General features: G+C 66.2%; 56 protein-coding genes and 1 other annotated feature (2 of these 57 running past the window's edge). Of the genes, 16 read left to right on the top strand and 40 right to left on the bottom strand.

Annotated features, from left to right (window positions below):
• The 6 genes from ABIC17_RS03260 to ABIC17_RS03235 form a co-directional block, all read right to left on the bottom strand.
• On the bottom strand, nt 1-572 hold the 5' portion of the coding sequence (locus ABIC17_RS03260) for a hypothetical protein (protein ID WP_354279207.1). It extends 385 nt beyond the left edge of the window; only the first 572 of its 957 coding nucleotides appear in the window; it begins with the start codon at nt 570-572; its stop codon lies beyond the left edge, outside the window.
• A gap of 216 nt (nt 573-788) precedes the next feature.
• On the bottom strand, nt 789-2,201 hold the full coding sequence (locus tag ABIC17_RS03255; RefSeq protein WP_354279206.1) for an NAD(P)(+) transhydrogenase (Re/Si-specific) subunit beta: 1,413 nt from the start codon (nt 2,199-2,201) through the stop codon (nt 789-791).
• A gap of 41 nt (nt 2,202-2,242) precedes the next feature.
• Complete coding sequence (locus ABIC17_RS03250) at nt 2,243-2,536, bottom strand: NAD(P) transhydrogenase subunit alpha part 2 (protein WP_010218984.1); 294 nt, start codon at nt 2,534-2,536, stop codon at nt 2,243-2,245.
• Nucleotides 2,537-2,545: 9 nt separating this feature from the next.
• Nucleotides 2,546-2,944, bottom strand: coding sequence for an endonuclease domain-containing protein (locus tag ABIC17_RS03245; RefSeq protein ID WP_354279205.1), 399 nt, complete (start codon nt 2,942-2,944; stop codon nt 2,546-2,548).
• Between the two features lie 56 nt (nt 2,945-3,000).
• The gene (locus tag ABIC17_RS03240; protein ID WP_354279204.1) at nt 3,001-4,122 is read right to left on the bottom strand and encodes an NAD(P) transhydrogenase subunit alpha; all 1,122 of its coding nucleotides are present in this window, start codon (nt 4,120-4,122) and stop codon (nt 3,001-3,003) included.
• Nucleotides 4,123-4,124: 2 nt separating this feature from the next.
• Nucleotides 4,125-4,253: an aa3-type cytochrome c oxidase subunit IV gene (locus tag ABIC17_RS03235; protein ID WP_277968944.1), complete on the bottom strand. Its 129-nt coding sequence runs from the start codon at nt 4,251-4,253 to the stop codon at nt 4,125-4,127.
• Between the two features lie 176 nt (nt 4,254-4,429).
• On the opposite strand from ABIC17_RS03235, the gene ABIC17_RS03230 reads away from it, so the two are divergent.
• Complete coding sequence (locus tag ABIC17_RS03230; protein WP_354279203.1) at nt 4,430-5,854, top strand: sigma-54-dependent transcriptional regulator; 1,425 nt, start codon at nt 4,430-4,432, stop codon at nt 5,852-5,854.
• Between the two features lie 7 nt (nt 5,855-5,861).
• Here the strand turns inward: ABIC17_RS03230 and ABIC17_RS03225 are convergent, their stop codons facing one another.
• From ABIC17_RS03225 to ABIC17_RS03200, 6 genes are all read right to left on the bottom strand, one after another.
• Nucleotides 5,862-6,746: a bestrophin family protein gene (locus tag ABIC17_RS03225; RefSeq protein ID WP_354279202.1), complete on the bottom strand. Its 885-nt coding sequence runs from the start codon at nt 6,744-6,746 to the stop codon at nt 5,862-5,864.
• A 200-nt stretch (nt 6,747-6,946) separates the two neighbouring features.
• Nucleotides 6,947-8,011, bottom strand: coding sequence for a dihydropteroate synthase (gene folP / locus ABIC17_RS03220; protein ID WP_354279201.1), 1,065 nt, complete (start codon nt 8,009-8,011; stop codon nt 6,947-6,949).
• Nucleotides 8,012-8,069: 58 nt separating this feature from the next.
• Nucleotides 8,070-11,483, bottom strand: coding sequence for a chromosome segregation protein SMC (gene smc, locus ABIC17_RS03215; RefSeq protein WP_354279200.1), 3,414 nt, complete (start codon nt 11,481-11,483; stop codon nt 8,070-8,072).
• A 19-nt stretch (nt 11,484-11,502) separates the two neighbouring features.
• Complete coding sequence (locus ABIC17_RS03210; protein ID WP_354279199.1) at nt 11,503-12,255, bottom strand: thioredoxin domain-containing protein; 753 nt, start codon at nt 12,253-12,255, stop codon at nt 11,503-11,505.
• A 27-nt stretch (nt 12,256-12,282) separates the two neighbouring features.
• Nucleotides 12,283-13,011, bottom strand: a complete 729-nt coding sequence (locus ABIC17_RS03205; protein ID WP_354279198.1) for a thioredoxin domain-containing protein — start codon at nt 13,009-13,011, stop codon at nt 12,283-12,285.
• Nucleotides 13,008-13,571 carry a DUF721 domain-containing protein gene (locus ABIC17_RS03200; protein WP_354279197.1) on the bottom strand — a complete coding sequence of 188 codons (564 nt, stop codon included), beginning with the start codon at nt 13,569-13,571 and terminating at the stop codon, nt 13,008-13,010. Before ABIC17_RS03200 ends, ABIC17_RS03205 begins: the two co-directional genes overlap by 4 nt.
• A 50-nt stretch (nt 13,572-13,621) precedes the next feature.
• Between ABIC17_RS03200 and ABIC17_RS03195 the strand changes: the two genes are divergently transcribed.
• The 3 genes from ABIC17_RS03195 to nudC are packed head-to-tail and all read left to right on the top strand — an operon-like array spanning nt 13,622 to nt 16,832.
• Nucleotides 13,622-14,632 (top strand): A/G-specific adenine glycosylase, encoded by a 1,011-nt coding sequence (locus ABIC17_RS03195; RefSeq protein WP_354279467.1) that lies wholly within the window; start codon nt 13,622-13,624, stop codon nt 14,630-14,632.
• On the top strand, nt 14,632-15,966 hold the full coding sequence (locus tag ABIC17_RS03190; RefSeq protein ID WP_354279196.1) for a serine hydrolase domain-containing protein: 1,335 nt from the start codon (nt 14,632-14,634) through the stop codon (nt 15,964-15,966). The genes ABIC17_RS03195 and ABIC17_RS03190 overlap by 1 nt, the downstream gene beginning before the upstream one ends.
• Nucleotides 15,963-16,832 (top strand): NAD(+) diphosphatase, encoded by an 870-nt coding sequence (gene nudC / locus ABIC17_RS03185; RefSeq protein WP_354279195.1) that lies wholly within the window; start codon nt 15,963-15,965, stop codon nt 16,830-16,832. The genes ABIC17_RS03190 and nudC overlap by 4 nt, the downstream gene beginning before the upstream one ends.
• Before the next feature lie 127 nt (nt 16,833-16,959).
• Here the strand turns inward: nudC and ABIC17_RS03180 are convergent, their stop codons facing one another.
• On the bottom strand, nt 16,960-17,850 hold the full coding sequence (locus ABIC17_RS03180; RefSeq protein ID WP_354279194.1) for a prephenate dehydratase: 891 nt from the start codon (nt 17,848-17,850) through the stop codon (nt 16,960-16,962).
• 145 nt (nt 17,851-17,995) lie between these two features.
• On the opposite strand from ABIC17_RS03180, the gene ABIC17_RS03175 reads away from it, so the two are divergent.
• Nucleotides 17,996-18,661 (top strand): c-type cytochrome, encoded by a 666-nt coding sequence (locus tag ABIC17_RS03175; RefSeq protein WP_354279193.1) that lies wholly within the window; start codon nt 17,996-17,998, stop codon nt 18,659-18,661.
• A 63-nt stretch (nt 18,662-18,724) separates the two neighbouring features.
• Here ABIC17_RS03175 and ABIC17_RS03170 read toward each other — a convergent pair whose 3' ends face one another.
• From ABIC17_RS03170 to ABIC17_RS03155, 4 genes are all read right to left on the bottom strand, one after another.
• A complete protein-coding gene (locus ABIC17_RS03170) occupies nt 18,725-19,831 on the bottom strand; it encodes an ATP phosphoribosyltransferase regulatory subunit (protein ID WP_354279192.1) in 1,107 nt (368 codons plus the stop codon).
• Nucleotides 19,831-20,226 (bottom strand): endonuclease domain-containing protein, encoded by a 396-nt coding sequence (locus tag ABIC17_RS03165; protein WP_354279191.1) that lies wholly within the window; start codon nt 20,224-20,226, stop codon nt 19,831-19,833. The genes ABIC17_RS03170 and ABIC17_RS03165 overlap by 1 nt, the downstream gene beginning before the upstream one ends.
• A gap of 63 nt (nt 20,227-20,289) precedes the next feature.
• The gene (gene serA / locus ABIC17_RS03160) at nt 20,290-21,867 is read right to left on the bottom strand and encodes a phosphoglycerate dehydrogenase (RefSeq protein ID WP_354279190.1); all 1,578 of its coding nucleotides are present in this window, start codon (nt 21,865-21,867) and stop codon (nt 20,290-20,292) included.
• Between the two features lie 133 nt (nt 21,868-22,000).
• Nucleotides 22,001-23,134, bottom strand: a complete 1,134-nt coding sequence (locus tag ABIC17_RS03155) for a phosphoserine transaminase (protein WP_354279189.1) — start codon at nt 23,132-23,134, stop codon at nt 22,001-22,003.
• A 148-nt stretch (nt 23,135-23,282) separates the two neighbouring features.
• Between ABIC17_RS03155 and ABIC17_RS03150 the strand changes: the two genes are divergently transcribed.
• From ABIC17_RS03150 to ABIC17_RS03140, 3 genes are read left to right on the top strand one after another with little or no spacing between them, the layout of a single operon-like run.
• Entirely contained in the window at nt 23,283-23,915 is a 633-nt protein-coding gene (locus tag ABIC17_RS03150; RefSeq protein ID WP_354279188.1) for a DUF4328 domain-containing protein, read from the top strand.
• Between the two features lie 34 nt (nt 23,916-23,949).
• A complete protein-coding gene (locus tag ABIC17_RS03145; protein ID WP_354279187.1) occupies nt 23,950-24,624 on the top strand; it encodes an extensin family protein in 675 nt (224 codons plus the stop codon).
• Between the two features lie 52 nt (nt 24,625-24,676).
• A complete protein-coding gene (locus ABIC17_RS03140) occupies nt 24,677-25,570 on the top strand; it encodes an LOG family protein (protein WP_354279186.1) in 894 nt (297 codons plus the stop codon).
• Nucleotides 25,571-25,618: 48 nt separating this feature from the next.
• Here ABIC17_RS03140 and ABIC17_RS03135 read toward each other — a convergent pair whose 3' ends face one another.
• Nucleotides 25,619-27,100 carry a SulP family inorganic anion transporter gene (locus tag ABIC17_RS03135; protein ID WP_354279185.1) on the bottom strand — a complete coding sequence of 494 codons (1,482 nt, stop codon included), beginning with the start codon at nt 27,098-27,100 and terminating at the stop codon, nt 25,619-25,621.
• A 74-nt stretch (nt 27,101-27,174) separates the two neighbouring features.
• Nucleotides 27,175-27,230: a sequence feature (sul1 is cis-regulatory element that is thought to sense ions involved in sulfur or methionine metabolism; They are found in Alphaproteobacteria), on the bottom strand.
• Between the two features lie 346 nt (nt 27,231-27,576).
• Here ABIC17_RS03135 and ABIC17_RS03130 point away from each other — a divergent pair.
• Complete coding sequence (locus ABIC17_RS03130) at nt 27,577-28,494, top strand: GGDEF domain-containing protein (protein ID WP_354279184.1); 918 nt, start codon at nt 27,577-27,579, stop codon at nt 28,492-28,494.
• Nucleotides 28,495-28,579: 85 nt separating this feature from the next.
• Nucleotides 28,580-29,869, top strand: a complete 1,290-nt coding sequence (locus ABIC17_RS03125; protein ID WP_354279183.1) for an adenylosuccinate synthase — start codon at nt 28,580-28,582, stop codon at nt 29,867-29,869.
• Between the two features lie 65 nt (nt 29,870-29,934).
• Here the strand turns inward: ABIC17_RS03125 and ABIC17_RS03120 are convergent, their stop codons facing one another.
• From ABIC17_RS03120 to ABIC17_RS03055, 14 genes are all read right to left on the bottom strand, one after another.
• Nucleotides 29,935-30,261, bottom strand: a complete 327-nt coding sequence (locus ABIC17_RS03120) for a hypothetical protein (protein WP_354279182.1) — start codon at nt 30,259-30,261, stop codon at nt 29,935-29,937.
• Nucleotides 30,262-30,371: 110 nt separating this feature from the next.
• Complete coding sequence (aroC, locus tag ABIC17_RS03115; protein WP_354279181.1) at nt 30,372-31,451, bottom strand: chorismate synthase; 1,080 nt, start codon at nt 31,449-31,451, stop codon at nt 30,372-30,374.
• 319 nt (nt 31,452-31,770) lie between these two features.
• Nucleotides 31,771-32,091 carry a hypothetical protein gene (locus ABIC17_RS03110; protein ID WP_354279180.1) on the bottom strand — a complete coding sequence of 107 codons (321 nt, stop codon included), beginning with the start codon at nt 32,089-32,091 and terminating at the stop codon, nt 31,771-31,773.
• A 76-nt stretch (nt 32,092-32,167) separates the two neighbouring features.
• Nucleotides 32,168-32,521, bottom strand: coding sequence for a hypothetical protein (locus ABIC17_RS03105; RefSeq protein ID WP_354279179.1), 354 nt, complete (start codon nt 32,519-32,521; stop codon nt 32,168-32,170).
• Between the two features lie 113 nt (nt 32,522-32,634).
• A complete protein-coding gene (locus ABIC17_RS03100) occupies nt 32,635-32,994 on the bottom strand; it encodes a VOC family protein (RefSeq protein WP_354279178.1) in 360 nt (119 codons plus the stop codon).
• Nucleotides 32,994-33,797, bottom strand: coding sequence for an enoyl-ACP reductase FabI (gene fabI / locus ABIC17_RS03095; RefSeq protein WP_354279177.1), 804 nt, complete (start codon nt 33,795-33,797; stop codon nt 32,994-32,996). Before fabI ends, ABIC17_RS03100 begins: the two co-directional genes overlap by 1 nt.
• The gene (locus tag ABIC17_RS03090) at nt 33,794-34,753 is read right to left on the bottom strand and encodes a YihY/virulence factor BrkB family protein (protein ID WP_354279176.1); all 960 of its coding nucleotides are present in this window, start codon (nt 34,751-34,753) and stop codon (nt 33,794-33,796) included. The genes fabI and ABIC17_RS03090 overlap by 4 nt, the downstream gene beginning before the upstream one ends.
• Before the next feature lie 6 nt (nt 34,754-34,759).
• Nucleotides 34,760-35,698 (bottom strand): DnaJ C-terminal domain-containing protein, encoded by a 939-nt coding sequence (locus tag ABIC17_RS03085; RefSeq protein ID WP_354279175.1) that lies wholly within the window; start codon nt 35,696-35,698, stop codon nt 34,760-34,762.
• A 73-nt stretch (nt 35,699-35,771) separates the two neighbouring features.
• The gene (locus ABIC17_RS03080; protein WP_354279174.1) at nt 35,772-36,662 is read right to left on the bottom strand and encodes a transglutaminase family protein; all 891 of its coding nucleotides are present in this window, start codon (nt 36,660-36,662) and stop codon (nt 35,772-35,774) included.
• Complete coding sequence (locus ABIC17_RS03075; RefSeq protein ID WP_354279173.1) at nt 36,659-39,136, bottom strand: circularly permuted type 2 ATP-grasp protein; 2,478 nt, start codon at nt 39,134-39,136, stop codon at nt 36,659-36,661. Before ABIC17_RS03075 ends, ABIC17_RS03080 begins: the two co-directional genes overlap by 4 nt.
• Nucleotides 39,137-39,322: 186 nt before the next feature.
• On the bottom strand, nt 39,323-41,857 hold the full coding sequence (gene ligD, locus ABIC17_RS03070) for a DNA ligase D (RefSeq protein ID WP_354279172.1): 2,535 nt from the start codon (nt 41,855-41,857) through the stop codon (nt 39,323-39,325).
• A 156-nt stretch (nt 41,858-42,013) separates the two neighbouring features.
• The gene (gene ku / locus ABIC17_RS03065; protein WP_354279171.1) at nt 42,014-42,877 is read right to left on the bottom strand and encodes a non-homologous end joining protein Ku; all 864 of its coding nucleotides are present in this window, start codon (nt 42,875-42,877) and stop codon (nt 42,014-42,016) included.
• Nucleotides 42,878-42,936: 59 nt separating this feature from the next.
• Entirely contained in the window at nt 42,937-43,239 is a 303-nt protein-coding gene (locus tag ABIC17_RS03060; RefSeq protein WP_354279170.1) for a type II toxin-antitoxin system RelE/ParE family toxin, read from the bottom strand.
• Nucleotides 43,236-43,493 carry a type II toxin-antitoxin system ParD family antitoxin gene (locus tag ABIC17_RS03055; protein ID WP_354279169.1) on the bottom strand — a complete coding sequence of 86 codons (258 nt, stop codon included), beginning with the start codon at nt 43,491-43,493 and terminating at the stop codon, nt 43,236-43,238. Before ABIC17_RS03055 ends, ABIC17_RS03060 begins: the two co-directional genes overlap by 4 nt.
• Before the next feature lie 88 nt (nt 43,494-43,581).
• Between ABIC17_RS03055 and pdxH the strand changes: the two genes are divergently transcribed.
• From pdxH to ABIC17_RS03035, 4 genes are read left to right on the top strand one after another with little or no spacing between them, the layout of a single operon-like run.
• Nucleotides 43,582-44,163, top strand: coding sequence for a pyridoxamine 5'-phosphate oxidase (pdxH, locus tag ABIC17_RS03050; RefSeq protein ID WP_354279168.1), 582 nt, complete (start codon nt 43,582-43,584; stop codon nt 44,161-44,163).
• A complete protein-coding gene (locus tag ABIC17_RS03045) occupies nt 44,160-45,104 on the top strand; it encodes a cation diffusion facilitator family transporter (RefSeq protein ID WP_354279167.1) in 945 nt (314 codons plus the stop codon). The genes pdxH and ABIC17_RS03045 overlap by 4 nt, the downstream gene beginning before the upstream one ends.
• Nucleotides 45,101-45,931, top strand: coding sequence for a PhzF family phenazine biosynthesis protein (locus ABIC17_RS03040; RefSeq protein WP_354279166.1), 831 nt, complete (start codon nt 45,101-45,103; stop codon nt 45,929-45,931). The genes ABIC17_RS03045 and ABIC17_RS03040 overlap by 4 nt, the downstream gene beginning before the upstream one ends.
• Nucleotides 45,932-45,985: 54 nt before the next feature.
• Nucleotides 45,986-46,750, top strand: a complete 765-nt coding sequence (locus ABIC17_RS03035) for a metallophosphoesterase (protein WP_354279165.1) — start codon at nt 45,986-45,988, stop codon at nt 46,748-46,750.
• Nucleotides 46,751-46,978: 228 nt separating this feature from the next.
• On the opposite strand, the gene galU is transcribed toward ABIC17_RS03035, so the two are convergent.
• The 8 genes from galU to ABIC17_RS02995 form a co-directional block, all read right to left on the bottom strand.
• Entirely contained in the window at nt 46,979-47,848 is an 870-nt protein-coding gene (gene galU / locus ABIC17_RS03030) for a UTP--glucose-1-phosphate uridylyltransferase GalU (protein ID WP_354279164.1), read from the bottom strand.
• Between the two features lie 100 nt (nt 47,849-47,948).
• On the bottom strand, nt 47,949-48,302 hold the full coding sequence (locus tag ABIC17_RS03025) for a HesB/IscA family protein (protein WP_354279163.1): 354 nt from the start codon (nt 48,300-48,302) through the stop codon (nt 47,949-47,951).
• Complete coding sequence (locus ABIC17_RS03020) at nt 48,302-48,760, bottom strand: SUF system Fe-S cluster assembly protein (RefSeq protein ID WP_354279162.1); 459 nt, start codon at nt 48,758-48,760, stop codon at nt 48,302-48,304. Before ABIC17_RS03020 ends, ABIC17_RS03025 begins: the two co-directional genes overlap by 1 nt.
• Before the next feature lie 9 nt (nt 48,761-48,769).
• A complete protein-coding gene (locus ABIC17_RS03015) occupies nt 48,770-49,990 on the bottom strand; it encodes a cysteine desulfurase (RefSeq protein WP_354279161.1) in 1,221 nt (406 codons plus the stop codon).
• A gap of 124 nt (nt 49,991-50,114) precedes the next feature.
• Entirely contained in the window at nt 50,115-50,864 is a 750-nt protein-coding gene (locus ABIC17_RS03010; RefSeq protein WP_354279160.1) for a SufD family Fe-S cluster assembly protein, read from the bottom strand.
• A gap of 121 nt (nt 50,865-50,985) precedes the next feature.
• Nucleotides 50,986-51,729 carry a Fe-S cluster assembly ATPase SufC gene (gene sufC / locus ABIC17_RS03005; RefSeq protein ID WP_354279159.1) on the bottom strand — a complete coding sequence of 248 codons (744 nt, stop codon included), beginning with the start codon at nt 51,727-51,729 and terminating at the stop codon, nt 50,986-50,988.
• A 57-nt stretch (nt 51,730-51,786) separates the two neighbouring features.
• Nucleotides 51,787-53,271 (bottom strand): Fe-S cluster assembly protein SufB, encoded by a 1,485-nt coding sequence (sufB, locus tag ABIC17_RS03000; protein WP_131530406.1) that lies wholly within the window; start codon nt 53,269-53,271, stop codon nt 51,787-51,789.
• A 142-nt stretch (nt 53,272-53,413) separates the two neighbouring features.
• On the bottom strand, nt 53,414-53,827 hold the full coding sequence (locus tag ABIC17_RS02995; protein ID WP_277970935.1) for an SUF system Fe-S cluster assembly regulator: 414 nt from the start codon (nt 53,825-53,827) through the stop codon (nt 53,414-53,416).
• 231 nt (nt 53,828-54,058) lie between these two features.
• Here ABIC17_RS02995 and ABIC17_RS02990 point away from each other — a divergent pair, with 231 nt between their 5' ends.
• Both ABIC17_RS02990 and ABIC17_RS02985 read left to right on the top strand, forming a co-directional pair.
• On the top strand, nt 54,059-55,090 hold the full coding sequence (locus tag ABIC17_RS02990; protein WP_354279158.1) for a quinone-dependent dihydroorotate dehydrogenase: 1,032 nt from the start codon (nt 54,059-54,061) through the stop codon (nt 55,088-55,090).
• Between the two features lie 108 nt (nt 55,091-55,198).
• Nucleotides 55,199-55,927, top strand: the 5' portion of a protein-coding gene (locus ABIC17_RS02985; protein WP_354279157.1) for an aldose 1-epimerase family protein. It continues 150 nt past the right edge of the window; the window shows 729 of its 879 coding nt (coding positions 1-729); its start codon is at nt 55,199-55,201; the stop codon falls past the right edge of the window.

Here is a 55,927-nt window from a genome sequence, read left to right as displayed (position 1 = left end):
CCGGGATCGGACACCGATGTCGGCCGGGACATCTCGTCCTCACCGCGCGTCAGCCGGGTAAGCGTTTCCGCGATCCGCGCGATCTCCTCGTTGAGCCGCATCAGGCGCACCGAATCGGGCGTTCCGCCGATATCGTGCAGCCGCTGTGCAGTGGGGGCCAGCGCGAGGTACAGGCTCGCAACGCGCTCGGTCGTGGTCGGGGAGCATAGCAATTCGATCGGCGCGGAACCGATCGATCCGGCAACGCAGTCGATCTGGGCGGGATCGAACACGATTATGGCGCTGGCATCGCCCGCATCGACCAGGTCGGCGATCAACGGGAGCACGCGTTCCAGTACGGCATCGGGCACACCCGACGCCTCGGCGAGGATTGCACGGCACAGGCCCTGATGTTGCAGCCGCATCTCGGCCTCTGTCCAGGCGACGGGACCGAGCAAGCGCGCATGGCAGGCCTGGATCGCATCTGCCCCCGCCGAACGCTCTTCCGCGATCAGCAGAACGGATGGACGGTCGAGCGACGCCGGACCGTGCGCGGATCGCCCAACGTCGTCGAAGGCCGACGGTTCGGTCATGCGTGCGCTCCCCCAAGCTGAAGGCTTCTCGGCCCCTGCTTTACGTAAAATACGCATTACACCACAACGAAACAGCAAAATCCGCGCCATTTCGGCGGTCGTCACGCGATCAAAGACGCAGCGGAGCGTTATTAGCACCGAAGTGGAGCAAGTTTCAGCGTCAGTTAGCCGTCAACAGTTGGTGCCACCCGTCGGGAATTTGGTGACAAGACGCCATCAGTCGAGTGACTTGACGATTTCCTCGACCATCTTCTTGGCGTCACCCAGCAGCATCATCGTGTTGTCCATATAGAACACATCGTTGTCGACGCCAGCATAGCCGACCCCGCCCATCGAGCGCTTGATGAACAGCACCGTCTTGGCCTTTTCGACGTCGAGCACCGGCATGCCGTAGATCGGCGAAGTCTTGTCGGTCTTGGCCGCGGGGTTGGTCACGTCGTTCGCGCCGATGACGAAGGCGATGTCGGTCTGCGAGAATTCACTGTTGATGTCCTCGAGCTCGAAAACGTCGTCATACGGCACGTTGGCTTCGGCAAGCAGCACGTTCATGTGCCCGGGCATCCGGCCAGCGACCGGATGGATCGCGTATTTCACGCGGACGCCGTGTTCCTTGAGCTTGTCGCCCATCTCGCGCAGCGCGTGCTGCGCCTGGCTGACCGCCATGCCGTAGCCGGGGACGATGATGACCTGCTCCGCCTGGCCGAGCAGGAACGCCGCGTCGTCGGCCGAGCCGCGCTTCCACGGGCGCTGTTCCTTCGCCTCGCCGCCCGCCGCCGCGCTGTCGCCGCCGAAGCCGCCCGCGATGACGCTGATGAAGCTGCGGTTCATCGCCTTGCACATGATGTAGCTGAGGATCGCGCCGGACGATCCGACCAGCGCGCCAGTGATGATCATCGCGCTGTTATGGAGCGTGAACCCCATCGCCGCCGCCGCCCAGCCCGAATAGCTGTTGAGCATCGATACGACGACCGGCATATCCGCGCCGCCGATCGGCACGATCAGCAGGAAGCCGATGATGAAGCTGAGCGCGGTAATCGTCCAGAACACCCAGGCACTCTGGTCCTGCGTGAAATAGCCGACGAGCCCGAGGATCGCCGCGAGCACCGCGATGTTGATGACATGGCGTCCCGGCAGCATGATCGGCTTGCCCGACATGTTGCCGTTGAGCTTGAGGAACGCGATCACCGAGCCGGAGAAAGTGATCGCACCGATCGCGATGCCAAGCCCCATCTCGATCCGCGAGACGGTCAGGATCTGCCCGTCGTCACCCAGAATCCCGAACGCGCCGGGGTTGAGATAGGCTGCTGCCGCGACCAGCACCGCCGCCATGCCGACGAGCGAATGGAACGCCGCGACGAGCTGCGGCATGTCGGTCATCGCGATCCGCCGTGCGGTGACGATCCCGATCGCGGCACCGATCGCCATCGCGATCCCGATCTCGAACGGCGAGGCGAGGTGATGCGCGAACAGCGTCGTGCCGACCGCCAGCGCCATGCCGATCATGCCAAGCCGGTTGCCACGCTGCGCGGTCGCGGGCGACGACAGGCCACGCAGCGCGAGGATGAAGCACACCCCCGCGACGAGATACGCCAGCGCGACCCAGGGATTTACCGGTGCCGTATGTTCCATCGCTTAACCCCCTGCCCGCCCGCTATGCCGTCCATGCCGCGTCACTTCGCGACCGGCCGTTCCTTTTTCTTGTACATCGCAAGCATCCGTTGCGTCACCGCGAACCCGCCGAAGATGTTGACGCTCGCCAGCACCACCGCGAGCAGCCCGAGCCATTTCGACCAGACCGATCCTTCCGCCGCCGACGCGATCAACGCGCCGACGATGATGACCGAGGAGATCGCGTTGGTCACCGCCATCAGCGGCGTGTGGAGCGCGGGCGTGACCGACCAGACGACATAATAGCCGACGAAGCAGGCCATGACGAAGATCGACAGGATCGAGATGAAGTCCATGACTAATCCTTAATCCTCCCCGGCACGGGGAGGGGGACCATTTGCCTCTTCCGGCAAATGGTGGAGGGGGCGGGCAACGTGAGCGACGATCGCATCGGCTGCGGCATCGGGATCATGCAGGATCCGCTGCGCCGAAACGCGTAAGATACGGTGGCCGTTCTCGCCTAGAAACGCGTCGCGCGAGCCATCCCGTGCGGGGCGGTCGCCGCGGTCATGCGCTTCACCGTCGATTTCGACGACGAACCGCGTGGCAGCACAATAAAAGTCCACGACATAGGGCCCGATCGGATGCTGCCGCCGAAACTTCAGCCCGGCCTTGTGGCCGCGCAGTCTCTGCCACAACAGCACCTCCGGCAAGCTCATGTCCCGCCGCAATGTGCGGGCGGTCGCCACTTCCGGCCGGAGCATGCGCGGCACGCCCCCTCCACCGCCTTCGGCGGTCCCCCTCCCCGTTCCGGGGAGGATCATGGGAGCAACCGCGCGTTCACCACCTTGCCGCCCTGCGTCAGCCGGATCGCGTCGCCGATCTCTTCGTCGAGCACCGGCTTGCCCTGTTCCTTGTCCCAGAAGGCGCTCAGGAAATTGAACAGGTTGCGCGAGAACAATGCGGAGGCATCGGCCGCCAGCCGCGACGCAACATTGCGATAGCCGACGATCGTCACGCCCGAAACGACCACCGCCTCGCCCGCGACCGAACCCTCGACGTTACCGCCGCTCTCGACCGCGAGATCGACGATCACTGAGCCCGGCCGCATGCTCGCGACCTGCGCCGCCGAGATCAGCCGCGGCGCGGGGCGCCCCGGGATCAGCGCGGTGGTGATGACGATGTCCTGCTTTGCGATATGGCCCGACACGAGCTCGGCCTGCGCCGCCTGATATTCAGGGCTCATCTCGCCAGCATAGCCGCCCGAGCCCTCGCCCTCGATCCCGGCGACATTCTCGACGAAGATCGGTTTCGCGCCAAGGCTCTGGATCTGCTCGCGCGTCGCCGAACGGACGTCGGTCGCGGACACTTGCGCGCCAAGACGCCGGGCGGTGGCGATCGCCTGGAGCCCGGCGACGCCGACCCCCATCACGAACACGCGGGCCGCCGAGACGGTGCCCGCCGCGGTCATCATCATTGGAAACGCGCGGCCATAAGCCGCCGCCGCATCCAGCACCGCCTTGTACCCCGCAAGGTTCGACTGAGACGACAGGATGTCCATCGACTGCGCGCGCGTGATCCGCGGCATGAACTCCATCGCCAGCGCCTCGAGTCCCGCGGCGGCATAGCCGTCGATCCGCGTGCGATCCGCAAACGGGTTGAGCGCGGCGACCAGCCAGGCCCCCTGCGTGACCCCTGCGAGCGACGCCGCATCCGGACCCTGGACCGCAAGCACGATATCCGCGCCCGCCAGCGTCGTGGCGCGATCCGCGACGGTCGCGCCGGCCGCGGCATAGTCGGCATCGGCGATCGACGCGGTGCCGCCCGCACCCGCCTCGATCGCCACGGTAGCGCCGAGACCGATGAATTTTTTCACCGTTTCCGGGGTGACGGCGACGCGGCGCTCGCCTTCGGCGGTTTCGCGGAGAACGGCGATCTTCACCGCTACTTGCCCGAGATCAGCCACACCACCGCAAATGCGATGATGAAGCAGGCAACCGCTCCATATTTGAGGACCCCGATGACCTTGGTGTAAGTCGCGCGGTGGACTTGCAGATCGCCCTCGTTCGCCATCGGTTCGTTCCTCACCTTTTTGTTCTTCCCGTGCTTAGCTCGCGCCACGCAACCCCTCAACCCCCGCAATTATTCGGCACGGCCTGTCTCGTTCGTCCCGGGCTGGGTCGTTTAAGGCGGCTTTTACATCTTGCCGTTACAGAATCGCTCCAAACAGAGTGAATTCGGGGAAGAGCATGACGCGAAACGGCCAACGCCTGCTGATGCTGATCGACGACGAACCCGCGCAGCGCAGGCTGATCGCGGCGATCGCCGCGCGGCGCGGATGGCGTGCGATCTTCGCCAACGACGGTGAGACCGCGATCGCGATGCTGAGCTCGCCGGAGGGCCTGCAGCTCGATGCGATCCTGATGGACCATTGGGCGCCGGAGGCGGACCCGACCGCGCTGATCGCCGAATTCCGCACGCGTCGCCCCGCACTGCCGCTGCTGCTGCTCACCGCGAACGGGTCGGTCGCGCAGGCCGTCCATGCGATGCGCTCGGGCGCGACCGACTTCCTGGTCAAGCCACTCGCGCCCGAACGTCTGCTCGCCGCGCTCGATGCCGCGGTCGCCGACAAAGTCGCGGGCGAATTGCGTCCGTTGACCGAGAAGATTCCGGCACTGCTGGCGTTCGACGAGATCGTCGGCTCCGCCCCCGATTTCCGCGCGGCACTTGCGATCGCCGCCAAGGCCGCGCGCGCACGCGTGCCGGTTCTGCTCGAAGGTGAAAGCGGCGTCGGAAAAGAAGTCGTTGCCGAGGCGATCCACGCCGCCTCGCCGCGCGGCAAGAAACCAATGATCGCGGTCAATTGCGGTGCGATCCCGGCCAATCTCGTCGAGAGCGAATTGTTCGGCCACGAAAAGGGCGCGTTCACCGGCGCATTCGAACGCAAGACCGGTCGCTTCCAGGAGGCTGACGGCGGGACGCTGTTCCTCGACGAAATTGGCGAAATGCCGATCGAAGCGCAGGTAAAGCTGTTGCGCGTGCTCCAGTCGGGCGAAATCCAGCCGCTCGGCGCACGGCAGGTGCGCGAAGTCGACGTCCGCGTCATCGCCGCGACCAACAAGCGGCTGACCGACGAGGTCGAGGCCGGACGCTTCCGCGAAGACCTTTATTACCGGCTCAACGTCGTCCAGGTGACGATCCCGCCGCTGCGCGAACGCACCGGCGACATCCCTGCGCTCGCGCGGCACCTGATGGCACGGATCGCGCAACAGCCGGGGTTACGTCAGCTCGGCATCACCGACGACGCGCTCGCGCTGCTCGGCCGCTATGACTGGCCGGGGAACGTGCGCCAGTTGCAGAACGCGCTCTTCCGCGCAGCCGTACTGTGTGATGGCGACGCATTGACCCAGGCCGATTTTCCGCAGATCGCGGCGCTCGGCGGCAAACGGCCCGCATCACTCTCGCAAGCTCCGCTCGGCACGTCGGGCGGAATTACGCTATTCCATGCGGACGGCAATCTGCGCGCGCTCGATGACATCGAGGCGGACGTCATCCGCCTCGCGATCGGCCATTATCGCGGGCGGATGACCGAGGTTGCCCGGCGGCTCGGGATCGGGCGGTCGACGCTGTATCGCAAGCTCGGCGAGCTCGGGATCGACAACGCCGCCGCCTGATCGCGTCTTACCAGAGGATGCCCTTGACCGGCTTCACCGGCTCGGGCGCCGGTTCGCCAAGAGCCTGCAGCAAGTCGATCTCGACCGTGGTGCACATCGCGGTCAGCGGCACGTCGTGCACGGTGTCGGCGAACGGATCGACCAGATCGTCGCCGATCTTGAGGACCGCGAGGAACATCAGGCCAGCGACCGTCGATCCTATCGGCGTCGCGAACCCCAGCGTCTCGACCAGTCCGATCGGGAGCAGGATGCAGAACAGCCGCGCGAAGAATTCGGGGAAGAAGCGATACTGGTTGGGCAGCGGCGTGTTCTTCAGCCGCTCCATCCCGCCCTGGGCATTGGCGATGTCGACCAGCACGCGCTCGATCGACGCCTGCTGGATCGTGTCGATCCACCCCTTCTGCCGCGCCTGATCGACCCGGCGGCCGGTGCCGTCGAGGATGCCGTTGGCGACGTTGTTGCGCGCCAGCGGGGGCTTGGCCTCGTCGGGTGACAGGAACCGCAGCGCTTCCGCCCGCGTGTCCTGCTTGCGCAACTGGCAACGGAGCACATGGACATAGGTGATCTGGCGCAGGATGATCGCGCGTTGCAGGTCGCGCCCTTCTTCATCGGGCAGGTAGCTGCGCGCCGCACGCGACAGGCTGCGCGACGCGTTGATCATCCGGCCCCACAGTTCACGCCCTTCCCACCAGCGTTCATACGCCGAGGTGCTGCGGAACCCGAGGAACAGCGCAAGCGCCGAACCGAACAGCGTCAGCGGCAGCGACGGCGCCTTGAACGGCAAGATGTAATAAGTGACCGTGACGATCACGTCCCACACGAACAGCGCGAGCAGCGGCCGCCACACTTCGGCGACGATCTGCCGATATCGCGGGACTGCGTCGATGATCATGAATTTCCTCCAGGCGTTGCGATGTTGCAGTGCGATACGAATGCGCTGCGATTAGGTTCAGAACGGAAGCACTGCGCGAACGGCACGTCCTCCGCGCGCTGCCGGTAGGCGGCATCGCATGTCGAACGTATAACGATTGTGTTATTTTCCGCTACGGATCGTCGCGCGGGACGAACGGATCGATACGGTCGACCAGACGCTTAGCGGGCCACCAGTGCCTGATCGCGCAGTCCGCGCCACACGCGCACCGCCTGGACCGTTTCGGCCACGTCGTGGACGCGGAGCAGTTGCGCGCCCGCCTCGACGCCCTTCAGCGCGAGCGCGATCGATCCGCCCAGTCGCGCATCCGCCGCCGCTTCGTTCGATAGCGCGCCGATCATTCGCTTGCGGCTCGCGCCAAGCAGGATCGGGCACCCCAGGCCGTGGAAGATCGCCAGCCCGTTGAGCAAGGCGAGATTCTCCGACAGCGTCTTGCCGAACCCGATACCGGGATCGACGATGATCCGCGCACGATCGACGCCACCCGCCACCACCGCATCGATCCGCGCTCCCAGCCAGTCGAACACGTCGGTCAGCACGTCGCTGTAACCGTGTGACCCGTGCCCCCCGCTTTTCGGATCAGGCGAATGCATCAGGACAACCGGGCACCCGGCGCGGGCTACCACCTCCAGCGCGCGATCGTCCCACATAAGTGCCGCGACATCGTTGACGATCCCCGCCCCTGCCGCGAGCGCGGCTTCCATCACTCCGGCCTTGCGCGTGTCGATCGATACCAGCGTCCCGCTCCGCGCGAGCCGTTCGATCACGGGCACGACGCGCGTGATCTCGTCGCCTTCCCAGACGACCGGCGCACCGGGGCGGGTCGATTCGCCCCCCACGTCGATGATTGCGGCACCCGCCGCGGCCATCGCAACCCCAGCCGACGCCGCCTCCGCCGGGTCTCCGCCATGCGTACCGCCGTCGGAGAAGCTGTCGGGCGTTACGTTGAGGATCGCGGCGACCGACGGCTGATCGAACCGCAGTGTCCGCTCCCCGAGCGTCAGCGCGGCGCGCGGCGCAGTGATGCGGGCGTGGAGCCGTGCGGCGCGGTCGTCCTGTAGCAGATCAGCCAGCGCGGTGATCGGCACGGTGCGACGGCGACCGCCTTCGATCACTTCATAGGCCGCGAACCACAGCATTCCGCCCGCGAGCCGAGCGACCTCGCCATCACGGCCGACGGGGGTGTCGACGAACTGGACCGGGCGGAGGTGGAGGGGATCGCGCATCGAACCCTATGTCGCCGTTTGCGGGACAGATGCTACCCGAAAAGCCGCCCCGACTGCTTCATTCCGCCGCGAGCAACGTCTCCGCCGCGCTCAGATCGACCGAGACCAGCCGGCTGACCCCCTGTTCGATCATCGTCACGCCGAACAGCCGGTGCATCCGGCTCATCGTCACCGCATTGTGCGTGACGATCAGGTAGCGCGTCTCGGTCTCGCGCGTCATCACGTCCAAAAGGTCGCAAAACCGCTCAATATTGGCGTCATCCAGCGGCGCATCGACTTCATCCAGGACACAAATGGGTGCCGGGTTGGTCAAAAACAGGCCAAAAATGAGTGCAACGGCGGTCAACGCCTGCTCGCCGCCCGACAGCAGCGTGAGCGATTGGAGCTTCTTTCCCGGCGGCTGCGCCATGATCTCGAGCCCCGCCTCAAGCGGGTCGTCCGAGTCGACCAGCTCCAGATGCGCCGCGCCGCCATTGAACAACGTGGTGAAAAGCCGCCGGAAATGCCCGTCGACCGCCTCGAACGCGGCGAGCAACCGCTGCCGCCCCTCACGGTTGAGCGTCCCGATCGACCCGCGCAGCCGATTGACCGCCAGCCCCAGTTCCTCGCGCTCGGCGGCATTCCCCTGCGACGCCGACTCAAGCTCGGCGAGTTCGGTTTCGGCGACCAGATTGACCGGCCCGATCCGCTCGCGGTCGACGGTAAGTTTCTCATGTATGGCGGATTCTTCCGCGGGGGCGCGCACCGACGCACCGTCGAAACCGACGCGTTCGGGGAGCAACACCGAGGGGCACTGGAAGCGTTCGCCCGCAAGCCGGTTCGTCTCGACCCGGCGCATTTCCTGATTCTCCGCCCGCGCCGCCGCACCCGCCCGTGCCTCGCGCGCCTGCGCAAGTGTTTCGGCGGCGGCAGCGGCGGTCGTCTCGGCGGCGCGGAGCGCAATATCCGCCGCGCGTTCAGCGGCTTGCGCGGCATCCGCATCGGCGCGTGCGGTGGCATGGGTCGCCTCCAGCGTAACGACTTCGGCGGCGAGCGCCTCGGGCCGACCCGCCAGCGCCTCCGCCTCCAGCGCGAGCGCGGCGTCGCGTTTGTCCATGTCCGCGATCCGCTTGGCCGCCTCGCCGGCGCGCGTGCGCCAGCCCTTCGCCTCCGCCGCCATCGCCGCAAGCCGGTCGCGCGCGCTGCCGAGGTCGCGGTCGACCCCGGCGCGGTCGGCGCGCGCGGTGGCGATCTCGGCGCGACGATGCTCCGCCGCGCGCGACAGTTCGGCGACGCGCGCACGGGTCGCGCTGCCGTCGGGAAGCGCGGCGTGCGTCGCGGTCGCGCGAGTCACTTCGGCGGCGGCTTCGGCATGATCCGCCTCGATCCGCTCCCGCCGGCCGGCGAGATCGCTCCGCTGCGCTTCGATCCGCTCGATCGCGGCGGTCGCGCGGTCCTCGGCGCGCGCCGCATCGCGCGCGCGCGTCTCCGCGCTTTCGAGCAACCGTCGTGCCGCCACCGCCGCGCTGCGCGCGTCTGCGATCGCAGCGTCGATCCGCGCGAGGTCTGCATCGGCGGATTCGACCGCACGCACCGCGGCGGGGCGCTGATCCTCGATCGCGCGCAACCGGTTCATCCGTTCGAGCCGCTCGGCCGCCGCCGCTCCGCCCGATTTCGCGACATAGCCGTCCCACCGCCGCACGCTTCCGCGCAACGTCACCAGCCGCTGCCCGACCGCCAGCGCGACGCCGTCATCGGCATCCACCACGAATATCTGCGACAACCGCCGCCCCAGTGCGGGCGGGGCGACGACATGGCTGGCGAGCGGCACCGCGCCCGAGGGCGCAGGCGGATCTTCGAGGAGCGCATCGGCGCCTGCCCAGAACCGCTCGCCCGCCGGATCGAGCCCAGCCTCCAGATCATCCCCCAGTGCCGCCGCAAGCGCGCGTTCATACCCCGGATCGGGCCGCATCCGGTCGAGCACACGGTCGCGCCCGTCGCGCTTGGTCGCGCGCGTCAGCGCCGCCGCCTCGCTGTCGAGCGCTGCCAGATCGGCATGCGCGCCCGATCGCGCCGCCTGCGCCCGGTCGCGCTGGTCGCGCGCGCCGCGCTCGTCGGCATCGGCGCGCGCCAGCCCGGCGCGCGCATCCTCCCCATGTTGCAATGCCTGCGCGCGTGCCTCCTGCGCAGCAGTGCGGTCCTTGAGCAATGGCGCTGCATCACCCAGCGCCGCCGCTTCCGCCGTCACCCGCGCGAGATCGCGCGCGCTGCGGTCCGCCCGCGCGCGCGCCGCCGCAAGCGCCGCCTCGGCGACGCGCGCATCCGCCGCTTCGGTCGCCTGCGCGGCCAGCCCCTGCGCGAGCGCGACCTCGGCATCGCGCCCGGCGCGCTCAGTCTCGGCCTGGCGTGCTTCGAGCGCGGGAACGCGCGCGGTCATCTCCGCCAGCCGCGCCTCGGTGGTCCGCGTTTCGTCGCTCAGCCGCGCAATCGCCTCCGCGGCGTCATGCGCAAGCGCGCCCTCGCGCAGGCGGTCCTCCGCCAACCGGGTGCGCGCCGAGGCCAGTTCGTCACGTCGCCGCACCGCCGCCGCCTGCTCGCCGCGCAAGGTCGCCAGTCGATGCGCCGCCTCGCTAGCGGCATCGCGCAGCGCCTGGGCGGCGGCACGCGCTGTCGCCAGCGCCTCGGTCGCGGCAAGCGCATAGGCCGCCGCCGCACGCTGCGCCTCGGCGGCATCCGAGACACGCGCCTCGCAGGTCGCCGCCTCGGCTTTCGCCGCATCCGCCGCCGCCTGCGCATCGCGCCAGCGCGCGTAGATCATCCGCGCCTCCGCCACCCGGATCTGGTCGGACAGCGACCGATAGCGTTCGGCCTGCTTCGCCTGCCGCCGAAGCGCGGCGGCGCGCGCATCCTGGTCGGAAATCAGTTCGTCGAGCCGCGCGAGATTGGCCTCGGTCGCGCGCAATTTCTGCTCGGCATCGCGGCGGCGGACGTGGAGGCCCGCGATCCCGGCGGCTTCCTCAAGCATCGCGCGGCGCTCGGCGGGCTTGGCGGCGATGATCGCGCCGATCCGCCCCTGGCTGACCAAAGCGGGCGAATGCGCGCCGGTTGCCGAATCCGCGAACAGCAGCGCCACGTCCTTGGCCCGCACGTCGCGCCCGTCGATCCGGTAAGCGGAACCCGTGCCCCGTTCGATCCGGCGGACGACTTCGCTTTCCTCAGGCCCGGCCGACCCCGGCGTCTCGATCAGCATCGAGACTTCGGCGAAATCGCGCGCTGGCCGCGTCGACGTGCCCGCGAAGATCACGTCGTCCATCCCCGCCCCGCGCAACGACCGCGCGGACGTCTCCCCCATCGTCCAGCGCAATGCTTCGAGCAGATTGGACTTGCCGCAGCCGTTGGGCCCGACGATTCCGGTCAGCCCGGGTTCGATCCGCAGATCGGCGGCGTCGACGAAGCTCTTGAACCCCGACAGCCTGAGCCGCTTGATCTGCATCCCCCCGGACCTGTCCGGGTCAGCCGCCGGCGCGCTTGAGCGCCTGTTCGAGCTGCGGCCAGGCACCACCGGTCGGCTCGAGCGCAACCGCCTCGTTGTTGATCAGGAAGGTTGGCGTGCTCGTCACGTTGTGATCGGCGTTGGCTTTGGCGGTCGCCTTGGTCAGCGCATCAAGTTGGGTCGAATCCGCAAGGCAGGCGCGCGCCTTGGCATCGGGCACACCGCGCTGTTTGACGAAATCGAGATAGCCCAGATCCTGCGCGAAGGTCGCCGCGATCGTCTGTGGCGATGCGCCCTGCATTCCCTGCACCTTCTGCGCGACTTCCTGCTCCTTGGCGAGCAGCGTCTGCTGGTTCGCCATCATCGCCTCGAGCAGCGGGAAGAACGCGGCATCGTCGACGCAATGGCCAAGCAGGATCGGCGCGATGTCGAGCGCGCCGTGGATCGGGTAATCGCGGAACTCGTACGAGACCTTGCCGCTCGCGATGTACTGCGACTTGAGCAGTGGGAAGCCTTCCGCCTCGAACTGTGCGCAGAACGGGCAGGCGCGCGAGCCATATTCGACCAGCTTGATCGGCGCATCGGGGTTGCCCATGCGATAGCCATAGTCGGCGGTCTTGACGACCGTGTCGGTCCAGCTCTGGCCAGCGGGTGCGGCCTTGCCTGCGACGGGGGCACTGGCAGCGGTGGTGGTGCCGGTGCCCTTGCTGTTGTCGCCACAGCCGGCAATGAGCAGAGCGGGCAGCGCAAGCGCCAGGATACGGTTGGTCATCTCAAGCTAGCTCCTAGGTATCGGACGTTATTTAGCGGCAAGCGCGGTCTTCAGCACAGGCTCGAGCGTATCCCAGGCGAACACGTTCGGGATGACTTTCCCGTCAAGGATGAAGCTCGGCGTCCCGCTGATTTTGTAGGTCGACTGGCCGATGTTGGCGCGCGAGACGATCGTATCGATCGCCTTGGGGTCCGCCAGACACGCCGCAGCGCGCGGCCGCGGCAGGCCCATCTTCACGACCAGATCGGTATAGCCATAGAAATCCGCCAGATAGGCTGCAACGACGTTGGGGGTGGCTTTCTCAAGCTCCTTGCCCTTCGCCTCGGGAACCTCGGCGGGCCGGCCGACCAGGCTCTTCTGCTGCGCCATCATCGCTTCCATCACGCGGAAGAAGTGCGGCAGCGGTACGCAATCGCCCAGCAGGATCGGACCGAGGTCGAGCGCGCCATGCACCGGGTAATCGCGATATTCGTAGCTGACGCGCCCGTTCGCGACATAGCCCGCGACCAGCTTGGGTTCCCCCTCGACCGCGAATTGTGCGCAGGTCGGGCAAGTGCGCGCGCCATATTCGATCAGTTTGACCTTGGCGTCGGGGTTGCCCATCCGCACGCCACCTTCGGGCGTCCGCACCAAGGTGCGAGTCCAGTCGACCGCCACTGGGCGTACCGCAGGTTTGCGCTGTACCGGCGCAGCCCCCGCCGGCGCGACCAGCGCCGCGCTCGCCACGAGCGCGACCAACCCCAGTCTCCGCGTCATGCTTTCCGTTCCCCGATCACCGGCACGCCGCGCGATGCGGCCACCCCTGCGGCCAGCGCCTCGAGCACTGCCTTCAATTCCGGATCCGCGATCGTCCGCAGGCTTTCGCCCAGTTCGGGCGGGGCGGGCGGGAGCGCGGGCGGCGGCGTGCGCTTGGCCCGCGCAATCACGTCGCCTTGCCGAATCTGCACCTTGGCGATTGCGGCATAGCCGAAGAAGCGATTGACCCGTTCGATGATCTCGGGCGCGATATGCTGCATCATCGTCGCATGCGCGCCGCGCACGACGAGGTTGAGCGTCCCGCCGGTCCGCTCGCCATGCGGGAACTTGATCGATTCGGGTGCAGAAACATTGGCGTAGCGCGGGCCGACGATCTCGCCCCAGCGCGTCACGACCGCGCTCTGGACGAAGCCGAAACGGCGGAATGCCGCGCGTCCGGCATCGGGCAGGAGTTCGGCGACCGAACGCGCGCGACCGCCGCGGCGATGCTCGGGCTGCGCAGGGGGTAACTTGGTCTTGGGGGGGGCTTTGGTGCCGCTGGTGCTCATCCCGCCGTCCATGCCATAGCGATGCCGTGTCCGCCAAGCGTCCTTCCCAAATCGCCACCCATTTGCTCAGCTGGTACGATGCGCATGCACGCACGTTGCCTTGGCGCGCCGCGCCCGGGAGTAATGCGCCCGACCCGTATCGCGTGTGGCTGTCCGAGATCATGCTCCAGCAGACGACCGTCGCGGCGGTCACCCCGCGCTTCGCGGAGTTTATCGCGCGCTGGCCGAGCGTCGAGGCGCTCGCCGCCGCGCCCGAGGCCGATCTGATGGCGGCGTGGGCCGGGCTCGGCTATTATGCGCGGGCCCGCAACCTCCATGCCTGCGCGCGGGCGGTGGTTGCGGCGGGCGGGTTTCCCACCACCGAGGCGGGACTGCTCACACTGCCCGGGGTCGGTGCCTATACCGCGGCGGCAATCGCGGCGATCGCGTTCGGGGAGCGCGCGGTCGTGATCGATGCAAACGTTGCACGCGTCGTCGCGCGGCTGTTTGCGATAGAAACCCCACTTCCCAATGGCTTGGCCAAAATTCGCGCCGCGACCGACACGATCACGCCGGACACGCGATCGGGCGATTTCGCGCAGGCGATGATGGATCTCGGATCGAGCGTCTGTACCCCGCGCACCCCGCGCTGCCTCGCCTGCCCGCTGTCCGCCGACTGCATGGCCTATGCGCAGGGAAATCCCGAAGGCTTCCCGATCAAGCTGGCCAAGCCGGTCAAGCCGCAACGCTACGGCACGATCTTCTGGCTCGAGCGGGACGACCGCGTGCTGCTCGTCCGCCGTCCGCCGCGCGGGCTGCTCGGCGGGATGCGTGCGCTACCGACGGGGGCGTGGGCAGACGCGCCGCCGGGGCTCGCCGATCCGCCGGTCGCCGCCGAATGGTGCTCGCTTCCGCAAACGGTCGCGCACGTCTTCACGCACTTCCGGCTCGAACTGTCGCTTGCCGTGGCGCACGGCGGTGGGCATGGCGATTCGGGTGAATGGTGGCCCATCGCCGAGCTCGACTCGGCGGGGCTGCCGACGGTCTTCGCCAAGGCGGCGACGGCGGTTCGGGTGGCAAACAGGAGAAGATGATGAAACGGTATCTGATTTTGGGAAGCGCCCTCGCCGCCCTCACCGCAGGCGTCGTCGTTGCGCAACAGCCTGCACCGCGCATGGCCCCCCAGATGGCCGCACAGCCGCAGACCGGCACGCCGTCGCTCCCCGCCACGCAGAAGCTGTTCGCCGACTATATCGCCGCCAACAAGATGCCTGGCATCGTCGGCGTGATCGGGCATGGCGATGCACCGCCCGCAGTGATCGCCAACGGCAAGCTCGGTGACGAGCCCGGCGCTGCCATGACCGACGCCGACAGCCTGTGGCGCGTCTATTCGATGACCAAGCCGATCACAGCGATGGCGGCGATGATGCTGATCGAGGACGGCAAGATCGGCCTCGACCAGAAGGTCAGCGATTTCATCCCCGCGTTCAAATATATGAAGGTCCAGGTCAGCCCGGATTCGATGACTTCGCTGCCCGCGACGCACGCGATCACGGTGCGCCAGCTGCTGACGCACACCGCGGGGCTCGGCTATACCATCATCACGAAGGGGCCATTGCTCAAGGCGTATGAAGAGGCAGGGATCACCCCCTTCACCGCCGACGTGAAGAGCGAGGCGCAAATGCGGCTCAAGCGTCCCGCAACGCTGGAGGCCTTCGCCAACAAGGTCGCGACGCTGCCGCTGATCGCCGAACCCGGCACGCGCTGGAGCTATTCGATCGGGCTCGACGTGATGGGCCGCGTGATCGAGGTCGCAAGCAAGATGCCGTTCGACCGCTTCCTCCAGACGCGGATCTTCAAGCCGCTCAAGATGAACTCGACCTATTTCACCGTGCCGCAATCGGAAGTCCGCCGTCTCGCGACGGGCTATGCGATCGTCGGCGACAACCGCGTTCCGCTCGATCCGGCGGCAACCTCGGTCTACCTCCAGAAGCCGAGCTTCCCCTACGGTGGCGCCGGGCTGGTAATGTCGGCGCGCGATTACGATCGCTTCCTCCACATGCTCCAGAATGGCGGCACGCTCGATGGCAAGCGCGTCCTCAAGCCCGCGACGGTTCAGCTCGCCATGTCCGATCTGCTGCCGCTCGGCGTGGTCTATCCGGGGTCGGTCTCGGCGACGGGCGGCACGACCAATGCGCAGGGGTTCGGCGCGGGCGGTTCGGTGACGTTGTACGATACGCCGGGCGGTCCGGGTAAGGGCACCTATAGCTGGGGCGGGGCCGCGGGCACGATCGCCTGGGTCGATCCGACCAACAAGGTCCGCGCGACCGTCATGGTCAACTACCTGCCGAGCGACAAATACCCGCTCCGCACCGATTCGACCAAGTCGATCTACGCCGACCTCGCACCGGTCCTGACCAAGCGATGATCGCTCCGGGCTTTACCGGCGGGACGCTCGACCGGGCGGACGCGCTGCGCCACGACGAGGCGGGGCTTGCCGCGCTGACGTCGGACTGGCGCTCGCGGCTGCTCCGGCTCGACGGGTTCGACCCCGTGCTGATGGGCGACGGGACGCTGGGGTGGACGACGCTTGCCGACGTGCCGGACGGGGCCGAGCTGGTGCTGCTCGGGCTCGACGAGAACGGGCGCGGGCATTTCGCGGCCTATGTGCCGGGGATGCGCGCGCCGCCGGGGCGCTCGCCCCGGCTGTTCGGGTTGCTCGGCCAATTCGCACCGGGCGAGGCCGCGACCTATGCCGCTGCGCGCAGCGTGCTCGACTGGCACAGCCGCCATCAGTTCTGTGCGAACTGCGGGCACCAGACCGAGATGTTCCGCGCAGGCTGGGGGCGGCGGTGCCCAAGTTGCAAGGCCGAGCATTTCCCGCGAGTCGATCCGGTCGTCATCATGATCGCGGAGCATGACGGGCGCGCGTTGCTTGGGCGGCAACCGGCGTTTCCGCCCGGTCGCTATTCGGCACTCGCGGGGTTCCTCGAGCCCGGCGAATCGATCGAGGAAGCGGTTGCGCGCGAGATCATGGAGGAAGCGGGCGTCCGCGTGTGCGACGTGCGCTACATCGCGAGCCAGCCGTGGCCGTTTCCGTCCTCGCTGATGGTGGCGTGCGTCGGCATGGCGGAGAATGACACGATCACCCTCGACACCAACGAGTTGGAAGACGCGATCTGGGTCTCGCGCGAGGATGTGCGCGCGGTGTTGGCCGGGGGTGACGGGCCGTTCCTGCCGCCGCCCGCTTATGCGATCGCGTTCACACTGCTGACGGCCTGGGCGGAGGGGTAACTTCTTCTCCCCTCCCTGGAAGGGAGGGGTCGGGGGTGGGTCGCTCTCCGGAACAGGCGACATCCGAACAGCGGACCGACCCACCCCCAGCCCCTCCCTTCCAGGGAGGGGAGCAACGCAGCGCACGCTACCCCCGCGCACGCGCCTGTTGATACGTCCCCAGCACGCGCACCCACTTCGAATGGAACGCCAGTTCCGCCAGTGCACGCCCCAACCCCGGATCGCCCGGACGCCCCTCGACGTCGGCGTAGAATTCGGTCGCCGCGAAGCTGCCGCCGCGCTGGTAGCTTTCGAGCTTGGTCATGTTGACGCCGTTGGTCGCGAAACCGCCCATCGCCTTGTACAAGGCGGCGGGAACGTTGTTCACCTCGAAAATCAGCGTCGTCATCCACGGCCCGTCGCCGATCGGCTCATGCCCCTCGCGGGCGAGCACGACGAAGCGGGTAGTGTTGTGCTCGGCGTCGGCGATATCGCTCGCGAGCGTCTCCAGCCCGTACAGCGCCGCCGCGCCAGGGGGCGCAAGCGCGGCGAGCGTCGGGTCGGCACGCTCCGCCGCCACCGCCGCGGCTCCTGCGGTATCGGGATAGGCGACCGGCAGGATGCCGCGGTCGCGTAGCCACAGGCGGCATTGCCCGAGCGCCTGCGGATGGCTCATCGCCTCGCGCACTTCGGACAACGGCCCCGTCCCCATCAGCGCGTAGCGGATCGCGAGGAAATGCTCGCCGGTGATGATCAGCCCCGATTCCGGCAGCAGGAAATGCATGTCGGCAACCCGCCCGTGGAGCGAATTCTCGATCGGGATGATCGCGCAGTCCGCGCGGAAATCGCGCACCGCGTCGATCGCGTCGGCGAAGTCGAAACACGGCAGCGGCAGCCCTTCCGGAAACGCCTGAAGCGCCGCGATATGCGAGTTCGCCCCCGGTGCGCCCTGAAAGGCGACCGCGCGGGACGGCTGGGCGGCGGCGGCGTTGGTCATCTGTTCGACGAGCGCGCGGGCGGGGGCGGCAAAATTGTCCATACGGCCCCGGCGCGTACCCGGCTCGCATCGGAACAGCAAGCGGTGGAAAACGCGCGGCTTGCGATGCGCGTCCGGCGAATCTATGCACGGTAGGATTATCGCGGCTCCACTGAGGGCCGAACATCGGCAGGGGTAGCGGCACGACATGGACAACCGGACCAATACGATCGCAGGCTGGGTGCTCGGCACGATGGGCCTGGCGCTCGCGCTGACGATCGGCGGCAACATGCTCGTCAAGCCGATCGCCTCCGAAAAGGAAGGCTATCCGATCGAAGCCCCCGCCGAGGGTGGCGAAGGCGGTGCCGCCGCTGCCGAGGAACCGATCGCCGCATTGCTCGCAAAAGCCGACGCCGCGCACGGTGCCGAAGTGTTCAAGAAGTGCACCGCCTGCCACTCGGTCGCGCAAGGCGGCGCGAACGGGATCGGGCCGAACCTGTACGGGACGGTCGGCGAGGGAATCGCGCAGGGCAAGGGCGGCTATGCCTTCTCGGATGCGCTCAAGAAGGCGGGCGCTGGCAAGAAGTGGGACTTCGAGGAGCTCAACAAGTGGCTGACCTCGCCACGTGGCTATGCCGCGGGGACCAAGATGACCTTCGCCGGGCTGACCGCTGGCAAGGATCGCGCCGACGTGATCCTGTATCTCAACCAGCAGGGCTCGAACGTGCCGCTGCCACCGCCCCCCGCGGGCGCGCCGACCGCAACCGATGCGAAGGCACCGCCCGCCGCAGGTGAGGCTGATCCGGGTGGCAAGGCATCGCCGAGCGTCGAGGGGCTTGGCAACACCACGGTTCCCGCAGCCGCGGGGAAGTAATCCGCTTACGCCCCCCTCCCCCGTTCTCGCGAAACGAACGGGCGGAGGGGACGGCATCACCCGCTAGAGCGCGCGCGGTTCACCCTCGGCGAGGAAGTGCGTGCAGAGCTGCGCCTCGGGCGTATCCCCTGCCTCCAGCGCAGCAACCGTGACCCAGCCCGCCGCACGCATCTGCGCCGCCACTGCGGGATCGGTCCCCATCGGCACGAACAGCCGCCGCCGGTCGACCTCGGCGAGCCCAGCCGCGACGATCGCATCGGCGTAAAGCGAGAATCCGACCGCGGACTCCTCGGCACCACCTTCGTGCATGATCGTATAGGTGCCGCCACGCCCGATCTCGCCGCGCACGCCGCCCGCGAAGATCGAGAAACCGAGCCAGCTCTGATATTCGAAGCCATGCCGCTCGGTCGGGTCGAGCGTCAGCGCGACGCGGCCCTTGAGGCCGTCCGCGATCTTCCACAGCGCATCGAGCCGCGAGGTCAGCGCACCGCGCGCGTCGAACGCGCAGAGCCGATCGTGCGCGGTCTCGAACGGGCCGGCGGCTTCGATCAGCGGGAGATAGGCGGGCGCGATCGCCGCGACCCCACCCGCGTCCTTGGCATCGAGCCGGTCGCGCAAGGCATCGATCTGCGCCGCGTCGATCGGGAACGGGCCGCCCGCGAGCACGTCGATCAGGTCGGGGAGCGTGAAGTCGATCGAGATATTGGTGACGCCAGCCGCCTCTAGCGCGGCGACCGCGACCTCGACCACTTCGCGCGCCGCCGCCACGGTATCGAGCCCGATCAGCTCGCAGCCGATCTGGCGGAGTTCGCGCTCAGGCGCGAGTTGCGAGGCGCGCAGCTTGAGTACCGGGCCGGCATAGGACAGCCGCACCGGGCGCGGGTGATGCGCCATGCGGGTGGCGGCGATCCGGCCGATCTGCGCGGTCATGTCGGGGCGAATCGCGAGCGTCGCCTGGCTGACCGGATCGACGAAGCGCACCGCATCCTGCGCGCGCGCGGATTTGAGGCGACCGGCAAGGCCCGCCTCGAACTCCGCAAGCGCGGGGTCGGCGCGTTCGTAGCCGTACGCATAGGCCGCGGCGAGCGCAGCGGCCTCGAGCCTGGCGGCGGCATCGGCGAAGGGGGGGAGCCGGTCACGAAAGCCGGTCGGGAGGAGCGCGGTGGTCATCAAATGTCCTTCTCCCTCTCCCCTGCGGGGAGAGGGCCGGGGAGAGGGGCAGCCGCAAGCGCAGCGCCGATCGTCTCGAGCACGCCGTCGAGGTTTCCCATCACATCGGCATTGTCGAAGCGGATCACGCGATACCCTTGTCGTTCGAGCCACGCGGTGCGGCGGGCGTCGGCGCTCTCGTCGTCGGCGTGGGTGTCGCCGTCAAGCTCGATCACGAATTTTCGGGAACGCGCGACGAAGTCGGCGATGAACGGGCCAATCACGACCTGGTGGGTGAACTTGACCGCCGCGAATCGCTTGGCGCGGAGATTGTACCAGAGGCGCGCTTCTGCGGGGGTGGGGTTGCTGCGCATGTGTTTGGCACGCGCTAGCAACAGCTTGTTGGTTTGTGGCACGGCCCCTCTCCCCGGCCCTCTCCCCGGAGGGGAGAGGGAGAAGAAGAGGGTACCGCTCTGGTTCTAGAACGCCAGACCCATCGCGGTCACCACGCCCGGCAGCGCGCGGACCTGTGCGAGCAGTTCCGGGGTCAGCGCCTCGTCGATCGACAGCAGCAGCACCGCCTCGCCACCGGCAGTACGCCGACCAAGGTGGAACGTCCCGATGTTGACCCCGCCCGTGCCGAGCAGCGTCCCGAGGCGCCCGATGAACCCAGGCGCATCCTCGTTGACGACGTACAGCATGTGGCCCGCGAGATCGGCCTCGACCTTGATCCCGAACAGTTCGACCAGCCGCGGCGCGGCATCGCCGAACAGCGTGCCCGCGACCGAGCGCTCGCCCGCATCGGTCTTGACCGAAACGCGCAGCAGCGTGTGGTAATCGCCTTCACGCTCGGTGCGGACTTCGCGGACTTCCATCCCGCGCTCCTTGGCGAGCAATGGCGCGTTGACCATGTTGACCGTATCGGTCTGCGTCCGCAGGAACCCGGCAAGCACCGCCGACACCATCGGCTTCTGGTTGAGCTCGGCGGCAGCGCCCTCGCTGTGGATCGAGATCCGTGCGATCGAGCCCGTGGTGAGCTGACCCACCAGCGACCCGAGCTTCTCGGCAAGCGCCATGTACGGCTTGAGGCGCGGCGCTTCCTCGGCGGAGAGCGACGGCACGTTGAGCGCGTTGGTGATCCCGCCCGACATCAGATAATCCGACATCTGCTCGGCGACCTGGATCGCGACATTGACCTGCGCTTCGTCGGTCGAGGCGCCGAGATGCGGCGTCGAGACGAAGTTGGGCGTGCCGAACAAAGGCGAGTCCTTGGCGGGCTCGGTCACGAACACGTCGAGCGCCGCGCCGCCGATGTGACCCGAATCGAGCCCCGCCTTGAGCGCCGCCTCGTCGATCAGGCCGCCGCGCGCGCAGTTGATGATGCGCACGCCCTTCTTGGTCTTGGCGAGATTCTCCGCCGACAGGATGTTGCGCGTCTGGTCGGTGAGCGGGGTGTGGAGCGTGATGAAGTCGGCGCGGGCGAGCAGCTCGTCGAGCTCGACCTTCTCGACGCCGAGTTCGACCGCGCGTTCGGGCGAAAGGAACGGATCGTAGGCGACGACCTTCATCCGCAGCCCGAGCGCGCGATCCGCGACGATCCCGCCGATGTTGCCCGCACCGATCAGGCCGAGCGTCTTGGCGGTCAGCTCGACCCCCATGAAGCGGTTCTTCTCCCACTTGCCCGCCTGCGTGCTGGCGTCGGCTTCCGGAAGCTGGCGCGCGAGCGCGAACATCAGCGCGATGGCGTGTTCGGCGGTGGTGATCGAATTGCCGAACGGCGTATTCATGACGACTACGCCCTGCGCGCTAGCCGCGGGGATATCGACATTGTCGACGCCGATGCCGGCGCGGCCGATGACCTTGAGGTTGGTCGCCGCCGCCAGGATCGCCTTGGTCACCTTGGTCGAGCTGCGGATCGCGAGGCCGTCATACTCGCCGATGATCGCGATGACTTCTTCCGGGGTCTTGCCGGTGATCTCGTCGACTTCGACGCCGCGTTCACGGAAGATCTGCGCGGCTTTGGGGTCCATTTTGTCGGAAATGAGGACTTTTGGCATGATTTTTCCTTCTGCTCCCTCTCCCCTTCAGGGGAGAGGGTCGGGGAGAGGGGAAGTGGGCAATTAGGGGGAGGTGGCGTGCTGGACTGCCCCTCTCCCCAGCCCTCTCCCCTGAGGGGAGAGGGAGAAGCGGTTACGCGGCCTTCACGCTCGCATAGGCCCAGTCGAGCCACGGCCCGAGCGCGACGATATCCGCGGTGTCGACGGTCGCGCCGCACCAGATCCGCAGGCCCGGCGGTGCATCGCGGTAGCCCGCGATGTCATAGGCCGCCTTTTCCTTCTCGAGCAGCCCGGCGAACGCCTTGATCATCGCTTCGTCCGCACCCTCGACCGTCAGGCAGACGCTGGTCTTCGAGCGCGTCGCTTCGTCCACCGCGAGATGCCCGAGCCACGGCCGCTCCGCGACGATCTGGTCGAGGGCAGCTGCATTGGCGTCGCTGCGGGCGATCAGCCCGTCCGCGCCGCCGACCGTCTTCGCCCATTCGAGCGCTGCGATACAGTCCTCGACCGCGAGCATCGACGGCGTGTTGATCGTCTCGCCCTTGAACACGCCTTCGGTCAGCTTGCCCTTGGAGACCAGGCGGAACACCTTTGGCAGCGGCCAGGCGGGGGTGTAGCTTTCCAGCCGCTCGACCGCACGCGGCCCGAGGATCAGCACGCCGTGCCCGCCCTCGCCGCCCAGCACTTTCTGCCAGGAGAAGGTCGCGACGTCGATCTTGTCCCAGTCGATGTCATAGGCGAACACCGCGCTGGTCGCGTCGGCGAAGGACAGGCCTTCGCGGTCGGCGGGGATCCAGTCGGCGTTGGGAACGCGGACGCCCGAGGTGGTGCCGTTCCAGGTGAACAGCACGTCGTTCGACCAGTCGACCGCGCCCAGATCGGGCAGCTGGCCATAATCGGCGCGGACCACGGTGGGATCGATCTTGAGCTGTTTGACCGCGTCGGTGACCCAGCCTTCGCCGAAGCTTTCCCAGGCGAGCGCGGTGACGGGCTTGGCGCCCAGCATCGTCCACATCGCCATTTCATAGGCACCGGTGTCGGAGCCGGGGACGATCCCGATGCGATGCGTATCGGGGAGCTTCAACAGCTCGCGCATCAGGTCGATCGAATATTGCAGCCGCGTCTTGCCGATCTTCGAGCGGTGCGAGCGCCCCAGCGAGTCGGTGGCGAGAGTGGCGGCGGACCAGCCCGGAGGCTTGGCGCACGGGCCCGAGGAAAAATACGGGCGTGCAGGCAGGTGCGCAGGACGCGCAGGCAGTTCAGTCATGTAGTCTCTCCTTACAGAGAGCACGCGCGGCGTTGGGACCGCGTGGCCCGTCGCCGCTCCTAGAGCCATGCCGCGCAACGTCAAGTCGTTTCGGTCGACACGCGCGCAACGATCGTTCAGCATGCGAGTCTTACCGGGGGGTAATCATATGAAGATCATCGATCCGCGCGAACCCGCTGCGGTGTATTCCATCGTCTTGTGGCTTGTCACGGATCTGGGGGTTGCAGTGTCCGGCGCACTGCTCATCGTCAGCCTCGGGGGTTTCGGCGACATCTGGTCCCCGCCGGCGCTGGACTTCGTCAAGCGTTTCAGCATCGCGACCAACACCTGTTCGATGATTGCGTTCGCCTTGTCCGTGGTGTGCTTCGCCCGCTGGATCCACAACGCAACCAAACGGGCACACTTGTTTTCCGGCGGGATGACGATCTCGCCGGGCTGGGCAATCGGTTCTTATTTCATACCGATCGTCAACCTGTTCAAACCGTTCCAGGCGATGCGCGAGATCTGGCAGGCCAGTATCGCGCCGAATGCCACCGGTATCGTACCCGTGCCGGTCGGGATGCGAATCTGGTGGGGCCTGTGGCTGGTACGCGTCGGTCTGAGCAATGCCAATTACCAGGTCATCGCCAACGTCAGGAACCTCCTCGACATCGGGATCAGCGGAGCGCTCAACATCCTGACGTTCGTGATCGACGTGCCGATGGCGGTGCTGCTGATCGTCCTGATCCGTCGGCTCGGCGCAAATCACCGTGCGCGCGTCGAAGCACAGATTTTTGGATAGCGATCCGGGCACGGGAAGACGCTAACGGTCTGGCATGTTTCGTAGCCTTGCCGTTGTTCTGCTGACGCTTTCGCTCGCCGCCTGCGCATCGGGAGACCGACGTAACGCGCAAGCGCCGCAGCGTCCTGCGGGGGCGCGGCCGGTTACGCTCGACCTGCCGACCAGCCGCGAGACCAAGGCGTGCTTTGCCGACCTGTCGCGCGCCGAGGTGCGCTACTCCCCCCTGCCCGATCGCGACTATGGCGGCGGATGCCAGATCGTCGGCGCGCTGCAACTGCTCGACATCGGCATTCCGGTCACCAACCTGCGCGCGATGCGGTGCGGGCTTGCCAAGAGTTTTTCGGGCTGGGTCGAACATGCGGTCGTCCCCGCCGCGCATCAAATGCTGGGGAGCGATCTGGTGCGGATCGAAAGCATGGGCACCTATGCCTGCCGCAACGTCGTCGGCACCAAGGCGGCCTATGCCGCGCGCCGGTCCGGCCATGCCACCGCCAATGCGGTCGATATCTCGGGGTTCGTGCTCCAGGACGGGCGGCGGATCACGATCCAGGGTGGATGGAACAACCCCGATCCCAACATCCGCGCGTTCCTGCGCACGATCCGGGCGTCGGCGTGCCGGCGGTTCGGCACGGTATTGAGCCCGGATTACAATACCGCGCACTATAACCACCTCCATATCGAGGACGATCGCGCGGGGTTCTGCCGGTGACGGTGGCACGTCTTGCCTTCAAATCCGCCACCGAAAGGCCTATTTGGCGCAGATGAGTCAGTCCCCCAAGCACGACACGCACGTTCCCTCGCGCGTATTCCCCGCCGCCCGCACCGATGCCGAACAGGCCAAGACCGGTGTCAGCACCCCGCAGACCGAAACCCCGGCGTATCGCCTCGCCTTCCAGGACATGGATTTCCTGCTGCGCGAGGATCTCCGCCCGATCCGTTTCCAGCTCGAATTGCTCAAGCCCCAACTCATCATGGACGAGGCCAACATCGCCTCGACCTTCGTGATGTACGGCTCCGCACGCATCCCCGAGCCCGCCAAGGCGCAGGCGGTGCTCGATCTCGCCCATGCGGCGGTCGACAATCGCGAGCAGGCAATTCGTATCGCCGAGCGGCTGGTCGAGAAGTCCAAATATTACGACGTCGCACGAGAACTCGCGCAACTGGCAAGCGGTTTTCCGCTCGATACCGAAGGCAAGCGCCACTTCGTCGTATGCTCGGGCGGCGGACCCTCGATCATGGAAGCCGCCAATCGCGGTGCCGCGGAAAGCGGGCATGAATCGATCGGGCTCAACATCGTACTCCCGCACGAACAAGCCCCCAATCCGTACGTCACCCCGGCGCTGTCGATGCAGTTCCACTATTTCGCGCTGCGCAAGATGCACTTCCTGCTCCACGCGCGCGCGCTTGCGGCGTTCCCGGGTGGGTTCGGCACGTTCGACGAACTGTTCGAGCTGCTGACGCTGATCCAGACCGGCAAGATCGCGCCGATCCCGGTGCTGCTCTACGGCCGCGACTTCTGGAACCGGGTCGTCAATTTCGACGCGCTCGTCGAGGAAGGCGTGGTCAGTGCCAAGGATCTGTCGATCTTCACCTTCGTCGAGACCGCGGAAGAAGGCTGGGACGTCGTCCAGGACTTCTACCGCGACCGCGACTGATGCAGGCCGGCTCGGGCGGTGTCGATGCACCGCCCGAGCCGCAACCCCTTACAGCGCCGGTTCGCGCAGCAACGGCGCGTGCCGGTCGACCAGCGTCGCACTCGCGGCGTTAAGCCCGATCACCTCCACCGCGATGTCATGCCGCCGCATCTTGAACACGACGTCCTCGAGCGCGCCGACCGCGGTAATGTCCCACAGATGCGCACGCGTGAGATCGATCCGGGCGTTGCGCGCGGTATCCGCCACGTCGAACCGGTCCGCGAAGATGTCCGCACTCGCGAAGAACACCTGCCCCGTCACGTCGTACAACCGGGTGTCGCTCGCTTCGTCATAAGCGACCGCGACGTCCATCAGCCGCGTGACCTTGAACGCGAAGAACACCCCGCTGAGCAAGACCCCGACGACAACCCCCATCGACAGGTCGTGCGTCAGCACCGTGACCACGACGGTCGCGAGCATCACCACGCCCGACACCTTTGGATGCCGCGCGAGATCGCGCAGCGAACCCCAGGAGAAGGTGCTGATCGACACCATGATCATGATCGCCACCAGCGCCGCGACCGGCACTTGCGCGATCCACGGACGCAGCGGCACCATCACCACCAGCAGGAACACGCCCGCCGCCAGCGTCGACAGCCGCCCGCGCCCGCCATAGCGGACGTTGCCGACGGTCTGCCCGACCATCCCGCACCCGGCGATCCCGCCGAACAGCCCTGCGGCAAAATTGGCGAGGCCGAGCCCGGTCGATTCGCGCGCCTTGTCGCTCTTGGTCTCGGTCAGGTCGTCGACCACGGTTGCGGTCATCATCGATTCGAGCAGCCCGACCGCCGCCATCGCCACCGCGTAGGGCGCGATGATCGTCAGCGTTTCCCACGTGAACGGCAGGTTCGGCAGCGCAAACGTCGGCAACGACGCGGGCAGCTTCCCGAGATCCGCCACGACATGGACCGGCATCGGAAACGCGATGCTGATCGCGGTCAGCACGACGATGCAGATCAGCGGCGACGGGATCGCGGTCGTCACGCGTGGGACGAGATAGATGATCGCCAGCCCCAGCGCGATCATCGCATAGGTATGCCAGCTGACGCCCAGCATCTGCGGCACCTGCGCCGAGAAGATCAGGATCGCGAGCGCGTTGACGAACCCGGTCCGCACCGAGCGCGAGACGAAGCGCATCAGCACGTCGAGCTTCAACAGCCCGAACACGATTTGCAGCACGCCTGCGAGCAACGTCGCGGCGAGCAGATATTGCAGGCCATGCGCATGGACGAGCGCAGCGGCGACCAGCGCGACCGACCCCGCCGCACCCGAGATCATCGCCGGACGCCCGCCCGCGAAGGCGATGACGATGCCGATGACGAAGGAGGCGAACAGCCCGACTTGCGGGTCGATCCCGGCGACGAAGGAGAAAGCGATGACTTCGGGAATAAGCGCGAACGTCCCCACCATGCCGGCGAGGACATCGCGCCGCGCGCCGGTAAGATCGGTGAACCATTCGGCGCGGTAGCGCGAAAGAGACAGTGTATTCATGAAAATGAGGTCCGCATTGACCGCCGACACGCGTCGCTTACCTGCGACACGCGGTTGTTTGAAATGGCGGATTGCGTTGTCCGGCGGATCGGCGGCCGGAATAGCCACCCGGGTTTTCACCGGGTCCTTACGAATGGGGCGCTGCTAGGCGAGAACGCGCGGCGGTGCAACCACCCTTGTGCGATAGCCCTGTCGAACGAGGCTGCCGGTCGCATCGGATCCCGGGGGCGGGCTGCGCAATACGTTCCCCGTCGCACCTAGCCTGTTCGCATCGGGCAACTTGGCATATCCTCCGCGGCAAGGTCGCGCGGAGGGCGGAGCAATCCTGCGAACGGGCGCAATTTGACATCCCGCCGTCATTTTCGCGGCATCAAACAAGAGTCATTTATTACTTATCATTGCCTTGCGCAGTGTTGTAGCGAGATTTCCCGCTTGGTATTCGGAACGATATGAAATCAATCTATGCAAACGCACGCATGGCCGTTGCTTTTCTTGAAGTTCACGATCTTGAACCACGGGGAGAAACTTTCGAGATCGCGTATGACATCACCGCGAACCCGACGACGGATTTTGCCCGCGCGATCGCGGAGGAGATCGACGCCGGCGTGCGGCTGACACCGGAAATCCTGGCAAAGCTTCATACGCGGTTCGACCGCGCGCATCGTGCCACCGACGTCGCGACGCGCGAACGCTCGGTCGAGCGCCGGGCATCGCGCCTCAACACGCTGACGTCGGACGCGCAGGACATCACCCGCACGCTCGGACACGATGTGACCGCGCTGGCGAAACAGGCGGACAACTGGCCCAGCACCGAGGATCTCGTCGTTCGGCTGTCGGATGCCGAGCGCGATCTGTCCGAGTTGCGAGCCGAATTCGCGAAATTGCGCGACGATGTCGTCGCGACGCCGGGTGGCGAGGAAGACCTCGACCATGACAGCCTGACTCGCCTCCTGAACCGCAACGGCGGTGGCCCGGTGCTGGACAAGCTGGCAAGCGAAGGCCCCTTCATCCTCGTGATGTTCGGGATCGACACGCTCGATCCGATCAACGCCCGCTATGGCCGCGCAGTGGGGGACAATATCCTCAACGCACTCGCCACCACGCTCCGCCAGACCTTCGCCAGCAGCGACGTCATCCGCTGGAGCGGCAACCGGTTCATCGTCGCGACGGCGGACTTGTCCTTCGCTGCGGCGCGGCTCGTGGCCGAGGATGTGCTGTCGTCGTTTTCGGCGCGGCGGTTCAAGTTGCGCGGGACCGGTGAATGGATCGGGATCGTGACCGCATCCGCGGGAATCGCGATGGGAGCACCGGGGGCGATCGACGCGACACTCGAACTCGCCCGGCACAACATGCAGACCGCGCTGGAGAATGGCGGGAACGCCGCCGAGTCGTAAAATCCGCCACGCATTACAGATGGACCCCCCGCCCCGCCCGCATTAGGGCTGCACGCTTTGTCACAGACGATGTGTGGAACAGGCCGTGGGAAACGTAGCAGTAATCGGCGCTCAATGGGGCGATGAGGGCAAGGGCAAGATCGTCGACTGGCTCGCCGAGCGCGCCGATGTCGTCGTGCGCTTCCAGGGCGGGCACAATGCCGGTCATACGCTCGTCGTGGGCGAGAGCGTCTACAAGCTGTCGCTGCTCCCCTCGGGGATCGTGCGCGGCACGCCGTCGGTGATCGGCAATGGCGTGGTGCTCGATCCGTGGGCGCTCAAGGCCGAAGTCGAGAAGCTGCGCGGCCAGGGCGTGACGATCACGCCCGACACGCTGATGCTCGCGGACACCTGCGCGCTGATCCTGCCGTTCCACCGCGATCTCGACGCGCTGCGCGAGGATGCGAGCGGGGCCGGCAAGATCGGCACGACGCGGCGCGGGATTGGTCCTGCCTATGAGGACAAGGTCGGCCGCCGCGCGATCCGCGTGTGCGACCTGGCGCATCTCGATTCGCTCGATGCGCAGCTCGACCGGCTGACCGCGCATCACGACGCGCTGCGGGCAGGGTTCGGCGAACCGCCGATCGATCGCGCCGCTTTGGTGCAGGAACTGCGCGAGATCGCCGATTTCGTCCTGTCCTTCGCCAAGCCGACGTGGCGCGTGCTCAACGACGCACGGTCGCGTGGCAAGCGGATCCTGTTCGAGGGCGCGCAGGGCGTGCTGCTCGACGTCGACCACGGCACCTATCCGTTCGTCACTTCGTCGAACACGATCTCGGGCACCGCGGCGGGCGGCTCCGGCCTCGGCCCGAGCGCGGTCGGTTTCGTGCTGGGGATCGCCAAGGCCTATACCACGCGCGTCGGCTCGGGCCCGTTCCCGACCGAGCTCGAGGACGAGACCGGCGCACGGCTCGGCGAGCGCGGGCACGAGTTCGGCACCGTCACCGGGCGCAAGCGTCGCTGCGGCTGGTTCGATTCGGTGCTGGTGCGGCAGTCGGCTGCGGTTGGTGGCATCACCGGGATCGCACTGACCAAGATCGACGTGCTCGACGGGTTCGACGAAGTGAAGATCTGCACCGGCTATAAGCTTCGGGGCGAGACGCTCGATTATTTCCCCGCGCACGCCGCGGATCAGGCCGAAGTCGAGCCGGTCTATGAGAGCATGCCCGGTTGGCAGGAGACGACGGCGGGCGCGCGCAGCTGGGCGGATCTGCCCGCACAGGCGATCAAGTACATCCGCCGGATCGAGGAACTGATCAAATGCCCGGTCGCATTGGTTTCGACCAGCCCCGAGCGTGACGACACGATCCTCGTTCGCGACCCCTTCTCGGACTGACATGCAAAAGGCCCCGACTGCTTTCGCAATCGGGGCCTTTGCTATCTACCTTGACGGCAGAATGATTACATCGGGCGCTTCTTGGTGCGCTTCGACTTGGTCGTCGTCGTGGTGTCCGTCGAGCTACCGGTCGTCATCGCCGAATCGGTCGACGTTGCGGGATCCGCAGTCGTCGGGGCGGTCGGCGTGCTTGGTTGCATGGACGGATCGGCCTGTGCCGAGCCTGCTGGTGCGCCCGGCATTGCAGATGGATCACCCGGCATGGTCGACGGTGCGCCTGGCATCGAACCGGGGGCACCCGTCTGCGCGCCGCCGGGGGCTGGCGTCATCTGCGAGACAGCTGCGGTGGAAAGTCCAAGTGCGGCAATTGCTGCCAAAATTGCGATACGCATGGGTCTGGTCCTCTTCTGTGACATGACCTTCGAATGGGTCGGGGTAATAACGCCCGACTTGCGTTTTGGTCCCTCTTTCCGTCGCCGATTTTAACCAACCTATCAGTTTATTAACCGTTTTTGGCCCCGCATTGCGCTATGTGCAGCAGTTTCTGGTCAGCCAGCACGAGCGCCACCATCGCCGCCACCACGGGTACGCCCCGAATGCCCACGCACGGATCGTGGCGCCCCTTGGTGGCGATTTCGGCGGCTTCTCCGTCGGGCGAAATCGTCGCCACCGGGGTCAGAATCGAACTCGTCGGCTTGAACGCAACGCGCAGGGTCACGGGCTGGCCGGTGGCGATCCCGCCCGCGATCCCGCCAGCATGGTTGGCCAGAAACTCCGGGCCATCCGTGCCCGGGCGCATCGGATCGGCATTATCCTCCCCGCGCAACGTCGCTGCGGCAAAGCCGTCGCCGATTTCGACGCCCTTGACCGCGTTGATCCCCATGCACGCCGCGGCGAGCTCGGCGTCGAGCTTGGCGTAGAGCGGCGCGCCCCAGCCCGCGGGAACGCCCGTCGCCGCGCAGGCGACCACTGCCCCCAGCGACGATCCGGACTTGCGCGCAGCGTCGACCAGCGTCTCCCAGCGCGCCGCCGCCTGCGCATCGGGGCAGAAGAACGGGTTGCGGCCGATCTCGTCCACGTCGAAATTGGCCGGATCGATCGCGTCGCCACCGATCGCCTCGACCCAGGCAATGATCGTCACTTCGCTGACGACCAGCCGCGCCACCGCCCCCGCCGCGACCCGCGACGCAGTCTCGCGCGCAGACGACCGCCCGCCGCCGCGAAAATCGCGGAAGCCGTATTTCGCGTCATAGGCATAATCGGCATGGCCGGGGCGATACGCCTTGGCGACCTCGGAATAGTCCTTCGAACGTTGGTCGACATTCTCGATCATCAGGCTGATCGGCGTCCCCGTCGTGCGCCCCTCGAACACACCCGAGAGGATGCGGACCCGATCGGGCTCCTGCCGCTGCGTGGTGAAGCGCGAGGTGCCCGGGCGACGCTGGTCGAGCCACGGCTGGATGTCCGCCTCGGTGAGCGGGATCCCCGGCGGGCACCCGTCGACCACCGCGCCAATCGCGGGACCGTGGGATTCCCCCCAGGTGGTGAAGCGGAAGACGTGGCCAAAAGTGTTGAAGCTCATCCCCTCCCTGTCATCCGCCTGTGCGTGCGGGTCAAGCCATCGGGCTGTATCAGCACTCCGTTCGATCGTTGATCCGCTCGGTTGAACGTCCGACTTTGGGTGGTGCGCTGCCGTCGCGGGGATGACGATGGGGGAGCGGAATGTCCTGCAACCTGTCCGTCATTCCCGCGCAGGCGGGAATCCATTAGCACCGTCCGTCCTGTGCTGCGCAGTCAGCCAGTATGGATCCCCGCCGTCGGGGGGATGACGGAAGGGGGGTGGCCGTGCCCCCTCAAATGTCGGCCACCGACGCATCAGGCTAAACGGCGAAAATTGGCGGTCAGCTGCCGTTCGCCGGTGATCGGTTCACCCATGTCCGAACCCGATCTGTAGCCTCTTCGAGCATGGCGGGGAGGGTCTCGGTTGCGCCTTCCCAGCGCTGTTCAAACTCGCTTTCGTCGTCGGTATCGACGGATCGAGCAAGCACGGCGACACGACCGCTAAGAGGTTGGTCAATCGAGATTTGAAAGCATTCGAATGGGCGTAAACCGGGCAAATAGGCAAACCTTGCAGGTCGGCCTGCCCATTCTATGAAGAGCTTTTTCGCGGTCGCCGCTGCCCAAGCGTCAATGATCGGATCAACTTCGGCAAAGGATGTCATGGCTGGAGTTTGCGGCATCTACAGGATGTCCGCAACTGGGCGGTTGCGATCGGGCGGCTATGTCGCGAGATGGTGGTTAGCTGCCGCTCAGCCGATCCGCTAACTCACGCAGATAGCTGACCGCACCTTCTACTGGTTCTAGCTCGGATTGGACCTTTGTTGAACCCATCCACCAAAGCCAACGGCTACGGAACCGAGGTTTGAACAACGACGCTCGATAGTTGCGACTGACGAAGCCAACATTGAAAGCTGGCTCGTAACCAAGTTCAGGAGCAAACTGTTCGCCACGTTCTAACGCATTTGCGAACTCAGTTAGCTCGTAGGGCAGATGGTCTTTGTAACAACCGTTGAGGCGGAAGGAAGTGTTGCCAACCGTTACCACAAGGTTCAGCGCTTCTTGGCTCCAGCCGTCCTCAAGTTCGATCCGCATACCCGCTTATGACGGCCACTCCGAGGCATCGTCAACGTCCGCAACTGGGCGTCATCAGACCGTCCGCTTTATCTGCCGGACATAAGATACTGACCAATGCGCACAACTGCGGCTCACCCCAGCTGGATCAGTTCCAGGCGGTTGCCGAACGGATCCTCGGTAAAGAACCGCGTGCGCCCGGGGATCGGTACGTCTTCCCCGATCGGGCACCCCGCATCCACCAGTCGTCCACGCAGCGCGCCAAGATCGTCGGTCGTCAGCGCGACATGCGCCTTGCGTGCAGGGTGGAAATCAGCGTCCGCGCCGAGATGAAGCTGGTGGAGGCCGAGATCGTACCAGCACCCGCTCCGCCCCGCCAGACTCGCGGGACGGTCGAGTTCGCGCAGGCCGAGCAACGTACCGTAAAAGGCACGCGCCACGTTCTCGCTACCCGGCGGGATCGCGATCTGCACGTGGTCCAGCGCGAACGCCATTACGCCAGCGCGATGTCCGGTGCGTCCTCGGCTTTCATCCCGATCACGTGATAGCCTGCGTCGACATGATGCGTCTCACCGGTCACACCGCTCGCCAGATCGCTCAGCAGGTACAGCCCGGCCCCGCCGACGTCCTCGATCGTGACGTTGCGCTTGAGCGGCGAGTTGAGCTCGTTCCACTTGAGGATCAGGCGGAAGTCGCCGATCCCCGAGGCGGCGAGCGTCTTGATCGGCCCGGCCGAGATCGCGTTGACGCGGATATTGTCACGCCCGAGATCGACCGCGAGATATTGCACGCTCGTCTCGAGCGCAGCCTTGGCGACGCCCATCACGTTGTAATGCGGGATGACCTTCTCCGCGCCATAATAGCTGAGCGTGAGCAGCGATCCGCCGTTGGGCATCATCGCCGCCGCGCGCTTGGCGACCGCGACGAACGAGTAGACCGAGATGTTCATCGTCATCAGGAAGTTGTCGAGCGACGTATCGACATAGCCGCCACGCAGCTCGTTCTTGTCCGAGAAGCCGATCGCATGGACGACGAAATCGATCGTCGGCCATTCCTTCGCGAGATCGGCGAAGGTCGCGTCGAGCGCGTCCATGTCCGACACATCGCAGTTGAACAGCCGCGCCACACCGAGCTGCTCCGCCAGCGGCCGCACGCGTTTTTCCATCGCTTCGCCCTGATAGCTGAATGCGATTTCCGCACCAGCTTCGCTCAGCTTCTTGGCAATTCCCCAAGCAAGCGAACGATCATTGGCCAAACCCATGATCAAACCGCGTTTGCCCGCCATCAATTCCGTCACGCCGCTACCGCCTCCTGTTGGTCTGCTCCGCTCTCTACCCCGTGTTCGGTCGGTTCCGCCAGTGCTGCATTGAGATGCGCGCCAAACACGATCCCCAAACCGACCAGAAAGAAGAACAACAAGGCGACGATCACACCCGCAAGACTGCCGTAGGTAAGGTCATAACTGCCCAGCTGCGACAGCACGAGCGGGAGCAGCGCGGTGATGCTGATCCACCAGACGGTGGTAAACATCGCGCCGGGCCATTTGGGGCATTTGCTCAGGCGGTATTTGGACGGCGTCACCGACAGGAACAGCATGTACAGCGCACCGAACATGACGACGCCCGGCACGGCACGCGACAGGCCGACCCAGCCCGCGATGTCCTCGGCAAACGGCAACAGCGCATAGATGAAGCGCTCTGCCGCGGTCAGTACGCCCTGGATCAGGAACGATAGCAATGCGAGCACGACCGACGCGATGATCACCAGCATCGAGCTCAACCGATAATGCCAGAACGGCTTGCTTGATTTGACGCCGTACGCGCGGCGGAAGATGTCGCGGATCGTCTCGACGAAACTTCCGACCGACCACAAGGCGACCAGCGCACCGATCCACAGCAGCGAACCGGTCCGCGCGAGCAGCACGTCGTGAATCGGCTTCTCGAGCAGTTCGGCAACATTGCGCGGTAGCACGTGGAGGAACGAGGCGACCGCACGCTGCGTCTCTTCGCTTTGACCAATCAGCGAGGCGATTGCGGCGGCTAGGATAAAGAAGGGGAAGACCGTCAGCAGTGCGAGATAGGCGAGGTTGCCCGCGTGGATGAAGCCATCGGTAAAAACGCCGATCAACGCGCGCTTGGTCACCTCCCACGCGCGGGCCAGGATATTGGCGCGTCCCGCTGCGGTTTTGAGGTGGTTGCCCGCCCCTCCACGCAGCGCACGCTCTTCGGGGGAGGCGGGGGAAACGTCACTCATTCGGCGTTAGACGCCCATATCACCCCGAGGGTTCCCTAAGTCGCGGTCTTTCCAGCCTTGTACGAACTCGATCAACGCGTCGTCGCCGACCGGCAGGTCGACCATCAGCGTCACCAGCTGGTCCCCGCGCGTGCCGTCCTTGCGGTAAAATCCCCGCCCACGCAGCCGCAGCATCTTGCCCGAGGAGGAGCCCTTGGGGACCGTCAGCATCACCGCGCCTTCGACGGTGGGCACGCGGACGCTCGCGCCCAGTACGGCTTCCGACAGGCTGATCGGCAGGTCGAGCAAGACGTTGTCGCCATCGCGTTCGAAGAAGCGGTGCGGCTGGATCTCGATCGTGACGATCCCGTCGCCATTGCCCCCCGGCCCCGGCTGACCCTTGCCCGCAAGCCGCATCTGCGCGCCGCTTTCGAGTCCGGCGGGGATCTTGAGGTCGATCGTCTTGCCGTCCGCGAGTGTGATCCGCTGCGGCTTGGCGGCGGCGGCATCGGCAAACGACACGTCAAGCTTGTAGAGGACGTTCGCGCCCTTGGGCTGCTCGCGCCCACGGCCGAAGCCGCCGAACCCGCCCGAGAATCCGCCACCGCGACCGCCGCCCGAGAACATGCCCTCGAAGATGTCGCTGAGGTCGGGACCGTCCGCCTGAAACCCCTGCCCGCCCGGGCCGGGGCGAAACCCGCCGCCCCCGCCGCCCGGACCGCCGAAACCGAACGGCGACGCGGGGTTGCCCTCACCGTCGATCTCGCCGCGGTCGAAGCGCGCGCGCTTGTCCTTGTCGTTCAGGATATCATAGGCTTGCGTCACCTTGCCGAAGCGGTCGCTGGCCTTGGGATTGTCCTTGTTGCGGTCGGGATGGAGCTCCTTGGCGAGCTTGCGATACGCCTTCTTGATGTCCGCTTCGCTCGCGGTGCGTTCGACGCCCAATGTCGTGTACGGATCGGCCACTTCTATCCCCGGTGTTGGTCTTTCCCCCTAGTTGGGGAGTCATTACGCCCAGCGCAAATACCGGCCGCAAATCTCAGACGGCAGCTTCTAGCACAGGTGCGACGTCGACGCTGACATCCATCTTCTGCGCGCTCGACCCGAGCACGACCCCATCGATCGGTGCGATTTCACCATAATCGCGTCCGATCGCCATGACGATATGGTCGCCCGCCATCCAGATCCCGTTGGTCGGATCGACCCCGACCCAGCCAAGCTCGGCACCACACCACAGCAGCACCCACGCATGCGTCGCATCCGCACCGACCAGCCGCGGCTGGCCCGGTGGCGGGAGCGTGCGAATATAGCCCGAGGCATAGGCCGCGGGCAGCCCCGCCGCGCGCAACCCCGTGATCATGATCTGCGCGAAATCCTGGCAAACGCCGCCGCGCTTGACGAACGCCTCGTGCGGGGGTGTGTCGACCAGCGTCGCATGCGGATCGAACGCGAAGTCGTTCTGGATGCGTTGCGCCAGCGCGATCGCGGCATCGAGCGCGGGGCGATCAGGGTCGAGATCGACCGCGCAATAGTCCGCAATGTCCCGGTCGAGCGGGATCAATGGCGACGGGAAGAGATAGCTCGCGGGCCCCGCCGGCGACGCATCGCGACTGGCGCGCGCCGCTGCGGCGATATCGTGCAGCCGGGGTGACCCGTCCGACGGCATCGGGATCGGGCGGTCGATGTCGATCCGCGAGATGCTCTCGATCACCAGATGCCGGACGGGCTCGTCGACCACCAGCCGGACGACGTTGGCGAGCCCCGCTTCGGCGCGCGCGGGAGCAATGCGGCCCGCGGGGGAAATGCGCAGGTCGTAATCGAGCAGCGTCTGCCCCGACCAGTGGATCGGCTTAAGCCGGAGGTTGCACCGCGCGAACTTGACGTTCCCGCCGTAGTCGAACCGCGTGATGTGGCGAATGTCGTAGATCACGCGAGCACCATCCCCGCCGCGCGCAGCGGCTCCGCGCCTTGCAGGAAATAGCGCCGCGCGATCGCCTCGGACAATTGGAACAGCCGCCGCTCGACATCGCCTAGGATATCGTCATCGAGCGCGGCCGCGGTCGCGGTCGTGATGATCGCCTGCAACACGGTGCCCTGCGCCTGTTGTGGTTCTTCCATCCCGTCGTCTTCCAGAACCGGCAATTGCCCGAGATGCTCGCAGATCCGCACGATCTGATACGCCAGCGAACGCGGGTTGTTGGGGTCGAGCGCGACCAGGTCCACCACCGGCACGCGCGCGAGCCCCGTCAGATAGCGCTGGCGATAGCTGATTTGGCTGTCGGCAAGATCGAGCAGCGTCGACAGATCGTCCCCGCTCGCGCGCGCCAGTCCGAACGCGCGGACCGCGCGCGTCATGCCCGTCGCCCGTTCGAGCCGCCGCCCGAGATCATGGAACCGCCACGATGCGGTGCGCCCCATATGCTCGGCGGACAGCCCCGACAGCGCCGCATAGCGCCGCTGGAGCGACCCCGCACGGTCGAGCATTCCGCCCCGGCTCGGGAAGGGCGCGTCGAGCAAGCGGATCACGTCGGCGGCAAGCCGGTCGCGCGACCCCTGCCCGATCCCGCGCGCGAGCCGGTTGATCGTGCGGACGCTGTGCCAGTCGCCATCCTCGAGCGCGGTGCGCGCGAACGCGGACAGGTCCGCGCGGCGCAGCGTCGGGGGCTGCGGTGCGCCACCGCCGTTGACGACCAGCGACACCAGCCCGCCGACCGTTTCCGCCCCCAGCGCCGCACCCGCATCGGCGTCGATCGAATTGCCCAGCATCACGCGGATGATCCCGAGCAACGCCTCGCCGCGCTCGAGATAGCGCCCGAGCCAGAAGAAATTGTCCGCAACGCGGCTCGGAAGCGTCCCCGGATTGCGCCGGACATGGATCGTATCGGTAGGTTGCAGCAGCGACACCGGCGGCACCGCCTCACCCCCGTGGACGACCACATCGGCGGACCATGTCCCCTGCCCCATCACCGACGCACGCGGATCGGGATGTTCCGCGATCCGCGCGAATCCGCCGGGCAGGACCGTCCAGCCGCCATCCCCGCCGCGCGCGGCAAAGACGCGCACCGTGAACGGGCGCGCAGCCAGCCCGCTGTCGGTGACGACCGGCATGGTCGACAGGCGGACGATTTCCTGCCCGACATAATCCTGCGGGCGCCGCTCCATATCCGCGAGCAGCGCGGCGCGTTCCGGGCCGGTGATCTCCGACCCCGGCCGGGCGATCCCGTCGGGCAAGCCAAGCGGCGCGACCCCGAACGCCGAGCCGATCAGCATCGTGTCGAAATCCTCAGTCACGCAGGCGCGTGCGGCATCCTGGCCACACCACCAGGTCGCGATATTGGGGAGGATCAGGTCGCGCCCGGTCTCGCGCGCGGCGATCCGCGGCAGAAATGCGCCGAACGCGGGCGATTCGAGCACGCCCGCGCCGGGGGCGTTGGCAATGACGAGATTCCCCGCCGCCGCCGCATCGATCAGCCCTGCGACCCCGATCCGCGAATGCGAATCGAACGCGAGCGGATCGAGCAACCGCGGGTCGACCCGGTTCCACAGCGCATCGACTCGTTTGAGGCCGCCGATCGTGCGGACGTACAGCTTGTCCTCGAGCGCAGCGAGATCCGCCCCCTCGACCAGCAGGAACCCGAGATAACGCGCGAGATGCGCCTGTTCGGCATAGCTCGCGCTATACCGCCCCGGCGTGAGCAGCCCGATCCGCGGCTCGACCCGGCGACATGCCGCCGCCAGTCCGTCGCGGAAGGCAGCGAAGAACGGCGCGTGCCGCTGGACGTTGAGCCGCGCCTGCAACCCGCCGAGCGTCCGCGCGATCGCGAGCCGATTCTCAAGCGCATAGCCAGCGCCCGCGGGCGCGCGCAGATGATCCGCCAGCACGCGCCATTCACCCGTCGGTCCACGCCCGAGATCGATCGCGACGAAATGCAGGTGATGGCCGCCCGGCGGAACCAGCCCTGCCATCGGGCGTAGAAAATGCGGCGATCCGCCGACCAGCGCGGCGGGCAGAAGCCCACGCGTGACGAGGCTGGCGTCGCCGTAAAGGTCCGCAGTGATCGATTCGAGCAGATCGGCGCGCTGGACAATCCCCGCCTCGATATGCCGCCATTCGTCATGATCGATCAGCAGCGGCACCGGGGAAAGCGGCCACGGCCGTTCCTCGCTTTCGCCGATGATGCGGAAGCCCGTGCCGATATCTTCGGCATGGCGCTGCACCCGGTCGCGCGCCTGGCCAAGATCGTCGCCCGCGATGGCGGCGAGTTCCTCGAACATCCCGCTCCACGCGGGGTCTGGCTGCACGCACAGCACATCGCCCGACGTCGCGCGGGCGCGATATTCCGCGATCCAGCGCGCGGCATGCGTTCCGGCGTCGAGCAGCGAGGGGGCTGGGGCGGTTGCCATCAGTTTGCTCGCTGTTCGGTTGTACGACGGTGCCGACGCGGCCCCGCACAGTCGACGCGAGCGGCTGCCCGGCGCGGTGCGCCCGCCGACGCATGGGTGCGGCAGAAGAATGGCGTGACGATCACTCGGGCCCCTTTGATCCCCGGAGGACTTGGCCACAAGTCCCTCGCATGTGCAACACGCCAATCAAAGATCGGGAAGAACCTGATTCGCAATTCCCCAGCCAGCAAGATCGGGGGAGGCCGCGCGGACGATCAATTCGTCCGCATCCCCAACGCTCCAACGGTTCGCGCGATCCAGACCCCGTAATTCGGTCCACGAAACAGGCGCCGCCACCGGCGCCCCGGCCCGCGCGCGTCCGACATAGGGCATCACCGCGGTCGCGCCGCGCTGGTTGCGGAGCCAGTCGATGAAGATCCGCCCTTTCCGCTTCGCCTTGGACATGGTCGCGACGAACCGCGCGGGCTCCGCCTCGCCCAGCGCCCGCGCGAAGCGATCCGCAAAGTCCTTGACCGCGGGCCATTCGGCCTCGGGCGTCAGCGGCACGACGACATGGACGCCCTTGCCCCCCGACAGGAGCGCGAAGCTGACCAGCCCGAGTTCGGCGAGATGTTCCTTCAAATCCTCGGCGGCCTTCTTGACCACGTCAAACCCAAGGTCCTCGTCCGGGTCGAGATCGAACACCAGCCGGTCGGGTTTTTCGAGCGTGGCGATCGACGATCCCCAGCCGTGGAATTCGATCGTCCCCATCTGGACGCAGGCGACCAGCCCATCGGCATCGTCGACGTAGAGATATTCCTCGGTCGACCCGTCCTTCTCGAGGATCGGCACCTTGTGGACCTGATCCTCCTTGAAGCTGCCCGCGTCATGCTTCTGGAAAAAGCATTGTTTCGCGCGACCCTGCGGACAGCGAACGAGGCTGATCGGCCGGTTGCCCGCGAAGGGCAGCATAATGCCCGCGACCTTGGCGTAATAATCCGCGAGCTGCCCCTTGGTGACGTTCGATTCGGGGAAGATCACGCGGTCACGGTTGCTGACCTTGACGTTGATCTTGGGGACTTCGCCGGTTTCGACGGGGGTTTCGACGGGCTTTTCCGCGACGACTTCGGATGCCTTCTTGTCCTCGCGTAGCCCCAGGAAGCTCGAATGGCGCAGCACGCCGTCGGGCGTCGTCTCGGCGAAGGCAACTTCGGCAACGAGCTTGGGAGTGACCCAATGCGCGCCCTTCACCACCGCGCGCGGCGCCTCGACCGTCGGGGTCTTGCGCTCGATCTTCTCCAGCCGCTCGCGCAGGTCGAGCATCGTCGCGGTATCGAAGCCGGTCCCGACCTTGCCCGCATAGACCATTCCGTCCGGACCGTTGACGCCCAGCAGCAACGACGCGAACCCGCGCGTCTTGGCGCTCGGGGTCCAGCCGACGATGACGAACTCCTGCCGCTGGATGCATTTGATCTTGAGCCACGCCTGCGTCCGCTTGCCGCGATACGGCGCGTCCGCGCGTTTGGAGACGACGCCTTCATAGCCTTCGCGGCACATCGTTTCGAACAGCGCCTCGCCCTGCCCGATAACATGATCCGAATATTGGATCCGCGCGTCTTTGCCATCGATGAGCGGTTGGAGCCGGTCCTTGCGCGCGCTGTTGGCGAGTGCGGTGAGGTCCTCGCCGTCTATGCTCAGCAGATCGAACGCGAAGAAGGTCATATCGCCGCCCGCCGAGATCGCGTTCTTCAAGGTCGAGAAATCCGGCTTGCCGTCCTTGAACGCGACGATCTCGCCATCGAGCAGCGCGGTGTCGACAGGGAGCCTGGCGGCGGCATCCGCTATCTTCTGGAACTTGTCGGTCCAGTCGAGACCGGAGCGGGTGAACACCTTTGCCTTGCCTTTGGCGACGACGATCAGCGCACGATAGCCGTCGTATTTTACCTCGTGGAGCCACTGGTTCCCGGTCGGGACAGAATCGACCAGCGTGCAAAGCTGCGGCTCCTGAAACTTCAATTCCTCCCCGGAACGGGGAGGGGAACCGCCCGGCTTCTTCAGCCGGGTGGTGGAGGGGTCCTTCCGCGAGCGCGGCGCTGCCTTCCCGCCCCCTCCACCATCTGCTGAAGGAGCAGATGGTCCCCCTCCCCGTGCCGGGGAGGATTTGGACGGCTTCCCCTCGGCAATCTCCACCATCGTCCGCCCGGTCGAAACACTCGTCAGTGCGGTCTCGACCAGCACGTCGGTCCCGCCCGCTTCGGCATCGCCGACCTTGCGGAGCAGCCAGCTCTCGCCCTTCTCCTTGCCGCGCGGCTTCAGGCGGATCAGCATCCACTCGCCCTTCATCCGCGCGCCGTCGAGGACGAAGTGGAGGTGGCCGTGCTCGAGATCCTTCGCGCTCTTGCCCGCGATCGGTGACCAGGTGCCGCTGTCCCACAGCATCACCGTGCCGCCGCCATATTCGCCCTTGGGAATCGTCCCCTCGAACTCGGCATAGGACATCGGATGATCCTCGGTCCTGACCGCAAGCCGCTTCTGGTCGGGATCGATGCTGGGGCCCCGCGTGACCGCCCAGCTCTTGAGCACGCCGTCGACCTCGATCCGAAAGTCCCAGTGCAAGCGGCTGGCGTCGTGCTTCTGCACGATGAAGCGGTTGCCGTTTCCGGGCGCGAGCGTCCCGGCGGGCTCCGCGGTCTTCGCGAAGTCCCGTTTGGAATTGTACTTTTCGAGCGGATCGAGGGTCATAAGATTCCCTCACGCTGACGGGCGGACGCACCTACCTTCTCCCCTCCCTGGAAGGGAGGGGTTGGGGGTGGGTCGCTCTGAAAGAGGCGACCCGTTCCACCGCGGGCCGACCCACCCCCTACCCCCTCCCTTCCAGGGAGGGGAGAATGACACACGTTACGCACGCTTCTTCGCCGGTGCGCGCTTGGCAGGGGCCTTCTTCGCCGCCGGCTTGTCCTCGGCCTTCGCCGCGCTAGCCCCCATCGACTTCTTGAGCGCTGCCATCAGATCAACCACGTTCGACCCCTTGGCCGAAGCATCGTCGTCCTTCTCCTCGATGATCTTGCGCCCCTTCGACTTGCGCTTGCGCTCGATCAGGTCGCGCAGCGCATCGACATAGCGGTCGTGGAAATCCTGCGGATGGAACGCCCCGCTCTTCTTCTCGATCAGCGCTTCGGCCAGATCCATCAGGTCGGCGTCGGGCTCGTCGTCGGGAATGTCGCGGAAATAGCCCTGCGCCTTGTTGACCTCGTCCGCATAGCGCAGCGTCTCGAGCACCATCCCGCGCCCGCACGGCTTCAAGCTCACGACATATTCCCGCCCGCGCATCGCAAGTTGTCCTAGCCCGACCTTCTTGGTCCGCCGCAGCGCCTCGCGCAGCACGATGAACGCCTCCTCCGCAAGGTCATCGGCGGGCACCACGAAATATGGCTTCTCGTAATAGAGCACATCGATCTCGCTCGCATCGACGAACTGCGTCAGTTCGAGCGTCTTCTTCGATTCGAGTTTTACCGCGTCGATCTCGTCCTGCTCGAGCAGGACGTAGGAGCCCTTCTCATATTCGAAGCCCTTCATGATCTCGTCGGTGTCGACTGGGCCGACCCCGGTGACGACCTTGTCGTAATGGATTGGCTTGCCGCTCGGCTCATGGATTTGCTTGAAACTGACCTGCGCGCCCGATTTGGTCGCGCTGTAGATCTCGACCGGAATCGACACCAGCGCGAGCCGGATCTGTCCTTGCCAATAGGCGCGTGCAGCCATTGCGATTGGTCCCTTCGTTGCGAAACCGATTCAATCCGCGGGCGGGGCAGATGTTCCGGTCAGCGCAATCGTTGGTCGAGGGTCGGACCGATGTCCCTGGCAGAATGGACGATGCCGATGATCGTCACGCGGCCACGACCGACACGATAGAAGATGATGTATCGGCCATACGGACGACGATGGATTTCGATCGGCAGATACCGCGGATCGATTGGATAGGCTTGCGGGAACGCCAGCAGATCGCGGCAGGTCGCCCGTAACTCCTGGACGAACGTCTTTGCGCGGGAAGGATCGTCGTACGCGATCCAATGATCAATCTCGCGAAGGTCATCGACCGCAGGACGCGAGAAGACGAGTTTCAAGCGGGGTTTTTCAGGGCTGCATATTTGGCGAGAAGCTCTTCGAAAAAGGCTTCGCCATCGACGACATCGTCTGCATCGTCCGCAGCAATCCCCGCCGCGACTCGCTCGTCGACATACTCCTGGAACGTCTCGCGCTCCTTCACCAGACGAACCCCCTCGCGCAGCACCTCGGTGCGCGATGCGAAGCGACCGGAATCGACAAGCTGATCGACATAGTTGTCGAGCGGTTCGCCGAGATTGACCCTGCTGGCCATGACGCGTCTCCTGTTGGTCTCATCATAGCAGGGGGGCCGCCGTCACGCCACAGGTGACGCGCGCGCCGTCACGCGGTAGAGCGCACCCATGTCCAGCGACCCCTTCCCCCTGTTCGACGCCTGGTATGCCGAGGCGCGCGCGAGCGAGATCAACGACTCCAACGCGATGACGCTGTCCACCGCCGATGCGGCGGGGCGGCCGTCGTCGCGGATGGTGCTGCTCAAGGGGCATGGCCGCGACGGCTTCGTCTTCTACACCAACCGCGAAAGCCGCAAGGCGCGTGCGATCGCGGAGAACCCGCAGGTCGCGCTGCTCTTCCACTGGAAATCGCTGCGCCGCCAGATCCGCATCGAAGGCGCGCTCGCACCTGTCAGCGACGCCGAGTCCGACGCCTATTTCGCCTCTCGCGGTCGAGATTCACAACTCGGCGCGTGGGCAAGCGAGCAATCGCGCCCGCTCGACACGCGCGACACGTTCGAGGCCGCGTTTACCGCAATGACCGAACGGTTCGCGGGCGGCGATGTCCCGCGCCCGCCGCATTGGGGCGGCTACCGCGTCGTCCCCGACCGCATCGAATTCTGGCAGGACCGCGCGCACCGGCTCCACGAGCGCCGCCTGTTTACCCCCGACGCCGACGGCAACTGGTCGGAAGGACTGCTTTTCCCATGACCGAGGAACAACGTCTCGCGATCCCGCATACTGTCCGCGCCGCGCTTGCGAGCGTGGCGATGGCGTGCGGGCTGATCGCGCTCAAGACCTATGCCGCCTGGACGACCGGATCGGTCGCGATGCTCGGCAGCCTCGCGGATTCGGGGCTCGACCTGCTCGCCAGCCTCGTCACGCTGTACGGCGTGCGGCTGGCGGCGCAGCCCGCCGATCACGACCACCGCTTCGGCCACGGCAAGGCGGAGGCGCTCGCCGCTTTGTTCCAGGTCATGCTGATCACCGCATCCGCCGCCGGGATCGGCTGGCGCGCGGTGCTCGCGTTCGGGAGCAACGAGCCGACCAAGGGGGCCGAATTCGGCATCGGCGTCTCCATTATCGCGATCGTCGCGACGATGGGCCTGCTCGCCTATCAGCGCTCCGTCATCCGCCAGACCGGGTCGGTCGCGATCGTCGCGGACAACGTCCATTACCAGTCCGACGTGCTGCTGAACGGCTCGGTCATCATCGCGCTCGTGCTCGACCAGTATCTCGGCTGGCGCAGCGCGGATCCGATCTTCGGCATCGTGATCGCGCTATGGCTCGCCTATGGCGCGTTCCGCGCCTCGTCCAACGCGATCGATCAGCTGATGGACAAGGAATGGCCCGAGGACATGCGCCGCGACTTCATCGAGGTCGCCGCGCGCCAGCCCGGCATCAAGGGCATCCACGATTTTCGCACGCGGCATTCGGGCGCGCATGACTTCGCGCAATTCCACATGGAGGTCGCGCGCGACATGACCGTCGCCGAGGCCCATCACGTGGTCGAGAATGTCGAGGTCGCCCTTCGCCGTGCCTTCCCCAAGGTTGAGGTGCTGATCCATCTCGACCCCGAAGGCCATGTCGACACCGACAACCCACTGGTCGAAGCCGACGTCACCCCGCACTGGTTTGGAAAACGGGTATGAAGCTCCCCATCGCACAGATCGACGCGTTCGCGACGAAGCCGTTCGAGGGCAATCCTGCAGCGGTCATGCCGCTGACCGAATGGCTCGACGACGCGGTGCTCCAGGCGGTCGCTGCGGAAAACAACCTCAGCGAGACCGCCTTCATCGTTCCCGACACGACCGGCGTGAGCGAGTTCGAACTCCGCTGGTTCACCCCGACGTCGGAGGTCGTGCTGTGCGGCCATGCGACGCTGGCGAGCGGGCATCATGTCCTGAGCAGCGACCCTGCCCTCACGACGGTGCGGTTCCGCACGCGCAAGGCGGGGATCCTGTCGGTGACGCGGGTGGGCGACGGCTATGAACTCGCGCTCCCCGCCTGGGCCGCCGAACCCAGCCCGCTGCCGCACATCGTCGCTGCGCTGGGCCTGAGCTCAGCGGTCGAAACGCTGTGGCACCCGCATCGCTATGCACTGATCGTCCTCGAGAATGCCGCGCAGATCCGCGCCTTGGACCCCGACTTCCGCGCGCTCGGCCGCCCGTCGGAAGCGGACCCTACGGTTTCGGGCAGCGCCGAACCCGACGTGCTGACGATCGTCACCGCACCCGGCGACGACACCGACATCATCAGCCGTGTCTTCGCCCCCGGCGCGGGGATCGACGAGGATCCGGTGACGGGATCGGCGCATGCGGTGATGACCCCCTATTGGACGCAGCGGCTGGGCCGCGACCGTTTCACCGCCTATCAGGCTAGCGCGCGCGGCGGGCATCTGACGTGTCGGCTCGACGGCGACCGGGTCGTGCTCGGCGGCCGGTGCGTGACGGTGCTGGAGGGCGTCTTCTTCCTCTAGCGCGATACCGCGGCGGGCGCGTCGTCCCGTCCTATCCGCGACAGAAGGCCGACCGTGCGATTGTTTCGAAACCCCTTCAAGACCGAGCGCATCCCGCCGACCACGCCACCCGACAGCCGCGTCTATGCGATCGGGGACGTGCACGGCCGGCTCGACCTGCTGCTGGACCTGCTCGCCCGGATCGAAGCGGATCGACGGTCGCGTCCCTGCACGAACGAGCGGGTCGTCTTCCTCGGCGACCTGATCGATCGCGGTCCGCATTCCTGTGGCGTCCTGCAACTGCTCGCGCGCAATCAGGCCCATCTCCCCGATCCGGTGTTCCTGATGGGCAATCACGAGGAAATGCTGCTGCGCGTGCTCGGGACCGATCAGGAAAGCATTTTCGACTGGCTGAGCTTCGGCGGGTATGAATTCGCCGAAAGCTATGGGATCGATGTCGATGCGTTCGAGACCGCGGACGCTGCGACCGTGGCGCGCATGATCCGCGCAGTCGTCCCCGAACGCGACCTCGCCTTCGTCGCACGCTTCGAGGACTCGTTCCGCTTCGGGGATTATCTGTTCGTCCACGCCGGGATCAAGCCGGGCATTGCGCTGGAAGACCAGAAAGCCGCGGACATGCGCTGGATCCGCGAGGCGTTTCTCGACAGCCGCGTGCACCATCCGGCGTTCGTCATTCACGGGCACACGATCAGCACGACACCGGACGAACGCGACAACCGGATCGGGATCGACACCGGCGCCTATGCCAGCGGCATCTTGACCGCAATCTGTCTGGAGGGGACCGAGCGCCGCTATATCACCGCACAGCGGCCCGGCTGAACGACAGGGGCAGTGCCACGCCGGTAGCGGCCGACCGGCGTTCCGTTCAAGCGCTTCCCTAAGGCCCTTCCCCGGCAAAGGCCGGGGCCAAGGAGCGAGCCGATCGTAATCCGCGCGCTGCGCATCGTTACATTGGCCATCACGACTGGGCCCCGGCCTTCGCCGGGGAAGCCGGCGGTACAGAGCAATCGGCGTCTCGCCTCAACTACCCCGTACCGCCCGCTCGGCTTACTTCAGCAAGTCGACCGCGAAGATGCGGACCGTCTCGGCGATCTCGGGCCGGGTCAGCGCGACCGCAAGGTTGGCGGTCATGTAGCCCGCCTTGTCGCCGCAATCGTACCGCTTGCCCTGGAAGGTCAGCCCGTGGAACGGCTGGTCGCCGATCATCCGCGCCATCGCGTCGGTCAGCTGGATCTCGCCGCCGGCGCCCTTGCCCTGCGTCTCGAGGATGCGCATTACCTCGGGCTGGAGGATGTAGCGCCCGATCACCGCCAGGTTCGACGGCGAGGTGCCCGCGGCGGGCTTCTCGACCAGGCCCTTGACCTCGGTCAGCGCGCCGTCGCGCGTGCCCGGTGTGATGACGCCGTACATGTGCGTCATGTCGTCGGGGACTTCCTGCGCACAGATGATGTTGCCGCCGGTCTTTTCATAAGCAGCGACCATCTGCTTGAGGCAGCCCGGCTCGCCGACCATGAAATCGTCTGCAAGCAGCACGGCGAACGGCTCGTCGCCGATGATATCGCGCGCGCACCACACCGCATGGCCAAGCCCCATCGGCTCCTGCTGGCGGACATAGGCCACCGCGCCGGGTGCAAGGCGGGTCTGCTCGAGCAGCTTGAGCGACTTGCCGCGGGCGGACATCGTCGCTTCGAGCTCATACGCGATGTCGAAATGGTCCTCGATCGCGGACTTGCCGCGACCGGTGACGAAGATCATCTGCTCGATGCCGGCTTCGATCGCTTCGTCGACCGCGTACTGGATCAGCGGACGATCGACGACCGGGAGCATTTCCTTCGGCACGGCCTTCGTCGCCGGAAGGAATCGCGTGCCCAGTCCGCCAACCGGGAAAACAGCCTTGCGCAGAGGTTTAATGGCCATCGCAATATTCCTTCGAGAACGTATTAATCCCCGAAGGCGTTACCGCGCCGCAACACGAATTTAAAGGGCGTTGACCCCGACAATATGCCGGTCCGGCTGCTTATACGGTAAAACTCTCGCCACAACCGCATGCGCCCTTGGCATTCGGGTTGTTGAAGACGAACCCGGCGGTAAAGTCGTCTTCCACCCAATTCATCGTTGACCCAATAAGATACAAGATCGAGCCGCCGTCGACGAACAATGTCCCGCCGGCGGTATCGATCCGCTCATCGAACGGTTTCGCCTCGCTCACATAATCGACCGAATAAGCGAGGCCCGAGCAACCGCGCTTGGGGGTCGACAGCTTGACGCCGATCGCATCCGCCGGCGCGCGCTGCATCAGGTCAGCGATGCGCGCTTCGGCCGTAGGGGTCAGGTTGAGCGCGGCAGGCCGCGGGCGGGCGATCGTCGCCATTACAGCATCCCCAGTTCGAGTTTCGCGTCGTCCGACATCTTCGCGGGATCCCATGGCGGATCCCAGATGAGGTTGACCTCGGCCGAGCCGACCCCGGGGACCGACCCGACACGAAGTTCGACTTCGCCCGGCATCGATTCCGCGACCGGGCAATTCGGCGTGGTGAGCGTCATCATCACGACGGCGTGTCCGGCCTCGGTTACCTCGACGGCGTAGATCAGGCCCAGGTCGTAGATGTTGACCGGGATTTCCGGGTCGTAAATGTCCTTGAGCGCTTCGATCACGCCTTCGTACACCGCGCCGCCGGGCGCACCCGCCGCTTCGACCTGCGGCTTTTGCGTGAGGAAGCCCTCGAGATAATCGCGCTTGCGCTCGAACGTCTCGGTTGCGGCTTCGACGCGGGCGCGCGGGGGCTGCTCGACGCCCGTCACCTCTTCGATCTCGATCCGGTCACTCATGTGAAAGTCCTACCCAAAAATTCGCGTCACGCGCTCGATCCCACGGACCAGCGCCTCGACGTCTGCGGCGGTGTTGTAGACACCGAAGCTTGCGCGGGCCGTCGCATCGACGCCGAGCGATGCCATCAGCGGCTGTGCGCAGTGGTGGCCGGCGCGTACCGCCACCTTCGCTTCGTCCAAGATGGTGCCGATGTCGTGCGGATGCACCCCCTGAATCGAAAAGCTAACGATTCCAGCGGAATCCTCAGGCCCGAACAGCGTCAGCGAGTTGATCTGCGACAGCGCCTCGCGCGTCATCGTGACGAGCGCGGTTTCGTGCGCGTGGATCTTGTCGAGCCCGATCGATTCGACATAGTCGATCGCGGCATGCAGCCCTAGCGCGCCGACGATGTGCGGCGTTCCCGCCTCGAACCGGCCCGGGGGCGGCGCGTAGGTCGTGCGTTCGAAGCTGACGCTATCGATCATCGATCCGCCACCCTGATAGGGCGGCATCACGTCGAGCAATTCGGGTCGCGCCCACAACACGCCGATCCCGGTCGGGCCGTACAGCTTGTGCGCCGAGAAGACGAAGAAATCGCAATCGAGCGCGGCCATGTCGACGCGCATCCGCGGGACCGACTGGCACCCGTCGAGCAGGATCTTCGCGCCTACCGAATGCGCGATCTCCGCCGCGCGCTTGCCGTCGAGCACTGAGCCGAGCACGTTCGAGACATGCGCGAGCGCTACGAGCTTGTGCTGCGGCGTGATCATCGCCGCCATCGCGTCGAGGTCGATCCGGTGATCCGTGGTCAGCGGGAGCACGTCGATATGCGCACCGACGCGCTCGGCGACCATCTGCCACGGCACGATGTTGCTGTGATGCTCGAGCTGCGACAGCAGGATGCGGTCGCCCGCCTTGAGCTGCGTCCCCGCCCAGCTGTGTGCGACGAGGTTGATCCCCTCGGTTGCGCCGCGGACGAAGACGATCTCGTCCGCGCTGCCTGCGCCCAGGAAGCTCGCGACTTTTCGCCGCGCAGCCTCATAGGCGAGCGTCATGTCGGCGGAGCGCTGGTACACGCCGCGGTGCACGGTCGCGTAGGACGAGTCATAGGCGCGGGTGATCGCGTCGATCACCGGCTGCGGTTTCTGTGCGGTGGCGGCGGTATCGAGATACGCCCAGCCAGCGGGGATCGCGGGAAAATCCGCGACATGGTCCAGCGCGGCGGTGCGGGTTTCAGTCATCACGTTCATCTCCTCCCCTCCCTGGAAGGGAGGGGTCGGGGGTGGGTCGGCATGAGGGGTGAACGCGGCCCGTCCAACGGGCCAACCCACCCCCGGCCCCTCCCTTGCAGGGAGGGGAGCAGGTCGCGCGCGCTCACAACAACCGCTCCAACGCCGCCTGCGCCGCCGCCTCGACGCGCACACGCTCGGCCGGATCGTCGATCCCGTCGAACACCGACCCGATGAACGCGCCCAACAGCATCACCTTGGCCTGCGCCGGCGCAATCCCGCGCGATGCAAGATAGAATAGCGCATTCGCATCCAGCTCACCCACGGTCGCGCCATGCGCGCACTTCACGTCGTCGGCGTAGATCTCGAGTTCAGGCTTCGCATTCGCGGTCGCGGTACGGCTGAGCAGCATCGCCTTCACGCTCTGCGACGCATCGGTCTTCTGCGCATGCCGCGCGACCGCGACCTTGCCCAGATACGACCCCGTCGCGCGCCCGCCGAGCACTGTACGCACCACCTGGTTGGAGGTGGCATTGGGCTCGATATGATTGAGCGTGGTGACGATCTCGAGCGTCTGCTCCCCCGTCCCCAGCATCGCGCCGCCGAGTTCGAAATGCGAGCCCGAGTGGCATGTCACATCGATCGCAATACGCCCGAAGCTGCCGCCGGTGTTGAGCACATGAAACGTCGCGGTTGCGCCTTCCCGCAGGATCACGCGGTAATCGCGGATCGCGACGATGTCGGTCGCGGCGTCCTGCACGATCACGCGCGCGATCGACTCGCCTGCAGGCACGTCGATCACTTCGGTCTGGACGGGCCAGACCGAAGCCACCGCTTCGAGGTTGCTATAATGCCACGTCTCATCGCGGCGGGTTGGGACGGCGAGCACGCTCATCTCCCCTCCCCTTCAGGGGAGGGGCTGGGGGTGGGGAAGTGTCTCACGGAGAGCAGCGCTTGTGACAGCCCCACCCCAACCCCTCCCCCGAGGGGGAGGGGCTTGCTGATGCGCAAGCGGCTCACGCAACCACCCCGGCATAGCCTTCGCGCTCGAGCTCGGCCGCGAGTTCCGGTCCGCCCGAGCGGATGATGCGCCCGGCCGACAAAACATGGACGAAATCGGGCGCAACATAGCTCAAAAGTCGCTCGTAGTGGGTAATGAGGATGACCGCTTTGTCTGGTTTCCGCATGATTCTGTTGATGCCGTCGCCAACGATCCGCAGTGCATCGATGTCGAGCCCGCTGTCAGTCTCGTCGAGAATCGCGAGCTTGGGATCAACGATTCCCATCTGGACCATCTCGTTGCGCTTCTTCTCGCCGCCGGAAAAACCGACGTTTACAGGGCGCTTGAGCATTTCGGCATCCATCGACAACGCCGCCGCCTGCTCGCGCGCGAGCTTGAGGAACTCGGCACCCGACAACGGCTTTTCGTCACGACCGCGGCGCTGCGCGTTCAAGGCTTCGCGCAGGAACTGGACGTTGGAAACACCGGGAATTTCCACCGGATACTGGAAGCCGAGGAACAGCCCCGCCGCAGCACGCTGGTGCGGCTCCATCTCGAGCAGATCCTGCCCGGCAAATTCCACCGAACCCGATGTCACTTCATAGCCAGGCCGTCCGCCGAGGACATAGCCGAGCGTCGACTTGCCCGCGCCGTTCGGGCCCATGATCGCATGGACTTCGCCCGCGTTGACGGTGAGCGAAAGGCCCTTGAGGATTTCCTTGCCGTCGATTTCGGCGTGGAGGTCGGTGATTTTAAGCATCTGTCTTCCGCAAATTCGTATCAATATTTCCAGCGTCACGCCGGTGTGTGGTGGGGTTCACCCCACCGAGCCTTCGAGCGAGATCCCCAGCAACTTCTGCGCCTCGACCGCGAATTCCATCGGCAGCTGCTGCAGCACTTCCTTGGCGAACCCGTTGACGATCAACGCCACCGCGCTCTCCGAATCGAGCCCGCGCTGCATCGCGTAGAACATCTGGTCGTCGCTGATCTTCGAGGTGGTCGCCTCATGCTCGATCTGCGCCGACGGGTTGCGCACCTCGATATACGGCACGGTATGCGCGCCGCACTGATCGCCCAGCAGCAGCGAATCGCACTGGGTGAAGTTGCGCACGCCCTCCGCACCCGGCGCGACGCGCACCAGCCCGCGATAGGTGTTGTCCGAACGCCCCGCCGAAATCCCCTTCGACACGATCGTCGAGCGCGATCCCTTGCCGTTGTGGATCATCTTGGTGCCGGTATCCGCCTGCTGGCGGTTGTTGGTGACCGCGACCGAATAGAATTCGCCGACGGAATTCTCGCCATTGAGCACGCATGACGGGTATTTCCACGTGATCGCGCTGCCGGTCTCAACCTGCGTCCACGACACCTTCGAGTTTTTTCCCTGACAAAGCGCACGCTTGGTGACGAAATTGTAGATCCCGCCCTTGCCGTTCTCGTCGCCCGGATACCAGTTCTGGACGGTCGAATATTTGATCTCGGCATCGTCCAGCGCGACCAGCTCGACCACCGCGGCGTGAAGCTGGTTCTCGTCGCGCATCGGGGCGGTGCAGCCCTCGAGATACGAGACGTACGACCCCTTGTCGGCGACGATCAGCGTGCGCTCGAACTGGCCGGTATTCTCGGCGTTGATGCGAAAATAGGTCGACAGCTCCATCGGGCAGCGGACGCCCTCGGGGATGTAGACGAAGGTCCCGTCGCTGAACACCGCGGCGTTGAGCGTGGCGAAATAATTGTCGGTCATCGGCACGACGCGGCCGAGCCACTTGCGGACGAGCTCGGGATATTCCTTGATCGCTTCCGAAATGCTGCGGAAGATGACGCCCGCGGCCTCGAGCTCCTTGCGGAACGTGGTAGCGACCGAGACCGAGTCGAACACGGCGTCCACGGCGACGCGACGCTTGGGCTGGCCGTCCTCGCCAAGCTCCTCGACACCCGCGAGCATCTTCTGCTCGGCGATCGGGATGCCGAGCTTCTCATAGACGCGCAGGATCTCTGGATCGACCTCGTCGAGCGAGCCGAGCTTGGGCTTCGGCTTGGGCTCGGCGTAGTAGAACGCGTCCTGATAATCGATCGGTTCGAGATTGAGCTTCGCCCAATCAGGCGATTCGAGCGTCTGCCACAAGCGGAACGCCTTGAGCCGCCAGTCGAGCATCCACTGCGGCTCGCCCTTCTTGGCGGAGATGAACCGGACGGTGTCCTCGCTCAGCCCCTTGGGCGCGAAGTCCTGTTCGATGTCGGAGTGGAAGCCCCACTCATAGGTCTTGTTGACGGCCTCATAGGCCTGCGCATTCTTGGTAGCCATCGTCAAATCCTCGCCGCGCAGCGGCTTGATGAATCTCTAAAACTTTTCGTGGCTTTGCGTCTTTGCGTGAGAAAGTCTGACTCACGCAAAGACGCAAAGCCGCAAAGGAAGAAGGGGGTTGAAGGCGCTTCGCGCTGAGCGGTCATGCCGGCGCCCTCGACAGGCTGGCCAGCGAAACACCGTCGAGCGCGCCGCGGACGGCGCCGTTGACGACGTTCCAGTGCGGCTTGACCCGGCAATCGCCTTCAAGCGCGCAATCGTGACGGCCCTCGTCGACGCACGTCGTCATTGCGATCGGCCCCTCGACCGCCTCGATGATCTCGGCAAGCGAGATCGCCGCGGCGGGGCGCGCGAGGCGGAAACCACCACCGGTGCCGCGCGTGCTCTCGATCAGCCCGCCCGCGGACAGACGACTGACGAGCTTCTGCACGGTCGGCAATGGAAGTCCCGTCTCCTCGGCGAGTTGCGTCGCGTTGAGCCGACCCGACGAACCGCAATGTCGCGCGGCGGCGGACATCATCACGACGGCATAGTCGGCAAGGCTGGAAAGACGCATAAGCTCCAATCGGACTGATCTGGTAGGATTGCAAATGGGGGTGCGGGGTGAGTCGGTCAACCCCTGTGGGTGACAACGCCGCCGCTCATTTTTCAGTCACCCTGAACGCAGTTCAGGGTCCACTGTGCAGCAGGCACGGACCGGACTTGCGGCGCAGTGGACCCTGAAACAAGTTCAGGGTGACGGAGAAGGGCGCTTTGACGCAGGCCTGCACCAGTGTCATCAGGCGCCATGCTCTTCCCCCTCCTCCGCCCCGCGCTGTTCGCGCTGGATGCCGAACAGGCACACGGCCTGACGATCAAGTTGCTGGCGCGCTTCCCAGGCTCCGCGCCAAAAAGCGCTCCGATCCTGCGGACCACCGTCGCCGGGCTCGATTTCGCCAACCCGCTCGGACTCGCCGCCGGGGTCGACAAGAATGGCGAGGCGATCGACGGCTTTTTCGGGCTGGGCTTCGGCAGCGTCGAGATCGGCACGCTGACCCCGCTCCCGCAAGCGGGCAACCCGCGCCCGCGGCTGTTCCGCTTGCAAGAGGACGAAGCCGTCATCAACCGCATGGGGTTCAACAACGGCGGCATCCACGCCGCCCTCCCGCGTGCGAAAGCGGCGAAGCGGCGCGGGGTGCTCGGCATCAACGTCGGGGCGAACAAGGATGCGCCCGACCGGATCGCGGATTACGCCCACGGCGTCGCGGCGGCGGCGCCGATCGCGGATTATGTTACGGTCAACATCTCGTCCCCCAACACGCCTGGCCTACGCGATCTCCAGCATGGCCGCGAACTGACCGACCTGCTCGCCGCCGCAGACGATGCGCGCCGGATCGGCACGACACCCCGCCTGTTCCTCAAGGTCGCCCCCGATCTCGACGCGTCCGCGATCGACGCGATCGCGCGTGCGGCGAACGACCATCATGTCGATGCGCTGATCGTCAGCAACACGACGATCTCGCGCCCCGATTTGCGCTCAGCCAATGCGGGCGAGACGGGCGGCCTGTCGGGTGCGCCGCTTGCGCCGCTCGCACGCCAGCGGTTGCGCGATTTCCGCAACGCGACCGGGGGCGCGATGCCGCTGATCTCGGCGGGCGGGATCGACAGCGCGGACGAAGCCTATGCCCGCATTCGCGCAGGTGCGAGCCTGGTCCAACTGTACAGCGCGCTGGTCTATCGCGGGCCGGGCCTGGCACGAAGGATCACGCATGGCCTGGCGACGGCGCTCGAGCGCGACGGCTTTACAAATGTGGCGGCTGCGGTTGGCGTCGACGGCTGATCAACGTTGCTGCCATTGGTTTGAAATCTGGTCCGAACCCACCGATGCGCTGGCGTGACCCCAGCCCGATGGATAGGGCGCGTTGATCCGCTTCGAAGGAATGGTCCGATGTCTGCACCCGAACTCATCCACATCGCCACGCCGCATCTGTCCGCCGCGATCAATCCGATCGGCGCGGAACTGACGCATCTCCACGATGCGGATGGCCGCGAATTGATGACCAACGCCGATCCAGCCTTCTGGGCGGGCCATGCGCCGTTGCTGTTCCCGATCGTCGGGCGATTGAACGGCGACGAGCTGCACGTCAACGGCACTGCCTATCCAATGAAGCAGCATGGCTTCGCCCGCCGCAGCCTTTTCACGCTGATCGAGCACGATGCGAGCCGCGCGGTGTTCCTCCTCGAGGACAATGCGGAAACCCGCACCGCCTATCCCTTCGCTTTCGCGTTGCGCGTAACCTACACGATCACCGACGCGACGCTGGCGATTTCGGTGGCGATCGAGAACCGCAACGACACCAGCCTCCCCGCGAGCTTCGGCTTCCACCCCGCCTTCGCCTGGCCTTTACCCTACGGCCTGCCGCGCGGCGAGCACCGGATCGTCTTCGCGGAGGACGAACCCGATGACTTGCGCGAACTCGCGGGCAACGCGATCATCGAACAACGCCGTCCGTCTCCCCTCGACGGTCGCACGCTCGCGCTCGATGATGCCTTGTTCGAACGCGATGCGCTGATCTGGGATTCGGTCCGCTCGCGCAGCGTGCTTTATGGTGCGCCGACCGGGCCGCAGCTTCGCGTCGATTTCCCCGACATGCCGATGCTCGGGATCTGGACCAAG

Origin of the sequence: Sphingomonas sp. PvP056, from assembly GCF_040549155.1 — a bacterium.
Classification (GTDB): domain Bacteria; phylum Pseudomonadota; class Alphaproteobacteria; order Sphingomonadales; family Sphingomonadaceae; genus Sphingomonas.
Note: the sequence above shows the minus strand (reverse complement) of the source record. Positions and strands in the feature narration are given on the sequence as shown.

Bases quoted from the DNA above. Each gene is read 5' to 3' on its own strand.
- sufC (WP_354279159.1), bottom strand. From the start codon at position 51,729: ATGCTTAAAATCACCGACCTCCACGCCGAAATCGACGGCAAGGAAATC.
- ABIC17_RS03210 (WP_354279199.1), bottom strand. From the start codon at position 12,255: ATGACCAACCGTATCCTGGCGCTTGCGCTGCCCGCTCTGCTCATTGCC.
- ABIC17_RS02990 (WP_354279158.1), top strand. From the start codon at position 54,059: ATGCTCTTCCCCCTCCTCCGCCCCGCGCTGTTCGCGCTGGATGCCGAA.
- ABIC17_RS03145 (WP_354279187.1), top strand. From the start codon at position 23,950: ATGTTTCGTAGCCTTGCCGTTGTTCTGCTGACGCTTTCGCTCGCCGCC.
- ABIC17_RS03235 (WP_277968944.1), bottom strand. From the start codon at position 4,253: ATGGCGAACGAGGGCGATCTGCAAGTCCACCGCGCGACTTACACCAAG.
- ABIC17_RS03245 (WP_354279205.1), bottom strand. From the start codon at position 2,944: ATGCTCCGGCCGGAAGTGGCGACCGCCCGCACATTGCGGCGGGACATG.
- ABIC17_RS03110 (WP_354279180.1), bottom strand. From the start codon at position 32,091: ATGACATCCTTTGCCGAAGTTGATCCGATCATTGACGCTTGGGCAGCG.
- ABIC17_RS03045 (WP_354279167.1), top strand. From the start codon at position 44,160: ATGACCGAGGAACAACGTCTCGCGATCCCGCATACTGTCCGCGCCGCG.
- ABIC17_RS03040 (WP_354279166.1), top strand. From the start codon at position 45,101: ATGAAGCTCCCCATCGCACAGATCGACGCGTTCGCGACGAAGCCGTTC.
- ABIC17_RS03170 (WP_354279192.1), bottom strand. From the start codon at position 19,831: ATGACCACCGCGCTCCTCCCGACCGGCTTTCGTGACCGGCTCCCCCCC.
- ABIC17_RS03250 (WP_010218984.1), bottom strand. From the start codon at position 2,536: ATGGACTTCATCTCGATCCTGTCGATCTTCGTCATGGCCTGCTTCGTC.
- serA (WP_354279190.1), bottom strand. From the start codon at position 21,867: ATGCCAAAAGTCCTCATTTCCGACAAAATGGACCCCAAAGCCGCGCAG.
- ABIC17_RS03150 (WP_354279188.1), top strand. From the start codon at position 23,283: ATGAAGATCATCGATCCGCGCGAACCCGCTGCGGTGTATTCCATCGTC.
- ku (WP_354279171.1), bottom strand. From the start codon at position 42,877: ATGGCTGCACGCGCCTATTGGCAAGGACAGATCCGGCTCGCGCTGGTG.
- ABIC17_RS03025 (WP_354279163.1), bottom strand. From the start codon at position 48,302: ATGGCGACGATCGCCCGCCCGCGGCCTGCCGCGCTCAACCTGACCCCT.
- ABIC17_RS03135 (WP_354279185.1), bottom strand. From the start codon at position 27,100: ATGAATACACTGTCTCTTTCGCGCTACCGCGCCGAATGGTTCACCGAT.
- ABIC17_RS03200 (WP_354279197.1), bottom strand. From the start codon at position 13,571: ATGGACGGCGGGATGAGCACCAGCGGCACCAAAGCCCCCCCCAAGACC.
- ABIC17_RS03155 (WP_354279189.1), bottom strand. From the start codon at position 23,134: ATGACTGAACTGCCTGCGCGTCCTGCGCACCTGCCTGCACGCCCGTAT.
- nudC (WP_354279195.1), top strand. From the start codon at position 15,963: ATGATCGCTCCGGGCTTTACCGGCGGGACGCTCGACCGGGCGGACGCG.
- ABIC17_RS03175 (WP_354279193.1), top strand. From the start codon at position 17,996: ATGGACAACCGGACCAATACGATCGCAGGCTGGGTGCTCGGCACGATG.
- ABIC17_RS03230 (WP_354279203.1), top strand. From the start codon at position 4,430: ATGACGCGAAACGGCCAACGCCTGCTGATGCTGATCGACGACGAACCC.
- ABIC17_RS03075 (WP_354279173.1), bottom strand. From the start codon at position 39,136: ATGGCAACCGCCCCAGCCCCCTCGCTGCTCGACGCCGGAACGCATGCC.
- ABIC17_RS03140 (WP_354279186.1), top strand. From the start codon at position 24,677: ATGAGTCAGTCCCCCAAGCACGACACGCACGTTCCCTCGCGCGTATTC.
- ligD (WP_354279172.1), bottom strand. From the start codon at position 41,857: ATGACCCTCGATCCGCTCGAAAAGTACAATTCCAAACGGGACTTCGCG.
- ABIC17_RS03100 (WP_354279178.1), bottom strand. From the start codon at position 32,994: ATGGCGTTCGCGCTGGACCACGTGCAGATCGCGATCCCGCCGGGTAGC.
- ABIC17_RS03010 (WP_354279160.1), bottom strand. From the start codon at position 50,864: ATGAGCGTGCTCGCCGTCCCAACCCGCCGCGATGAGACGTGGCATTAT.
- ABIC17_RS03020 (WP_354279162.1), bottom strand. From the start codon at position 48,760: ATGAGTGACCGGATCGAGATCGAAGAGGTGACGGGCGTCGAGCAGCCC.
- ABIC17_RS03120 (WP_354279182.1), bottom strand. From the start codon at position 30,261: ATGCGTATCGCAATTTTGGCAGCAATTGCCGCACTTGGACTTTCCACC.
- smc (WP_354279200.1), bottom strand. From the start codon at position 11,483: ATGCAGATCAAGCGGCTCAGGCTGTCGGGGTTCAAGAGCTTCGTCGAC.
- ABIC17_RS03225 (WP_354279202.1), bottom strand. From the start codon at position 6,746: ATGATCATCGACGCAGTCCCGCGATATCGGCAGATCGTCGCCGAAGTG.
- ABIC17_RS02995 (WP_277970935.1), bottom strand. From the start codon at position 53,827: ATGCGTCTTTCCAGCCTTGCCGACTATGCCGTCGTGATGATGTCCGCC.
- ABIC17_RS03015 (WP_354279161.1), bottom strand. From the start codon at position 49,990: ATGAACGTGATGACTGAAACCCGCACCGCCGCGCTGGACCATGTCGCG.
- galU (WP_354279164.1), bottom strand. From the start codon at position 47,848: ATGGCCATTAAACCTCTGCGCAAGGCTGTTTTCCCGGTTGGCGGACTG.
- ABIC17_RS03130 (WP_354279184.1), top strand. From the start codon at position 27,577: ATGGCCGTTGCTTTTCTTGAAGTTCACGATCTTGAACCACGGGGAGAA.
- ABIC17_RS03190 (WP_354279196.1), top strand. From the start codon at position 14,632: ATGAAACGGTATCTGATTTTGGGAAGCGCCCTCGCCGCCCTCACCGCA.
- ABIC17_RS03105 (WP_354279179.1), bottom strand. From the start codon at position 32,521: ATGCGGATCGAACTTGAGGACGGCTGGAGCCAAGAAGCGCTGAACCTT.
- ABIC17_RS03255 (WP_354279206.1), bottom strand. From the start codon at position 2,201: ATGGAACATACGGCACCGGTAAATCCCTGGGTCGCGCTGGCGTATCTC.
- ABIC17_RS03055 (WP_354279169.1), bottom strand. From the start codon at position 43,493: ATGGCCAGCAGGGTCAATCTCGGCGAACCGCTCGACAACTATGTCGAT.
- ABIC17_RS03180 (WP_354279194.1), bottom strand. From the start codon at position 17,850: ATGGACAATTTTGCCGCCCCCGCCCGCGCGCTCGTCGAACAGATGACC.
- sufB (WP_131530406.1), bottom strand. From the start codon at position 53,271: ATGGCTACCAAGAATGCGCAGGCCTATGAGGCCGTCAACAAGACCTAT.
- aroC (WP_354279181.1), bottom strand. From the start codon at position 31,451: ATGAGCTTCAACACTTTTGGCCACGTCTTCCGCTTCACCACCTGGGGG.
- ABIC17_RS03205 (WP_354279198.1), bottom strand. From the start codon at position 13,011: ATGACGCGGAGACTGGGGTTGGTCGCGCTCGTGGCGAGCGCGGCGCTG.
- ABIC17_RS03090 (WP_354279176.1), bottom strand. From the start codon at position 34,753: ATGAGTGACGTTTCCCCCGCCTCCCCCGAAGAGCGTGCGCTGCGTGGA.
- pdxH (WP_354279168.1), top strand. From the start codon at position 43,582: ATGTCCAGCGACCCCTTCCCCCTGTTCGACGCCTGGTATGCCGAGGCG.
- folP (WP_354279201.1), bottom strand. From the start codon at position 8,011: ATGCGCGATCCCCTCCACCTCCGCCCGGTCCAGTTCGTCGACACCCCC.